Below are 56,312 nucleotides of genomic sequence, written 5' to 3'. Positions count from 1 at the left end.
CCGCGATCACCCGCCGAGCCGCCACCCGCTCACCACCGGCCACGACCACCTCGAACCCGCCCGCACCGGCCACGACCTTCTCCACCCGCTGCTCGGCGCGGATCTCCACCCCCAGCCACTCGGCGTACCGCGCCAGGTAGGCCACCACCTCGTCCCGGTGCGGGTACCGGTCCGGATCACCGCCGAACGCCAGGCCCGGCAGCGCGCTGTACCGGGCGGGCGAGAACAGCGTCAGGCTGTCGTAGTAGCCCGCCCACGACCCCGTCGGCCGGTCTCCCGCCTCCAGCACCACCGGGCTTCCACCTGCGAATTTCACCGCGTGCGCGGCTGCCAGACCCGACTGGCCAGCACCGATCACCAACACCTCAACCATCGACATAGATCGATAGTATTGGGAGTTCGCGAAATGACGATATGGTAGTCATCATGACCTCGTGGTCGAACTCGGCGAGGCGTCCCGCCGCTTTCTCAAGGCCCTGGCCAGCGAGAGCCGCCAGCAGCTCATGCTGGAGTTCGCCGGCAACGCCGAACTGACCGTCGGCCAAGCCGCCGAACGCCTGGGCATCGCCCACTCCACCGCCAGCGAGCAGCTCTCCGCCCTGCGCCAAGGCGGCCTGCTCACTGCCCGCCGCGACGGCAAGACCGTCTACTACCGCCCCAACCCCACCGGCATCACCGCCGCGCTCACCGAACTCCAAGCCCACCTCGGGAGCTGCTGCCCACCGACCACCGACCCGCACACCGACTGATCAGCCTTCGAACAGCCACGTCCACATCGAGGTCCGGGTGTCCTCGACGCCGACGCTGTTCGTCCTCGATAGCGGGAGCAGGTGGCATCGGTGGTCGGTGCGCGGCCGACCCCGACCTCGCGGGCCCTGTTCGACACCGCCGTCGGGTCCGACCAGCCGACACGATCGACCAGTTCGGCATCCGGTTCCGGGTGTAGCTGCGACTGCGGCTGAACGCCACCCGTCCCGAACTGGCACGATGCCGCGCCGCTCCACGTCAGAGGTCGGCCATCCACCGACCGGTCCAACCACCAAGACTGCGGTTGATTCGCGATTCACGATTCATTATTCTCGGCTCATGTCCCTCGCCGAGTGCCCACCAAGACGCCGGGCGTCGTTGTTGGTGTTCGGGAACCGGTACAAGCTGGAGTTGCTGGCCGCTCTGGCCACCGCCGCGGAGGAGGGCGTGAACCTTTCGGCGCTCGCGAACGAGCAGGGGGTGTCGGCGAGCGTGTACTACGGGCCGGTCGGGGATTTGCTCCAAGCGGGCCTTGCGGAGAAACTACCCCGGCAGTTGCCTGATCGTCGTCGCTGGTACCGCAGGACCGAGGGTGCTGTGTGGCAGTCCCTGCGCACGCTGGCGGAAGAACTCGCGACGATCGAGGTGAAGGCATCGTGACCACGACTGCGCTGGCGGCGGCCGTTCGTGCCGCCAAGAGCACGTCGGCGACCGGTTCGAGCCGGGACACCCGCCTCGCCCGGAGCGCGATCGTGACGCTGTTCGGGTCGGTAGCGGGACTTGTCTACGAGCTCGACGAGGTGGAGGCTTCCCGACGTGCCACGGAGCAGTTCTCACCGTTGACGGACCTGGCGGTCCTGGACGTGCTCATGGGCATGCCCGCGGGGCTGCCGGTCGCACTGGAGGACCTGACGGAGCGGGAACGAGGCATCCTCCGTCGCTGCCCACCTGGCGCGGTCGACGTCGAAGGCGGTCACCTCGTACGTCGAGCGGTACCGCCGCTGTCGGTTCACCTCGCCGTCGTGACCGCCAGGGATTGGAAGGTCGGGTTGAGGCGCGCAGGTCGATTCGCCCCGTTTTGCACGCGTATGGTCCTGCTTCCCACCGTGCCGGGGGATCCGAGCGAACTCGACGTCCGGGCGTCGTTCTACGGGTGCGGTGTCGCCGTGCTGGATGGTCAGCGGTTGGAGGTCCTGGTCGAGCCCGGCCAGTACACCCGCAGGCGGCACACCCCGGCGCAGTGGCGGTTCGCCGAGCAGGTCTATGCCGAGATCACGGCGTGCGCGACCGGCTATCCGACGATGCCGGAGCCCACCACGCGGGCAACTCAGACCATGCCTTGAGCGTGTTGGGGGCGTTGAACGCGCCTTCCTGTTCGATCAGCGCGTTGACGATGCCGCAGTGGGCAACCGCGTCGGCGCAACGCCGCTTCCACCACTCCGCACGTTCGGCCAGCACGCGGTACCGGTGCATCTCCGCGATCCACGGAGTCCAGATGCGGATTCCGTGGGCATGGGCGGCATCGCGATCGGACTTGTCAGTGAACCTGTCCAGGCCCTGACCGGCGCACGCGGGGCAGGGACAGGTCTGGGGTGGCCGAGTGTTGCCGAAGCGCTCGGCGAGCAGACTGCCTTTGTGGAAGGACATGAGCTCGGGGTGCAACACGCTCGGCGAGTAGTCCGGTTCCTTACCGCTGGACCGCGCGAACTGACCGAACGGCACCACGTGGCGCCGACTTCCGCCGGTACCGATCGACGCCGCAAAGGCACCGTGGCTCAGGACGTCGAAGGCGGTGAGATCGGTGCGGAAGACGGCGACGTGACCGGCTTCGGCGACCAGGCGCCTCAGGTTGGCGACTGCGGACTTGTAGCGCTTGAGCGGGTCGAACTGCCCGCCGAGCAGGACGACCTTGGGGAGGGCCAGGCGCTTGAGCACAGCGATCAGCGAGTCGATGTGGTCGTTGCTGAGCCAGGCGACGTCGATCGGGACGCTGAAAAGCACGTCGTCGCTATCAAGGGCAGCCACGATCTTGGCCGCCGCCTTGAGCGGGCCGATCTCGCCCGCGCGGAAGTACGCGGTCGGGGTCATCACGGCGGTCACGCCCGCGTCCCTCTGCCCCTGCAGCACATCGCTCAGCGAGGCTCCGAACAAGCCCCCCGAAGGCAGGACAAAGGGTTCCTCCGCAGTGGCCGCCGCACTCGCGTAGCCCTCTGGGTCGGCCAGCAGCAGTCCTTGGTAGCGACTGCGGCGCAACTCGCGGACGGCCTTGCACGCCTTCTTGCCGCTGAGCACCAGTCCGTCGACGTCCGCGAGCAACGGCATGAGCGTGCCGCGGTCGGTATCGAGGTTGGTGTGGACCAACACCCGGTCGGTCAGCTCCCCGATCGGCCCTGGCGGGGCAGCCGGTGCGGGTCGCAGGCCCAACGCGTGCAGTGCGGCCGCACGGGCTTGGGTTTCGTCGGTGGGAGGACGCGGAGCGGGCAGGTTGGCAGGGGACATGTTGGTCACGATGAGACCTCCGCGGTGATCGGCGGTGCGAACGATTCACCGGTGCCGCTCTCCTCGGTGCCGGTGTCGTCCAGGTAGAGCCTGGTGAACTCGTCAGGGGTCAGTCGGGTCATCCGGGCGAGGTCGTCCGCACCCGCGCCCATGCTCAGGTGCCAGTCCACCAGCGACCGCACGGCGACAGGCCGCTCGTTGTCGAGCGGATCCGGCTCCGTCGTGCGGTAACCGATACTGGACATCTCGACCGCCAGGGTGCGGTGCTGCCAGTCGCTGATCACCCCGAGCGTGCGCGCCCGGCGCAGCAACGCCCACATCGAAACCCTCCACCGCTGCTTCAGCGACAGCAGCAGCCGCAGGTCGACGATGCCCCGGAACTCGTCCCGGATGTCGGCGGCGGGCATCAGCAGTTCCGCGGCGAAGCGGTTGGCCTGTTTCTCCTGGTCGGGATGCGGCGTGGAGTGCATCACCATGTGACCGAGCTCGTGGGCCAGTGTGAAGCGCTGTCGGTCACCGGGAGTGCCGGAGTTGAGCAGCACGACCGGGTCCTCCCCCGCCGCGCACGCGCTGATCGCATCCACCGGCACGCTCTCGTTGCCCGAGTCCAGCGGCACCGGGGCGACCAGGGCGCGCCGCAGCACCAGCCCGCCAGCGTCTTCCACCAAGGACAGCACGGAGTCCAGCGGTCCGCGTGGGATCCCCCACTCCGCTCGAACGATGCCGGCGGCTTCTTCGGGCGGGCTGTAGTCGTCCACCGGGATCTGCGGGATCGAGAGCTTGACGACGCGTGGCACATCACCGAGCAGGCCCTTGAGCTGGATGCGGGTCAGGTTGAGCACCGCGTGAATGCGGCGCAGGTCAGGCGCTGCCACCGCCTGCTTCTTTCGGTGGTGGACCAGCCCAGGACCCGCCCCGACCTCCGCCTCACGCACAACCAGCAACCCAGGCGGGTAGCCGAGGGCGCAGGCATACAGTTCAAGTCGATCACCGGACACCGTCAGTCGACCAGCCTCCGCCCGACTGACGTACGCCTGGCTCACCTTCGACCCGTGGCCCTCCAGCGCCTTCATGGCCTCAGCCACGTCGCCCTGCTTCAACCCGCGCGAGTCACGCGCGAGCACCAGCATCCGCGGCTGTGCGGCGACGTCGGACTGCTCCACCACCTGACCTCCAAGATCGCCTCAAAAGTGTACCACGATATATACCGCCTTCCATTCACCTTCGTTGACGCCCACCAGGTTTCGGATACCGGGCAGCACCCCGAGCGGGGACAGGCTGGCCGCGCGCACCACCAACGGTGCCACCCGCACCGACGCCCCTGGCCGGAACACCAGGTTCAGCACACTGGCGAAACCGAAGATCAACATCAGCTCACGACGGTGCCCATGATCACCATGGTTGCCCCCAAAACGGAGTGACCAGCCGGGCGGATTCATTCCCGCATGATCTTTCAACACGCCTTGACCTCAGACATGTCCGCCGACTCCCATACGGAGTTGGGTCTCCTGGGCGCGTTCTGCGGCGGCACTGGCTCCGCAGTGGCGGGACATGTCCTCGGAAGTTCAGCCGAGAAGCAGCATCAGGTCACCGGTATCGCCGCCGGCGCGCTTCCACTCGTGGGCGAAGTTGTGGCGCCAGCGGTGGGCGTGGACGCCGGTCAGGCCGGCAGCCAGGCCGCGCCGCTTGAGCATGATCTTGATGCCGTTGGGGGCCAGGCGGCGGACGCCGCAGTCGGCCAGCCACAGGTCGGGCAGGTCGGCTCCCTTGTGCTTGGCGCGGGCCCGCAGGTAGCGACTCAGGGCGCGGGCGGTCTTGGGGCCGAAGTGGACGCGGCGGTCCTTGTTGCCCTTGGCGTGGTAGTGCGCCGAGTCGGTGCTCATGTCCAGGTCGGCCAGGGTCAGGTTGCCGACCTCGGACAGCCGCGCGCCGGTGTTGCAGTAGAGGCGGATGATCGCCTCGTCGCGCAGCTGGACGAAGTCCTTGCCCTTGCAGGTGCCCAGGACCCTCTTGGTGTCGTCGTCGCGGATGACGGGGATGAGCTTCTTGGCCGGTTTTGGACTGCTTGACCCGCTCCATCGGCGAGCGGTCGATGTCCTCCCCATTGACCATCAGCCACTTGAAGAACTGCTGCAACCCTTTGTTGGCGGCCGAGCGGGTGTCGATCAGCCACGCCTGGAACGCCTCGACGTGGCCCTTGGTCACCACGCACGGGTCGTCGTCGGCGTCCGGGTCGGGCGAGTGCTCGGCCAGGTACCGCGCCAACTGAGCGGCGGCGAGCAGGTAGTTGTAGCGGGTCGTCTCCGGGTGGTTGGCCGAACGCAGGGTCCGGTCCCAGTCCCGCAGGTACCCGGCCCAGGTCTTCGACAGGCCGGTGGTGATCTTGTCCAAGTCCAGCAGGAGCATCGCGGTGGCCCCTCCGAGTCAAGGTATCACTGAGCGGCATGCTCGACCTCGAAGAACGAACCAAGATTACAAAAACGAGGGTCCTCGCAGTGCCTGACCTGCGAAGACCCTCTTGGCCGTCAGGACGACAGGATTTGAAACTGCGCCCCCTTGACCCCAGTTCAGGGTCAGGAGCGCCGGGCGCTAAGGCCGCACCAGAGGAACAGTTGCGGACGCAGGAACTATTTCAGTTGTATTTCGATATACCAGCACTGCCCTATTTATAAGCCCAACCGCCATGCGGGTCACAGTTGCGATCTTCACTGGTCCCGGAGGGCCAGCGCTGCCGCTGGCTGCTACCGACGCCTCGGTCGGTTCCAAGTTGCGATCCTCGCTGGTCCCGGAGGGCCAGCGCTGCTAGAGCTTGGTGTTCTGCTGCTGGGTCTCGACGACGTTACGATCCTCGCTGGTCCCGGAGGGCCAGCGCTGCCGCGCACCACCTGCGGCCACTCCGCGTAGCCGAGGTTGCGATCCTCGCTGGTCCCGGAGGGCCAGCGCTGCATCATGGCGCCCGCCACGCGCGGGTCCCGGTAGTAGTTGCGATCCTCGCTGGTCCCGGAGGGCCAGCGCTGCACGGTCGCCCAGATCACAGGAGCCTCCTCACTCGAAGTTGCGATCCTCGCTGGTCCCGGAGGGCCAGCGCTGCGGTCCAGGTCATCGCCCTCGTCGGCGAGGTAGCGGTTGCGATCCTCGCTGGTCCCGGAGGGCCGCGCTGCGCGCGTGTATCGGGCGCTGAGGCGCAAGGGGTACTCGTTGCGATCCTCGCTGGTCCCGGAGGGCCAGCGCTGCCCGTCACCTGGTCGCTTCGTCCGGGCGCGGATGGTGTTGCGATCCTCGCTGGTCCCGGAGGGCCAGCGCTGCGTGGCCAAGCTGGGCCGCAAGAACGCCGCGGCGCTGTTGCGATCCTCGCTGGTCCCGGAGGGCCAGCGCTGCTCGTAGTCGTCGAGCTGATCGAGCACCGTGGACAGGTTGCGATCCTCGCTGGTCCCGGAGGGCCAGCGCTGCCCTGCACGACCAGCGTAGACACCCATCCAGACAGGATGTCAGGCAGCAGAATTCCCACAGGGCGGGATGACGCGCCATCGATCGGTTGGGAACCTTCCGGCGTGTCGTGACACGCTCCGGGTTCCGAACCTCGCGACACCGTCCCCACCAAAAGAGCCGTCCATGTACGTCCACGCGTTTTCGCGTCGTGCCACATCCTACGACACCGCAGCTCTCCACAAGAGATCAATTTTTGTCAACACTGAAGTCATAGTCTTTGTATAAATTCTTAGTCCGAGCATCTGCGCGCTTCGACCAAGCTGCGGCCAAGCGGTGCCAGCCGATCCTTTCCCGTGCGGAGGGACACGACCACGGAACACCGGAGGTCGGCAGTGCATGCCCGTTCACCCTGCTGGGTGGAACGGGCGACGGATCCGGTGATCGACTGTCCCCGAAGGGACCGCAGACGGAGTTCAGGGGTGTCCTCGACATCCCCGTCGACGACGGACACGCCCCAGTCGCCGCGGAGGTCGCTTATGAACCGGTCCGATCGCTCCTCGTCCAAGCCCACGACACCGACCACGCGAAGGCCGTCCACTTCCCCGTCGTCGCTCCCTGTCGGAACCTGCGACACACCACCTCAACACCGATACAACCCGGTGGTGGCGAGCGGCGCCGAGGACACGGAGTCGGTGTTGCGGCTGTACACCCCGGCGCGGGCGGCGGAGGTGTTGGCGGTGAGGGAGTCCTGGCTTCGCCGCCGGGCCGGCAGACGCCAGGTGCCGTGCACATTCCCGGGCAAGCACCTGCGGTTCTCCGCAGCCGACCTGCACGCCATCACCGCCCAGGGCGCCCGCGGCCTTCGTCCGCCACACCACCGCACGACCCGGTAAACGGCCCCGCCCCGCGACCATCTCGCCCGAAAGAGCCAAGAAATCCGGTGGTCAACCGGGACTCATCTCGGCCCTGGTGACCACATACGGCTTGACATCTGTCCTGTATGGAGCGTCCATATCCGCTGCCCGACCACGGGCGCACCACCAACTCGACCGACAGGGAGTCCGACATGGCATGGGTGGAAAAACACGGCCCCGCCTGGCGCGTCCGCTACCGCACCCCCGACGGGACACTCGCCTCCGAAACCGGCTTCACCCACCACACCACCGCCAAGGACCGAGCCCGCGACATCGAATCCGACCTACGCCGCGGCACCTTCGTCGACCCCACCCTCGGCGACCTCCCCCTACGGGAATGGGTCCCGACCTGGCGCGAAGCCCACGACGTCAGCCCCACCACCCAGGCCAAATACGACTCACACCTGCGCAACCACATCCTCCCCAAGTTCGGCGACACACCACTCAAAGAGATCAGCCGCATGACCGTCAAAGGCTGGATCAAAACCCTGCGACGCTCCCTGGCCGAACGCACCGTGGGCGATGTGGTGACGCTGTTGTCGATGCTGCTCGGCGACGCGGTGGACGAAGGACTCATCGGCGCCAACCCCTGCCGACGGTTGCGGGTTGACACCGGCGACCACGACGAGCGACCTCACGCATCGCCGTGGCAGGTCCGCACCATCGCCCAGCGATGCTCCCCCGCCACGGCCGTGCTGGTCGTCACAGCCGCGTACACGGGCCTGCGCTGGGGCGAACTGGCCGGACTGCGCCGGCACCGCGTCGACCTCACCCGCGGCACCATCACCGTCGACCCGAAGGACGGCGCACTGCAAGAAGTCAACGGCCGACTCGAACTCGGACCACCCAAGACCAAGGCCAGCGCCCGCACCGTCCATCTACCGCCGTTCCTCGTCGAACTGCTCAAAACCCACCACGCCGAGCAGAACGAGCGGCTCCGCGAGCACGTCTTCACCGGAGCAGACGGCGCGCTGCTGCGCCGAACCAACTTCCGACGCCGCACCTGGCTACCGATCGTCGGCGGCGACACCCGACGCGGCTGGGCACCCGTCCTACCCGGCCTGCACTTCCATGACCTACGTCACACCCACAAAACCTGGCTCATCGAGGACGGCGTTCCGGAGGTTCTCCAGCACAAGCGGCTGGGCCACCGGATGCCGGGCATCCGGGGCACCTACTCCCACGTGACCCAGGTCATGGTCGACGCCATGCTGGACGGGCTGCAGCGGCGGTGGGAGCGATCGGTGGTGACCTCTACACCGAACGGAGGGGTGACCACATACGGTGCAGTTGATCACACCAAGATCATCTGCTCCCAATTTGCTCCCACGACAGCCAAAAAGCCGATCGGTGAAGATCACCGACCGGCTGTCTGACCTGCATATATAACTAGTGGACGATACTGGGATTGAACCAGTGACCCCTACCGTGTCAAGGTAGTGCTCTCCCGCTGAGCTAATCGTCCGAGGCGGAGACGGGAATCGAACCCGTGTACAGGGCTTTGCAGGCCCTTGCCTAAGCCACTCGGCCACTCCGCCAAGACCACCTGAAGGCTAGCACTCAGGGGTTTGGCCTGAGCCCAAGGGACCTCTGCCGAGCGGATGACGAGACTCGAACTCGCGACCCTCACCTTGGCAAGGTGATGCGCTACCAACTGCGCTACATCCGCATGCCCCGCAGGATTTCGCGGAACTTTCCCTTGTGGGGCTTCGTTCCGGTCTTCCCCGGTGCGAGAGGAACTTTATTACATGCCCCGCGGCAGGATCAAATCGGGGGCCCCCTACGCCCCCGGCAGGCCCGCCACCTGCACTTTTAGGTCAGGTCGTTGGAGATCAGGTGGGTCAGGGCCTCGTCCACGTCGACCCAGAGGTGCTCGTTGCCCGGCACGACGACGTCGTAGGTGCGGTCGAGGAAGTCGGCCAGCTCCTGCGCGGACGCCTCGAACATGGCGTGGCCGGAGGGCGAGCTGAGTTCGATCACCACGACCTCGGGGTCGTCGGCGGCGGGGCGGATGCGGACGTCGCCGTCTCCCGCGTCGGCGATCAGGCCGTCGGCGAGGAGGTCCCTGGCGAACACCCATTCGACCCAACCGGCGCGGCCGGTGCGGAAGGCCGCAACCACCGCGTACGGGTCTTTCGTGTCGTAGCGGAGCTCCACCTGTACCGGGACGGCCGGGGTCCGCGGCGCCAACAGGTCGAAGACCGCTGTTGAGCGGAGTGTCACGTGATCATTGCGCATCGTCGTTACCCTCTTCTCCCTTCCCGGTCCTATGGAACGACCGAGCTCTCCTGTTGTGACGGCTATGTGGCGAGGAACGCTCGACTCTAGCCGGTATCTCACCCGATTGGGGCTATGTCGCTCCGATGGGCCACCGTGTAGATACTCTGCGTGTCCGGTCCATGAGGCTCCTCCCATCTTGCTGGGTTTAACCTGAACCCGGTACCGGCTGTTGCGCGAATGTTGGACGTGAGGACCTCTCTGGTGGCTGGCTCACCCCCATCGGCACCGCCCGGCGCTCCCGGCCGACCATCCGATGCCGAGCTCGTCGGCCGGATCTCGACGGGCGACCGGGCCGCGTTCGGTGAACTCTACGACCGGTACGCGAGACCCGCGTACTCACTGGCCCGGCGTGTTTGCGTCGACCCGGACCTGGCCGAGGACGTGGTCCAGGAGGCTTTTCTCGCGCTCTGGCGCAACCCCTCGGGCTACGACCGGGCACGGGGCGGCTTCAGCACGTGGCTGATGACCGTCGTGCACCACCGGGCCGTCGACGCGGTGCGCCGGGAGAACACCCAGCGCAAGCGGAACGTGCCGCTCACCGACGAGGTCTCCGAGCGCAACGCGCCCTCCGTGGAGGGCGCGGACAGCGCGGCGCTGACCGGCGTGGTGGGGGCGCAGGTGCGGGAGGCGCTGCGCGGGCTGCCCGAGGACCAGCGGCAGGTGATCGCCCTGGCCTACCTGGGCGGCTACACGCAGGCCGAGGTGGCGGCGTTGACCGGGATCCCCCTGGGCACGGTCAAGTCGCGCACGTTCGCCGCGATCCGCAGGTTGCGCACGACGCTGCGGTCGGCTTGGGCTGGGGAGACCGGCGGGGACGCGCCGGGCTGGACGACGGGAGCACACCGGTGACCGGGGAGCGGCGGGGCGACTGGTGCCCCCAGGAGGAGCTCGCGGTCGGGTTCGCGATGCACGCGCTCGAACCGGACGAGGAGGCGCGGCTGCGCGACCACCTGCCCGGCTGTGCGCGGTGCCGAGAGGCGATCCGCGCGACCGAGGAGGTGACCGCGGCGCTCGGCGCGTCGGTCCCCCAGCTCGACCCGCCGCCGCGGCTGCGGGCGCGGCTGATGGCCGCCGTCGAGCAGGAACCGCAGGAGAGCGGGCCGCGGCCGGTGGCCGAGCCGGTCGTGCTGGAGACCCGGCGACGTCGCGGCGGCACGTGGCGGCGGGTGCTCGCGGCGGCGGCCGGGGTCGCGGTGCTCGCGGCGGGCGGGGTGGCCGGGGTGCGGCTGGACCGGCTCGGTGACGAGGTCGCGGCGCAGGGTGAGCGGGCGGACCGGCTGGAGGGCGCGTTGCGGCTGGCGGCCGATCCTTCGGCGAGCCGGGCCGTGCTGCGGACGGGTTCCGGCGAGGAGGTGGCGGTGCTGCTGTCCGCCGACGACGGCGCCGCGGTGGTGCCGACCCGCCTCTCCACCAACGACCGGGAGCACACCTACGTGGTGTGGGGCACGAGCACGAACCCGGCGGCGCCGCTGGCTGTGTTCGACGTCACCCCGGACGGTTCGGTGGTGGGGTTGGCCGGGTGGTCGTCCGACGCGCACCGGCACACCGGCTTCGCCATCTCGCTGGAACCGGGGCGCGCGATGCCCGCGGAGCCGACGGATGTGGTCGCGGCCGGTCAAGTCGCCTCCACCTGAGGCGGTCATGGGCCATGATGTGCGCATGACCACGACGGAGCGCGAAAAGACCGCCGAGGAGACGGGGTACCGCCCCTGGTTCCGCCGCAACCCCGCGCTGAACCTCGCCTACCGCATCGGTGTCGGCGTGGTCGGCGGCCTGGTGCTGGCGGGCGGCGTGCTGATGATCCCCTACCCCGGTCCGGGGTGGTTGGTCGTCTTCGCGGGCCTGGCGATCCTGGCGACCGAGTTCGCGTGGGCCGGACGGGTGCTGCGGTTCGCCAAGCGCTACTACGACGCGTGGGTCGCGTGGCTCAAGCGGCAGAACGTCGTGGTGAAGGCGCTCGTGCTCGCCGCCACCGGGCTGGTGGTCGCGGTCACCTGCTGGCTGCTCGGGGCGTTCTCCCTGGTCGGCGGTTGGTTCGGACTGGACTGGGCGTGGTTGGAGAGCCCGATTTTTGGTTCTCGCGGATGATGTTGTAAGGTATGACCACACCGCGAGAGCGGGAGCGGGAACCGAATACGGGCGATTAGCTCAGCGGGAGAGCGCTTCGTTCACACCGAAGAGGTCACAGGTTCGATCCCTGTATCGCCCACAGTGAGTTTTACCAGGTCAACGGCCTGTCGAGGATTATACTCGACAGGCCGTTGATCGTTGTGGGAGCAAATGAGGAGCAGGCGATCTTGACCACCTCCGCATTTGCGAAGGTGGTCATGGTGGGGTGCTCCCGGTCTGCCCCCGGCGGGTCTGGAGTCCGGTGAGCACAACGCCGGCGGAAGCCGCCGTCGAGCCCGGTGAACACGAACCGCGCGCCGGGGTGGTGTCGTCGAGCAGGTCGGCCAGGAGCGGCGGCAGGTGCACGACGCGGACGCGTCCCCGCGTCCCGACCGACACCGGACCAGCGCTCGCCGCAGTGGGCGATCCCCGGGAGGACCGGGCGCGGAACACCGAAGCAGCCGAAAGCACGCGGTCTGCCCTGTCCCTGTGGGTGTTATGGTCGGCGCGCCGCGGGCGATGGCACGCCGGCAACCACAACTCCACACCCCTGCTCGGACGGGGAAGCCGGTCGAAATCCGGCACTGTCGCGCAACCGTGGGCCGCCTTGTTCAGGCGGCGAGTCGGGTCGCCGGACGAGCAGGCGCACTGTCCTACCACTGTCGCGAGAAGCAGGGGTGACGACCACGATGTGGTGTCGATCCGTGTCCCGCGGTCGACGCCGGTCGTCCGCACTGGTGCCGGCCGTTGCCGTGCTGATCGCCTCAAGCGCCCCCGGGGTCGCGGCCGCGGCCCCCGACCACCCCGCCGCGGTGGCTGCCGCGCGGTGGCTGGCCGGGCAGCTCTCCGCGGACGGCACGCTGGAGAACCCGCTGGGCAGCCCGTTCCCCGACCACGGCCTCATGATCGACGTGCTGTTCGCCGCCCACGCGACCGGGCAGGGCCACCTGGCCGAGCCGATCATCGGCCACCTGGACGACCAGGGCCACGCCAGTGACTACTTCACCTGGGACGGCTACGCCCCCGGGCAGGGCTTCGACGCGATCATCGTCGGCGGGGCGGCGGCGAAGGTGCTGGTGGCGGCGCAGGTGGCGGGCCGCGACCCGCGGAACGTCGACGGCTACGACATGGTCGCCGAGACCCGGGCCGCGATCAGGCGCTCGGGTCCGGACAAGGGCCGGGTCAGCGACTACTCGAAGAACCCGGACTTCGCCGACTCGGTGAGCAACAACGCCAACACCTTCGGCCAGGCGCTCGGCGTCATCGGCCTGGCCGTCGCGGGCGAGCACGACCAGCTCGCCCTCGACCGGCTGCTGACCCAGCAGTGCCGGGACGGCTACTTCCGGATCTTCTACGAGTACGTCCCCGCCGCACCCGGGGACACCGGCGAGCACGTCAACCCAGCCGGGTACAGGCTGTCCACCTGCGACGAGGGCGTTCCCCACGACAAGGCGCCACCGGACCGCGACTCCACGGGCATCGCCCTGTCCGCGCTGCTGGCCGCGCGCGAGTCGGGCGTGCGGGGGTTGGACCGGCCGATCGACAAGGCCGTCGCGTGGTTGAAGGAGGAGCAGACCGCGGGCGGCGGGTGGGGCGGCGGTGTGGGCACCGAGGCGCCCAACACCAACAGCACCGGCCTGGTCGTGCAGGCGCTGGCCGAGGCGGGCGGCGCAGAGGCCCACGTGGCGCGCGGGGTGGCGTACCTGAAGTCGGCGCAGGTCACCGAGGCCGACGCGGGCACCGCGCTGGCCGGCGAGGTCGGCGCGATCGGCTACCACCCCGAGCACTACCAGGGCGCCAAGGTCGACGGGCTCGGGCCGGTCGACACCTGGGTCCGCGCCGGGGCGCAGGCCGCGATGGGCCTGGCCCAGGTCGGCTTCTACGAACTGGCCCGGGGACGGGTGCCGCAGGAGGAGCCGCCGAGCACCACCGCCACGACGTCGCCGACCACCACGGCTCCCCCGACGCCCGCGACCTCGACGGTGACGGTCGTCAGGCAGGCGGGGAACCCCGCTCCCCCACCCGGTTCGCGACGCGGCGCCGTGCTCGGCCCGGCCCCTGCGGCGCAGCCGAGCGGTTCGGCCCCCGCGGGTCGCCTGGGCGCCTACCTGGCGGGCGGGCTCGTCGGCGGCGACCACGTCGAGGTCACCGAGGGCGGGACGACGTTCGTGGACTACGAGGCCACCGCGGACGTGGTGCTGGCCCTGCGCGCGCTGGGCGAACAACCGGAGGCCGTCGAGCGCGCCACCCGGTTCCTGCTGCGGCCCGAGTCCGTCGACGCCCACGCGCACGGCGTGCCGTACGAGGAGGGCGAGGCCGCCTACGCCGAACCGCTGGCCAAGCTGCTGCTCGTCGCCCGCTTCGACCAGGACGAGGACGACGCCCCGACGGACCTCGCCGCGACCGTCGACCGGCTCTCCGCCGACCTGGCGGGCCTGCGCGGCGACGACGGTCGGTTCACCGACACCGGGTCCTTCGCCGACACCGACGAGTCGGTGCGCCGCCACGCCTGGGCCGTCGCGGCGACGGTCGCGGCCGGCGGCGACGCCGGGAAGTCCGTCGACCTGCTGGTCGACGCGCGGTGCGCGGACGGCTCGTTCCCCCTCGACCTGGTCGGCGAGGACTGCGGGACCGGTGACCTCGCCGCCACCGCCGCCGCGGTCACCGCGCTGAACCTGCGCGGCCACGACGACGGCGAGACCGGCCACACCGCGCCGGGGGACTGGTCGCCCGAGCGCACCGCGGCCCTGGTCGACGGGGCGAGGGCGCTGGGCGCCCGCACCGCACCGGACGGCCTCGTCGTGAACGGCGACGCGGGTGCGGACGTGGCGCTCAGCGCGACCGTCGCCGCCGGGCGGCGGACCGCGGGCCTGAACGCGGACACCGCGGCGCGGTCGCTGGGCACGCTGCTGCTCGACGACGGCGGCCTGCCCGGACCCGACGGCGCGGCGGACTTCGCCACCAGCCTCGCCGCGGCCCCCGGCCTGGCCGGGCGCTCCTGGGTCGAGGCCGAGGGCTCACCGGTCGCCCCGGTCGTGCGGCTGCCGCTGGCCGAGCGGAAGCCCCACCCCGAAGCGCAGCCCGTCGCCTCGACCTCGGCGCGGGCGTGGTCGACCGCGGCGCTGGGAGGGGTCGCGCTGGCCCTGGTGATCGGTTTCGCACTCGGACGTTCCACCGCACGCAGGAAGAACCACCAGGGAGCAGCACCGTGAGACGAGTCCTGTCCGTCCTGTCCGCGCTGGCCGTGTCGCTGACGACCGCGGTGGCCGTCGCGCCCTCGGCCGCGGCGGCCGGCTACAACGGCGTCTGCACCGGCGCGGACGCCCTGAGCGGCGTCACCGTCGTCATCGACTTCCGGGAACTGGACGGCAACGGCGGCGTCGCCGCCCCGACCACCACCCGCTGCTCGCCCAACCCCAGCCCCGGCACCGCACGCACCGGCATCAAGGCGTTGCAGGACGCGGGCATCGCGGTCGCGGGCGTGGCGCGGTGGGGCCTGGGCTTCGTGTGCCGCCTGGACAACCGCCCCTCCTCCACCGAGTCGATCCCGCGCGCCTCCAACCCCACCTACAAGGAGGCGTGCGTCGTCACGCCGCCCGCCGAGGCGTACTGGTCGTACTGGCACGCCGACGGCGCGGGCAGCACCTGGACCTACAGCAGCTACGGCGCGCTCAACCGCGACGTCACCCCCGGCGGTTTCGAAGGCTGGTCGTTCTCGCTGAACAAGACCGCGTCCACCAACCCCGCGCCCGGCGTCACGCCCACCAACCCGGCAGTGGGGCCGACCAACCCCGCGGTGGGCCTGTCGGTCAACGACATCGACCGCAGGATCACCCTCGGCCAGAGCACCTCGCTGACGTGGACCTCGACCAACGCCACCTCGGTCACCGCGCACTCCGTCTCCCCCACCACCGGCGGCGGCTCCTGGTCCGGCGAGCTGGCCGTGACCGGCGGCACGCAGAGCATCACCCCCACCGCCAAGGGCACCTACACCTACACGATCAAGGCCACCGGCGCCGGTGGCACGGTGTACTCGACCACGACCCTGACGGTCCAATGACCCGACGCCTGTTCGGCGCGGTGGCCGCTGCCTTCCTGGTGGTGGCCACCGCGCCGCACGCGCACGCCGTCGACCACAGCAAGGGGCAACCCGGGTTCTGCCCGTCCGGCACCGGCGTGACCGTGGTGGTCGACTTCCAGCAGTTGGGTGGCACCACGCTGGTGCGCTGCAACCCGCAAGGCGCTCGCGGCACCGGCCTGGACGCGCTCAAGGGCGCGGGTTTCCAGGTCGCCGGGGTGCAGCGGTGGGGCGAGGCGTTCATCTGCCGCGTCGAGAACCGGCCCTCCGCGGTCGAGACGATCCCGGTCCAGGGCAACGACGGGTACCGGGAGGCGTGCATCGACACCCCGCCGGCGGCCGGGTACTGGTCCTACTGGCACGCGGGCAACAACTGCGCGTGGGAGTACAGCCAGTGGGGCGTGAAGAACCGCGACTTCGTCCCCGGCGGCTTCGAGGGCTGGTCGTTCTCGCTCAACGCCACCTCCGAGAGCAACCCCACCCCGCGCGTCGCGGCGGTGCGCCCCGGCACCGAGGGGCAGGCGTGCGTCGCCCCTGATGAGGGGAAACCCTCGTCCAACGACCTCGACGAGAAGCAGGACGACGTCCGGCCGGACCCGGCCGGACAGCAGCGCCCACAGCAGCAGCCCACGACCGCTCCGGACGAGCCGGGCGAGGTCCAGTCCGGCACGGCCGCGCTGCCACCGCCCAGGCCACGCGCGAGCGCGTCGCCGAAGTCCCCCGCGCCCGACCCGAAGCGCAACGTCGCCTTCGACGGCGGCCAGGACGCGCCCGACGTCACCGAGGTCGTCGCACAGCAGTCCGGGGCCAGTGACCTCGCGCCGTGGGCGGCAGCGGGCGTGATCGTGCTCCTGGCGGCCACGACCCCGCTGGTGGCGCGGCGGCGTCGGCGGGCGCGGGACGCCTAGGTGCTCACCACGTACTTCCTGCCGCGCGACCTGCACCCCGCAGCATGGTGGGTGTGGGCGCTCGGGCCGGCGGTGGCGGCGGCGCGCACCACCAACCCCTGGCTGCTGCTCGCGATCATCGCGGTGGCCTGCCACGTCGTGGTCGCCCGCCGCGGCGAGGCCCCGTGGGCGCTGGCGTTCCGCCTCTACCTCTACCTCGGCGCGGTCGTCGTGGGCATCCGCGTGTTCTTCCGCATCGTCTTCGGCGGCGCGGAAGGATCCACGATCATCCTGCGGCTGCCGGAGATCCCGCTGCCCGCGTGGGCGGCGGGCATCCGCCTGTTCGGCGACGTCTCCGCCGAATCCGTGCTCGGCGGCCTCTACGACGGCCTGCGCCTGGCGACCATGGTGATCTGCCTGGGCGCGGCCAACGCCCTGGCCAACCCCAAGCGGCTGCTCAAGGCCATGCCACCCGCCCTCTACGAGATGGGCACCGCCGTCGTGGTCGCCCTGTCGGTGTTCCCCCAGCTCGCCGAGAGCGTGCTGCGCGTGCGCCGGGCGCGGAAACTGCGCGGCGGCACCAGCCGCAAGAGGTTCAAGGCCCTGCACGTCATCGTCATCCCGGTGCTGGAGGACGCGCTGGACCGCTCGCTGCGGCTGGCGTCCTCGATGGACTCCCGCGGCTACGGCCGCGCCGCCCTGGTCGACGCCCGGCAGCGGGTCGCCACCGGCACGCTGATGATCCTCGGGCTGATCGGGGTGTGCGTGGGCGTCTACGCCACCCTCGACGGCACCACCCCGCGCTTCCTGGCCGCCCCGGTGCTCGTCGTCGGCACCGCGGTGGGCCTGGTCGGGTTCCACCTGGCGGGCAGGCGGGTGCGGCGCACCCGCTACCGCCCCGACCGGTGGCACGCGCCCGAACTGGTCGTGGCGGCGAGCGGCGTCGGGGTGGCCGTCGTGCTGTTCGCGTCGTCCAGCGTGGACCCCACGAACCTCAACCCGTCGCTGACCACCCTGTCGTGGCCGCTGCTGTCGTGGCCGCCGCTGATCGGCGTGCTCCTGGGCGTGCTGCCCGCGTTCCTGTCCCCGCCGCCCGCACCGCTGCACCCCGAGGCAACCGACCAGGAGGTGACCGCGTGATCGAGTGGAGGCAGGTCGCCTTCTGGTACCACGGCCGACCGGACCCCGTGCTGGCCGGCGTGGACCTGACCATCGGGGAGGGCGAACTGGTGCTGGTCGCCGGCCGCACCGGCTCGGGCAAGTCCACGCTGCTGGGCACCGTCAACGGCCTGGTGCCGCACTTCACCGGCGGCCACCTGGACGGGGTGGTGACGGTGGACGGCGTCATGACCCGCTCCCGACCGCCACGCGAGTTCGCCCACCTCGTCGGCGTCGTCGGCCAGGACCCGTTGGCGGGGTTCGTCACCGACACCGTCGAGGAGGAACTGGCCTACGGCATGGAACAGCTGGGCGTGTCCCCGCAGGTGATGCGCCGCCGCGTGGAGGAGACCCTGGACCTGCTGGGCATCGCCGACCTGCGCCGCCGCGCCCTGCGCAACCTGTCCGGCGGCCAGCAGCAGCGCGTCGCCATCGGCTCGGTGCTCACCACCCACCCGAAGGTGCTGGTGCTGGACGAACCGACCTCCGCGCTCGACCCCACCGCCGCCGAGGACGTCCTCGCCACCCTGGCCCGGCTCGTGCAGGACCTGGGCACCACCGTGCTGATGGCCGAGCACCGCATGGAACGCGTCGTGCCCTTCGCCGACCGCGTGGTCTACGTGTCCGGGGACGGCGGGGTGGTCGACGGCACACCCGCCGAGATCCTGCGCGACACCCCCATCGCGCCCCCGATCGTGGAACTGGGCCGGCTGGTCGGGTGGGACCCGCTGCCGCTGTCGGTGCGCGACGCCCGCCGCCGCGCCACCACCCTGCGCGCCGACCTCACCCCGTCCTCGCCGCGACCCGCCCCGACCGGCGGCACGCTGCTCACCGGCTCCGGCGTGGTCGTGCGCTACGGGCCGACCGTCGCGGTGCGCGGGGTGTCGCTGGACCTGCACGCGGGCGTGGTGCTGGCGCTCATGGGCCGCAACGGCTCGGGCAAGTCCTCGCTGCTGTGGGCGTTGCAGGGCTCGGGGCCGCGCCAGGGCGGCACCGTGCGCGTCGGCGGCGCCGATCCCGGGGCGCAGACCAGCGCCCAGGCCCGCAAGCTCGTCGGCCTGGTGCCGCAGACCGCGAGCGACCTGCTCTACCTGGAGACCGTCGCCGACGAGTGCGCCGCCGCCGACCTCGAATCCGGCGCCCCACCCGGCACCTCCCGGACCCTGCTCGACCGGCTGGCCCCCGACATCGACCCCGACCGACACCCGCGCGACCTGTCCGAGGGGCAGCGGTTGGCGCTGGTGCTGGCCGTGCAGCTCTCGGCCGCCCCGCGCGTGGTGCTGCTCGACGAACCCACCCGCGGCCTGGACTACACCGCCAAGGACGCCCTCGCCCGGGTGATCGGCGCGTTGACCGCCGAGGGTCGCGCGGTGGTCGTGGCCACCCACGACGTGGAGTTCGTCGCCCGGATCGCCGACCGGGTGGTGGTCATGGCCGAGGGCGAGGTCGTCTCCGACGGACCCACCGCCGAGGTGCTGGGCGGCTCCCCCGCCTTCGCGCCCCAGGTCGCCAAGGTGCTCGGGCCGGACTGGCTCACCGTCGACGAGGTGCGCGCCGCGCTGGCGGGGGTGGCGCGGTGATCCGCGACTGGGCCGACGCCGGCCGCGTCGTGCGCATCGGCCCCCGCTCCGCCACCGTGCTCGCGCTGGCCTCGCTCGCCGGGCTGATGATGTTCCTCTGGCCCCTGCTCGTCCGCGTCGAGCCGCAGTCCACGCAGCACGGGCCCGACGCGCCGTTCATCTTCCTGGCCATCCTGCCCGTGATCATCGTCATCGTGCTCGCCGAGCTGTCCGAGGGCGGCATGGACGCCAAGGCCCTCGCCCTGCTCGGCGTGCTGTCCGCGGTCAACGCCGCCCTGCGCCCGCTGGGCGCGGGCGTGGCGGGCATCGAAACGGTGTTCTTCCTGCTCGTGCTCGCCGGACGGGTCTTCGGCGCGGGGTTCGGCTTCGTGCTCGGCTGCACCTCGCTGTTCGCCTCGGCGCTGCTCACCGCCGGGGTCGGGCCGTGGCTGCCGTTCCAGATGCTCTGCTCCGCCTGGATCGGCGCGGGAGCGGGCCTGCTGCCCCGCCGCGTCACCGGCAAGGCGGAGATCGCCGTGCTCGTCGCCTACGGCATCGTGGTGGCCTACGTCTTCGGGTTCCTGATGAACCTGTGGTTCTGGCCGTTCATCACCGGCGCCGAGGTCGACTACCACGACGGCCACATCTCCTACGTGCCCGGCGCGCCCGTGCTGGAGAACCTGCACCGGTTCGCGGTCTTCACCCTGCTCACCTCCACCGCCGGGTGGGACACCGGCCGCGCGATCACCAACACGATCGCGATCCTCGTGCTGGGCCCGGCGGTGCTGGCCACGCTGCGCCGGGCCTCCCGCAAGGGCTCCCACGGGCTGCTGCCCACCTTCGGCGACCTCGGAGCGCCTGGCCGCTGACTACCCTGGGCCGATGCGAATCGTGTCGTTGCTGCCCGCCGCCACGGACATCGTCGCGGAACTGGGACGCGTGGGGGACCTGGTGGGGCGCACCCACGAGTGCGACTGGCCCGCCGAGGTCGCGTCGGTGCCCGTGGTCACCGCGACCGGGCTGGACCCCGATCGGTTGAGCAGCCGGGAGATCTCCGCCGCGGTCGGGGGCCACCGGGGGTCGTCGCTGTACTCGCTGGACTCCGACCTGCTCGCCGAACTCGCCCCGGACGTGGTGCTCACCCAGGACCTGTGCGAGGTGTGCGCGGTGTCCTACCAGCGGGTCACCGACGCCGTGCGCGTCATGGACGTCGGCCCGCGCGTGGTGAGCCTGGAGCCCCGCACGACGGCGGGCGTGCTGGACTGCGTGCGCCGCGTCGGCGGGTTGCTCGGCGTCGACGACACCGAGGAGCGCGTCACCGCGCTGGAGGCCCGCTTGGCCGCGGTCGCGGCGGCGGTGGCCGGGCGGGCGAGGCCGCGCGTGGCGGCGGTCGAGTGGCTGGACCCGGTGTGGCCCGCCGGGCACTGGGTGCCCGAGCAGGTCACCCGTGCGGGTGGTGACCCGCTGCTCGCCGGGGCGGGCGAGCACACCTCCCCGGTCGAGTGGTCCGCCGTGCTCGACGCGCGCCCCGACGTGGTGCTGCTCATGCCGTGCGGCCTGTCCCCGGAGCGGACGCTGTCCGAACTGGACGTGCTGACCGGCCGGCCCGGGTGGTCGGAGCTGCCCGCTGTGCGCACCGGCGAGGTGTGGGTGCTCGACGGTCCCGCCTACTTCAACCGCCCCGGCCCACGCGTCGTGCGCGGCGCGGAAGTACTGGCCCACGTGCTCCACGACGTCGCGGTGGGTGAGCCCGTGAGTCCTGCCGAGGCCCGCCGGGTGACGCTCACGGCGGGGTAGCCGCCACCCGGTCGGGTGGCGGCTACCGGTGACGTCAGGCGCAGGCGAGGACGGGAGCGCCGGATTTGCCGCCGCTGTGCAGGTCGGCCAGCCCGACGTCGGCCAGCCCGAGGACCGCCTGGGCGGTGGCGCGGGTCGCGGTGGCCGGGTCGAAGCCCGTGGCCTGCCAGGCGACGGCGCCGCGCTGCTCGACCGGGCCGGCGCAGTCGACCTGGAGGGACTTGAGGAACTGCTTGGCCTTGCGGGCGGCGGCGTCGCGGCCGCCGGCCTTGAGCGCCTGGCGGGCCAGGCCGGTGCTGTTGGCGTTGGGCGGGTTGGTGCCCACGCCGAAGCCGCCGTTGGTGTGCTGCACGCCCACCAGCCAGGACAGGCCCTGCTGCGCCTTGCCCGGCCGGCCCACGGCCCGGAGCGCCTGGGTGGCCATCGCGGTGGAGTCCACATCGCTCACGCACGGCGTGGCCGCCGGGTCCAGCGGGAAGCCGCCGTCCGGGCACTGGGTGCCGACCAGGAAGTCCACCGCCGGGACGGGCGCGCCGGCGGAGGTGCGGTCCAGCGCCAGCAGGGCCAGGGACTGGCTGAAGGCGTTGCTGTAGTCGCCGAACGCCGAGTTGTCGGAGAACCGGCCGGACGGGGTGAGCAGCGCCAGCAGCCCGGCGTGCAGGTCCACCCCGCCGAACGAGGCCGGGTTCGCCCCCGCGACCTGGGCGGCGAGCAGCAGCTTGGCGTGCGCGCCCACGTACGCCTCCCCGCCATCACCGACGTACCCGCTGGTGACGGTGGGTTGGGACAACCAGGCGATCGCGCGATCTGCGTGGTCATCGGCGGTGCGGGCCGCGGCGAACGCGAACACCCCGTCGATCGTCAGGCCCGCGTCGGGGTGGAGCACGCCGCCGAAGTCGACCTCGAAGCGCTCGCCGTCGACCATCTGGCGGGCCAGCCACCCGGCGGCGGCGTCCGCCCGGTTGTGCGTCGCCGGTACGGCGGAGGCGGTGGACGGGACGAGCAGCGACAGGCCGCACAGCAGTGCGAGCACAGCAAGAACACGACGTCTCATGGACGATGAACCCTTTCCCGCGAGCCACGACAGGAGTTGGTGCGCCGCGCGGAGCGGGTAATCGGGCTCGCCAACCCTTTGGAGGGGTGGCACACCGTTGCGGGTCAGCGCCGGATTCACACCGGACTTCCCCCGCACCGCGCGTATTCGGTTGACCCGCCCAGCCTGTCACCCCCGGCTCGCGGGTCAATCGGCCATCCGGCGCTTCGGAATGGCGAACGCGGTGCGCGGGAACGACTTCCGCGCACCGCGCGGTCACACCTCGACGGTCCTGGAGGCGACGACCGCCCGTCGCCGGGCCAGGCGGTAGGTGCGGCGGATACCCGCCTCCGCGCAGCGGCGGCGACCAGCTCGTCCTCGCCCGGCGCGGCGACGGGGTCGCCGGGGTGGTCCACGGCCGGCCCGCACCGGTCGAGCCGCCGGACACCCCGTTCTACGCCGACGTGTTCGGCGCGGTCGACCGGCCCGCCGGGCGGCGCAGCAGGTAGCTGTCCATGATCCACCCCTTGGCGGCACGGGCCCGTTCGCGCGCTTCGATGATCCGGTCGGCAACCTCGGGCAGCGGTCCGGCGATCAGGATCTCGTCGGGCGTGCCGACGCAGGCTCCCCAGTGGACGGTCACCCCGGGCTCGTCGACGAACCCGGGGAACGCGTCGCGGGAGTCGAGCACCACCAGGACGTCGTCCACGCACTCCGGCCAGCCCCGCGCCGGCCGGCGGCCGGTGGTGATCCGCACCGCGACCGAGACCTGGTCGACCGTGGTGCGGTGGCGCGCGGCCAGGGCCGAGATGATGCTGATGCCCGGCACGACCCGCACGTCGAACCCGGTGGTGCCGCGCGCGAGGACGTCGTCCACCACGGCGATGACGCTGTCGTAGAGCGCCGGATCGCCCCACACCAGGAACGCGCCGGTCTCACCGGACCCCGGGTGCTCGGCGATCAGCCGCTCGCACACGTCCGCGCGCCGCGACCGCGTCCAGAGCCGTGCCCCCGCCTCTTGCGAGAGGCAGGGGCACGGTGGCAGTGCGTGGTCTGTCGGAGCACCCACTGCCGGTCTTCGGAGGGCTACTTCGACGGCGCGACCAGCCCGGAGCCGCCGGCGCGGGCGGCGTCGAAGCGGCGGGTCACGTCGGCCCAGTTGACCAGCGACCACAGCTTCTGCACGTAGTCGGGGCGCACGTTGCGGTACTGGAGGTAGTAGGCGTGCTCCCAGGCGTCGAACACCAGCACCGGGGTGGTGTTCATGCCGACGTTGCCGTGGTGGTCGTAGACCTGCTCCACGACCAAGCGCCCGGACAACGGCTCCCAGGCCAGCACGCCCCAGCCCGAGCCCTGCACCAGCGTGGTGGCGGCGGAGAGCTGCTTGGCGAAGGCGTCGAACGAGCCGAAGTGCTCGTCGATGGCCGCCCGCAGCTCGCCGTCGGGGCGGTCGCCGCCGTCGGGGCTCAGGTTGTCCCAGAACATCGTGTGCAGGACGTGCCCGGACAGGTTGAACGCGAAGGTCTTCTCCAGGCCGACGATGCCCGAGAAGTCCTCCTTCTCCCGCGTCTCCGCCAACCGTTCGAGGCTGTCGTTGGCGCCCTTGACGTAGGCGGCGTGGTGCTTGCTGTGGTGCAGCTCCAGGATCTCGCCCGTGATCGCGGGCTCCAGCGCCGCGTAGTCGTAGGGCAGGTCCGGCAGCACGTACTGGCTCATCAGCTCTCCGGGAACTCCGTGGTGGGTTGTTGCCACTATCTAGCAAGAACAACTTTGTGGCAACTCGGCCACGTGCCGAACCCGGGTGATGGCGACCGGACCCCGGTCCACCCACACGGCTATGAGGTTCGCCGAACGGTTGACGGACAACGGAATCCCGCCCTCGGCGGAATCGATCGGCGGCTCGACGCCCTGATGGAGAACGTCTTCTCCACGTTCAAGGTCGAACTGGTCCAGCGACGGTCCTGGCGCACCCGCGACGAGGCCGAGAACGACACCGCTCGGCACACCGCCCGGACCGAACCGGCTACCATCCCGGCGGCACCGGCCGCAGCCAGGCAACAGCTGCCTCGGGTCGTCGGGGAAGCTCGGTGGCCGGCACGGAGTGCTTCGCGGCAGGTCGCACGCGTATCCGGTGGTGGCCACGAGACGGGGCCGTCGTGGTTCCCGGGTCGGGCGACGACTCCCGGGTTCCCGCTCTCAGCGAAAGGCGCACTCCCATGGACATCCGTCCACTGCGTACCGAGGATCTCCCCGCGGTTCTCGACCTGACGATCGATGTCTTCAGGCCGTTCTACGAGGACTCCTTCCGCCCGGTCGTCGGTGATCCCGTGTTCATGAACCGGCACGGGGACTGGAAGGAGGACTACCGACGCCACCTCAGCGCCGTGCACGATCCGGAGCACGGCAGGTTCGCCGCCGTCGCACGGGTCGATGAGCAGGTGGCGGGCTACATCGGTTGGATCACCCAGGATGCCGAGCGGCACGGAGAGGTCGACATCCTCGCGGTGGCAGCACGACACAGGCGCCTCGGGGTGGGGCAGGCGTTGGTCGAGCACGCGGTGACGCACATGAGGGCTGCCGGGATGGCCGTGGTCTCCATCGGAACCGGCGGGGACGACTTCCACTCTCCCGCGCGCGCGTTGTACGAGTCGCTCGGTTTCACGCCGTTCCCGAACGTCAACTACACGAAGGCACTCTGAGCAACGGGGTGGGCCGGTGTCGCAGGCTCCGGCCCACCCCGTTGCTCTCGCCATTCCGGTGAAACCAACCGATCACGCCGCCCCGCCGGGGAGCGCCCCACTCACCCCACGTGCGAAAGACGGGGCTAGCGGAAGATGACCAGCACCCCGGTGGCCACGACCACGGCGAGCGCGAACCCGGCCAGGCCGTAGCGCACGGGATCGCGCTGGAGGCGGCGGCCGAGCCCGAACGTCGAGTCGACGGCGAACCGGCCCGACCCGGCGAACAGGACGGCGAGGATCATCGATGCCTGCATCACGTCCACTGCGATGTTGCGCCCGGGGTTGGGCAGCAGCGGCGCGCCCCACTTGAGCACGAGCAGGTTGATGGCCATCCCGAGCAGCGCGGCGGCGCCGAGCGGGGTGAACAGGCCGAGCAGGATCAGCACGCCCCCGCCGAACTCGGTCAGGCCGGACACCCAGGACAGCAGCATCGTGGGTCCGTGGAACCCCCATCCGCTGTCACCGGGGGCGTCGAGCTGGCGGGCGAACCCCTCCAGGCCGGGGCCGCCGAAGGCGCCGAAGAGCTTCTCCGCCCCCTTGCCGATGAAGATCACACCGAGGACGACGCGCAGGATGAGCAGGCCCAGGTCTGTCCCGAGCGTGGACTTGGCGGTGGACAGGGGACCGGGTTCGGTCAGCGAGGGTTCAGACACGATCGGTTAACTTAGGCTAAGCTAACTTGCCTGTCTACTACAGCCCAGAGTAACCGATTTGCCTGTTTTGCATCACTTTCCGTAACCGCTGTTGGCCGGGAGGTTCCCGTGCTGATCACGGCGTCCGGCCTGCCCACCCGAGGAAGTCGACCCCGGCGGGCGCGGCGACCCACCGGCTCGGCGGGTGCAGTCCTGGATCGCACCGGCCCCATGACCGAGTTCCGCGCCTCGGCGGTGAACGACGTGCCCGATCACCGGCACCGCGTGGTGCCGGCCGTCACGATCCGCGAGGCCCGTGAAGACGACTGGCCCCGGATCTGGCCGATCATCCACGACGTCATCACCGGGCAGCGGGCTCTTCCCTACGACCCCGACATGAGCGAGGTCGACGCGAGGCGGACCTGGCTGCTGGGCGCGCCGGCGAGGGTTCGCGGCGGTCCAGTTCAACGCCGTCGTCGAGGTGAACACGGCCGCGGTCCACCTGTACGAGAGCCTCGGGTTCGTCACCCTCGGCACCGCCCCCGGAGCGTTCCGCCACCCCACCCTGGGGCACGTCGGCCTGCGCGTCATGTGGCTGGACCTGCGACGCCCGGGAGGCGCGACCGGCTGATCCGAACTCCGCCGCGGCACGACCACCGCCACCCACGGGCCTTCCGGTCACCGCCGCACCCGAACGATCGCCGCCGCGACCCACCCGCGGGAGCCGTCCTCGACCGACTGAGCACCTCGCCGGCCACGTCGGTGTTCAGCAGGGCACGGCGGGGCTCCCCAGCGCCGCTGTCGGCGTGCCGGTGGCGAGGCCCGTCAGCGTGATGGGCACGCGCACGCAGTTGTCGCCCTCGTCGAGTTCGCGCAGCCTGTTCGCGGGGTCGATGCGGGTGACGAGGGCATACGTGCCGTCCGTCAGGTCGCCCACCTCGATCATCTGGTCGGGCAGCGCCCACCAGTACTCGTCGGCCCAACCCCGGGAGATGCCGTTCTTGAACGCGTCGACGCCGGGTGGCGAGTTCGGTTCGGGGTCCAGGCAGCGGGGTGCCGGGTAGGTCTGCGGCGCGTTGCCCTTCCGGTCCCACCACACCAGCTCGGTGTCGGCCATGCAGAAGCCGTTCTTCCTCCCGGTGGCGGCGGGGGCGGTTCCGGTCGGCCGACCGGCGGCGTCCACGGCCCACAGCTCGGAGACGGAGAAGTCCGCGAAGTGGTAGTGCGAGTGGATCGGGTGGTAGTGCATGGCGCCCACGGACGGGACGTCGGTGAAGGTGCCGTCGGAGCGGTGGACGCGCTGGGCGCCGGGCACCTCGTGCGGCCGCTGCCCGGCGGGCGTGCCGTAGCGGACGTCCACCGGACCGTCACCGGTGTTGGCCATGGCCTGGCCGAACCGCAGGCACCGGCGCGCGCCCTGCTCCTCGACCTCGCTGCGGAAGCACGACGAGCCCGGCTCGGCCTCGTCGCCGAAGAACGGCGGTGGTGTGTCGAAGGTCGCGAAGCGCTGCGGCAACGCCTCCAGGTCGGGCAGCAGGTCACGCGGCACGGGGTCGACGCGGGAGTCCTCGTTCTCCACCCGGCCCTCGTAGCGCACGAGGCGGGACGCCAGCTCGGGCACGAACGGGTTCGGGAAGACGTAGACGGTGTAGCGGGCGGTGGTCTTGGGCAGCCACACGGAGCGCGACGTGCCGATCTGCGCGTCGGCCAAGGCGACCCGGCTGCCACCCCGGTAGACGGCGAAGCCCACGCTGTCGTCGGGGGTGGCGCCGACCGTGCGGATCGCCAGCTCGACCCCGCCCGACCGGTCCCGCAGCCGCTCGGGCAGCCGCACCGCGACCTCCACCCGGTCGCACCCCACCGGTCGGCACTCCGGCACGTCCCGCACCCGCGGGTCGTCCAGGGCCACCCGGCCGCGCCAGGACTCCGACCGGTTCGAGTCGACCACCACCCCCGGACCGAGCACCACCGCGGGGGCCGCGGCGGTCACGAGCAACACCGGCACCACTGCGAGCAGACGCGCACCTCTCATGCCGACCAGCGTCCCGCGATGACGCGCCGCCCGTCAGTCCTGACCCCCGATCGGCTGATCCGCCGATCGGGGGCATCGTCGGCGTGGGCGGATGTTCCTGATCAGGGGAGCCCGCCGGTGGCCGGTCGTCGGCGTCCGCTAGTCCCGGACGGTCTTGTAGCGCAGGAGGACCGCGCCCGAGCCGAAGGTGCGGTTCTCCACGAGTTCCAGCTTCACCCAGCTGTTCAGCGACGGGAGGAACGGTGTGCCGCCGCCGATCGCGACCGGGGTGATCAGCACGTGGAACTCGTCCACGAGGCCGGCTTGGACCAGCGGTGCGGCGAGCGTGGCGCCGCCCACCTCCATCAGGCCGTCGGTCTCGGCCTTGAGCCTCCTGGCGGTCTCGACCACGTCACCCCGTTCCAGCCTGGAGTTCCACTCGACCGATTCCAGGGTCCGGGAGAAGACCGCTTTCGGCATCGCGAGCCACAGCCGGGCGTACTCGGCCTCCACCGGGGGCACGTCGGGCGCCTGCTCGGCGGTCGGCCAGTGGGCCGACATCAGCTCGTACAGCCTGCGCCCGTACAGCGACAGCGCGACCCGGCCGGTCCGGTCGTTCCAGTACCGGTGCAGCTCGTCGTCCGGCGTGCTCCAGTCGAGGCCGCCGTTCGCGTCGGCGGTGTAGCCGTCCAGCGAGACGTTCATGCCGTAGGTCAACAATCCCATGGTGGTACAGACTGCCGGAAGGCGAGCGGCTCATCGCACCGCCACACCGGCCCGACGTGCCGGGGTCAGTCGGTGCCCGCGACGAGCGGTTCGAGGACGACCTCGGGGTGCAGGCGGCGCAGCACGGCCAGGGCGGTGGAGTCGGTGAACAGGGCCAGGTGGGTGCCGTCGGCGCGGGTGACCACCTCGTGGCCGCGGCTGTCGAGCACGCCGCGGTGGTCGAGGTCGGGCAGGCGGCGCACGACGGTGTAGGGCAGCCGCTCCAGGCGCACCGGGGACTTGAACTCGGCGTCGAGGCGGTGGGTGGCGACCTCGAACTGCATCGGGCCGACGGCGGCGAAGACCGGTGTGCCGTCACCGCGCCGGTCCGAGCGCAGGACCTGGACCACGCCCTCGGACGCCAGCTGCTCGATGCCCCGGCGGAACTGCTTGGCACGGCTCAGGTCCGCCGGGCGGGCCACGGCGAAGTGCGCGGGCGCGAAGCTGGGCAGGCCGGGGAAGCGCACGGGCGGCCGGCCGGCGAACAGGGTGTCGCCCACGTGCAGCGCGGTGGCGTTGACCAGGCCGATCACGTCGCCGGGGTAGGCGGTGTCCAGGGTGGACCGCTGCTGGCCGAAGACCTGCTGGGCGTACTTGGTGGCGAACGGCTTGCCGGTGGTGGCGTTGGTGACGACCATGCCGCGCTCGAACACCCCGGAGCAGACGCGGGCGAAGGCGACCTGGTCGCGGTGGGCCGGGTCCATGCCGGTCTGGACCTTGAACACGAACGCCGAGAACGGCGCGTCGAGCGGTCGGGGCAGGGTCCGCACGTCGACGCGCGGGGTGGGGCGCGGGGCGAGTTCGACCAGCAGGTCCAGCAGGTGTCGCACGCCGAAGTTGAGCACGGCCGAGCCGAACAGCACGGGGGTGGCGGAGGCGTCCAGGAAGCGCTCCAGGTCGAAGTCGCCGCCGGAGGCCGCCAGCAGGTCGGACTCCTCCACCGCGCGGGTCCACCCGTCGCCCTCCTCGGCGCGGGCGCCGTCGGGGTCGAGGCGTTGCTCGCCGGCGGCGGTGGCGCCGCCGACGGTGCGCGAGTAGCGGATGAAGTGCCCGTCGCGGCGGTCCAGCACGCCGCGGAAGTCGCCGGCGGCACCGACCGGCCAGGTGAGCGGCATGGGTTGCAGCCCGATGCGCTCCACCAGCTCGTCGCACAGCTCCAGCGCGTCGCGGCCGGGCCGGTCCCACTTGTTGACGAACGTGATCACCGGGATGCCGCGGTGGCGGCACACGTCGAACAGCTTGAGCGTCTGCGGCTCCAGGCCCTTGGCGGCGTCGAGCAGCATGACCGCCGAGTCCACGGCCGACAGCACCCGGTAGGTGTCCTCGGAGAAGTCGGCGTGACCGGGGGTGTCGAGCAGGTTGACCACCGCGTCGCCGTAGGCGAACTGGAGGGCCGCGGAGGTGATGGAGATGCCGCGGGCCTTCTCCATCTCCATCCAGTCCGACACCACGCCGCGCCGCCCGGCCTTGCCGTGCACCGCGCCCGCCTCGGAGATCACCCTGGCGTGCAGCGCCAACGCCTCGGTCAACGTGGACTTGCCCGCGTCGGGGTGGCTGATCACCGCGAAGGTGCGGCGGCGATCCGCCTCCCGCAGCACGTCGGCGGACGGGGCGGTCACCGGACCGGCGGTGGTCATGCGCGTGCTCCAGGGGTTCGACGGGTACCGGCGATTCTACTCTTACGTCACGTTAGTATTCGACCGTGCCCCCCATCGCGCGGGCCCGGCGCCCGGACCTCTTCCCCCGACCGGGTGTCGCGGTGGGACGGTCACGTACTCGGTTTCGGAAGGGGTCTCGTGGGCGGGCACATGCAGATCGGCGAGGTGGCCGAGCGGACCGGTCTGTCGCTGCGCACGATCCGCTACTACGAGGAGGTCGGACTGGTCGTGCCCAACGCCCGCAGCCAGGGCGGGTTCCGCCTGTACACCGAACCCGACGTCGACCGCCTCCAGGTCATCAAGCGCATGAAACCGCTGGGCTTCCAGCTGGAGGAGGTGCGCGAACTGCTCGGCATCCTCGACGCCCTCCCCTCCCCCGGGGACGACCGCGGCGAGCACCTCGACCGCCTCGCCCGGTTCCACGCCAGGGCCGAGGAGCGCTGCGGGGAACTCCGCGCCCAGCTGCGCGGCGCCGAGGACTTCGCCGCCGCCCTGCGCGACCGGCTGCCCGACGGCCGGCGGCCGGCGACTGATGGCTGACGGCCGGAGGCTCGGACCGGGGTCGCTTTCCGCGTCGTCACACCCTCACGTAACGTGAGGTTGTGACCATGGCTCGAACCTCCACCCCGCCACCAGCCCTCGCCCCCGGCACCCTCCGCGTGATCGCCCTCGGCGGCCTCGGTGAGATCGGCCGGAACATGACCGTGTTCGAGCACGAGGGCAAGCTGCTCGTCGTCGACTGCGGAGTCCTGTTCCCCGAGGAGCACCAGCCCGGCGTGGACGTCATCCTCCCCGACTGGAGCTGCCTGCGCGACCGGCTGGCCGACGTGGTCGCGGTCGTGCTGACCCACGGGCACGAGGACCACATCGGCGGCGTGCCCTACCTGCTGCGCGAGCGCGCCGACATCCCGGTCATCGGCTCGCGGCTGACCCTGGCCCTGCTGGCGGCCAAGCTCGTCGAGCACCGCATCACCCCGGTGACGATCGAGGTCGAGGAGGGGCGGCGGCTGTCGCGCGGACCGTTCGACCTGGAGTTCCTGGCGGTCAACCACTCCATCCCGGACAGCCTGGCCGTCGCGATCCGCACCGCCGCCGGCCTCGTGCTGCACACCGGCGACTTCAAGATGGACCAGTTCCCCCTCGACGGCCGCATCACCGACCTGCGCGGCTTCGCCCGCCTCGGCGAGGAGGGCGTGGACCTGTTCCTGGTCGACTCCACCAACGCCGACGTGCCCGGCTTCACCACCTCCGAGCGCGACCTCGCCCCGGCCATCGACGAGGTGTTCCGCACCACCCCGCGCCGGGTCATCGTCTCCAGCTTCGCCAGCCACGTGCACCGCATCCAGCAGGTCCTCGACGCCGCCCACACCCACGGCCGCAAGGTCGCCTTCGTCGGCCGCTCCATGGTCCGCAACATGGCCGTGGCCACCGAACTGGGCTACCTCAAGGTGCCCGACGGCCTGGTGGTCGACCTCAAGCGCATGGACCGCCTGCCACCCCACCAGGTGACGCTGGTCTGCACCGGCTCGCAGGGCGAGCCCATGGCGGCGCTGTCCCGCATGGCGGGCGGCGACCACTCGATCCAGGTCGAGGAGGGCGACACCGTCCTGCTCGCCAGCTCGCTCATCCCCGGCAACGAGAACGCCATCTACCGGGTCATCAACGGCCTGATCGACCGCGGCGCGAACGTGGTGCACAAGGGCAACGCCAAGGTCCACGTGTCCGGCCACGCCAGCGCGGGCGAACTCGTCTACTGCTACAACATCGTGCAACCCGCCAACGTGCTGCCCGTGCACGGCGAAGCGCGCCACCTGCGCGCCAACGCCGAACTCGCCGTCAGGACCGGCGTGCGCCGCGACCAGGTGCCCATCGCCGCCAACGGCCACGTGGTCGACCTGCACGAGGGGCGCGTCCGGGTCACCGGCAAGGTGGAGATCCACAACGTCTACGTCGACGGCCAGACCGTCGGCGGCGTCACCGAAGCCTCGCTGGCCCAGCGGCGCACCCTCGGCGAGGAGGGCGTCATCACCGTCGTCGCGATCGTCGACCTCGACACCCGGCGCCTGGCCGAGCCGCCGGACTTCATCGCCCACGGCTTCGAGCACGACCCCTCCACCTTCGCCCCCGCCGTCCCCGCCATCGAGAAGGCCCTGGCCGGCGCGAACGAACGCGGGGTCACCGACTTCGAGGAGCTCGAACGGCTGATCGCCCGCGAGGTGCAGAACTGGGCGTTCCGGATCAACCGCCGACGTCCCGTCGTCATCCCCGTCGTCATCGAGGGCTGAGGCCCGCCGGGGCGGGCACCGGGGTCGCGGAGGTCCGGGAGGTCGACCACCGCGGGGCGCGGCCGGTCCTCGGGACCGGGTCGCGCCGCCCCGTGCCCCCTCCCGAACACCCCGGGCAGCGGCTGCCCGCGCCGGGGCCGGGTCGAGCTGGTGGAGGAAGCGTTCGTGCCGCGCATCGGTGTGTTCTACGACGGGACGTGGTTCGCGTACCTGAGCGACTTCTACGCGACCGTGCACCCGAGGTCGGCCCGGATCTCGCTGGAGGGCTTCCACGACGCCCTGCGCTGGCACGTCCACGCCGAGACCGGCCGCCCCTTCGAGGAGTGCCTCCTGCCGGAGGCGCACTACGTGCGCGGCCGCATCGACACCCCGGCGACCTCCTTCGACACCGCCCTGGCCGCGGCGGGCGTCACCCGGCACGACCTCCCGCTGCTGGGCGGCAAGGAGAAGGGCGTGGACGTCCACTTCGCACTGGAGGTGTGGGACCGGGCCACCACCTCGCCGTTGCAGTGGGTCGTCCTGGTCACCGGGGACGCCGACTTCACGCCGCTGGCCGACAGGTTGACCGCGCGCGGGGTCGCCGTGGTCGTGCCGGTGGTCGAGGCCCGGATGCCGTGGTTCCCGTCCACCTCGCCACCGAGGTGGACGCCGCGCACCGCCGCGCCCCTGCGCGCGGCGGCGACCTCGGCGCCCGCGTTCGACGACCTGTTCGCACCCGCCGACCACCCCGACTCGCCGCTGCGGTCCCCGTTCGTGCGCTCGCGGGAGGCCGTGGCCTCCCCCGCGGGCACCCCGCGCGGCCGCCGGCGCGGCACCGTGACGGGCTGGCAGGCGGGGCAGCCGCACGGTTTCATCACCGACACCCGCGGCGGCTCGTGGTTCGCCTCCCGCGACGACCTGCCGGGTAGCCGGACCGCGCTGCCCACCGGGACGCCGGTGTCGTTCACCGGCTCCCCCACCCCACCCCCGGGGCACCGGTACCCGCGGGCCTACTCCATCCGACCCGAATGACCCGAGCCCGGGAAAGCCGGCACGCGCTCCACCTGCTCGCGTGCGCGCCGACCGGGGTCGGCGCGGGGACCCGGGACGATCGCGAGGAGTCGGGCACACCTCTCACCTGATCGAGACCTCGACTACCCGCGACCCCCTGATCTACCGTGGAGTTGTCGCAGGCGGACGGTCATCGGGCTCCGCTACTCCCGTGTCCTGGGTCCGCGGGTCGTGAAGGGCTTGATCGTCGCCGCCTCGCGATGGCGTGGTGAGGCCCGCCTTGATCACGGGAGCTCCGGCGAGTGCGCTGAGCCGGGTTCGACGTGTCGGCCGGGCGGCAGCCGGTCCGGAATCGAAATCCGCGCGGGGGGCCGGCGCGCGCGTTGGGCATCGTTGTCGCCGTGCGGGGAATCCGACGTTCGAGGGGGAGTTGAGGGTGATGGCACGACCGAGGAGGTTCGTGGCGGGCGGGATCGCCGCGCTCGTGGTCGCCGGCGTGGTCCTGGGGTCCGCGCCCGCCGGTGCGGCGCCGGGTGGTGGTGTCGGGAGCCGGCAGCACGCGTGCGACTCCACCAGGCCGCCGAACCTGGACGACGGGCTGCCGTTCCCGGTGGCGACCACGGACCTGAGGGCGTACAGCGGGTGGGGGACGTCCTGCCGCACCGCGGTCATCCTCCGGGGGCAGCGGTTGGACTACCACTGCTGGGTCATCGGCAACGACGGGGTGACGTGGTCCTACGTGTCCGCCGTCGACCAGGGGGTCGCGGGGTGGGTGCGGGACGACCTGCTGCCCGGTGGCGGAAGTGCCGTGTCGTGCCCGTCGTGAGGTGGTGCCCCGCTCGGCGTGGTCGCGGGAAGTCCGATCCGGGAACGGGGGTGCGACGAACGCCTGGCACCGGTCCCCCACCGGAAGCGGAAGAAGGCGAGCACCATGACCTCGGCACGTTCCACCACTCCCCCGACCGCGGCGCACCACCCCGCACGACGACCGGCCGCGGCGGTCGGCGCGGTGTTCCTCCTCGTCGGCATCCTCGGGTTCATCCCCGGGATCACCACGAACTACGACCAGCTCGGCTTCGCCGGGCACCACTCGGGCGCCCTGCTGCTCGGGATCTTCGCCGTCTCGGTGCTGCACAACGTGGTCCACCTCCTGTTCGGCGTCGCGGGGCTGGTCCTGGCCCGGAGCGCCGGCGGCGCGCTGGCCTTCCTCGTCGGTGGCGGCGTGGTGTACCTGGTGCTGTGGCTCTACGGGCTGGTCGTCGACCACGAGAGCTCCGCGAACTTCGTCCCGCTCAACGCCGCAGACAACTGGCTGCACCTGGCCCTGGGCGTCGGCATGATCGCCCTCGGTCTCGTCCTGGGCCGGGCCGCGCGGGCCGGGACTTCGCGCTGAGGGTGTCGACACCGGGCTGACCGGGGTTCTTCGCCCCGGTCGTGCGGGAGGGGCGGGACCGGCTGGTGCCGATCCCGCCCCTCGACTTCCGGTCCCGCTACACCAGGTGGCCGGTCAGGGCTTCGGCGTGGCCGCCGTCGCCCGCCGGGCCGGAGTTGCCCCCGGTGGTCCAGCCGGTGTTGTGCGCGTCGCCGGTGGCACCGGTCCAGCCGGTGTTGCCGGAGTCGCCCGAGCCGACGGTGGTCGTCGACCAGTGGTGCTGCCGACCCGAACCCGAGTGGGTCCACCACGAGCGGTTGTCGTGCTCGCCCCTGGTGTGGGTGACGGCGGTGTTGCCGCCGGTGGCGCCGGAGTTCCCGGAGTCGCCCGAGTCGCCGGTCACCGCCCTGTTGGTGCTGGTGGCATCGCCACCGTTGCCCGAGTCGCCACCATCACCGGCAACGGCCTCCGCGGAGGTGTCGTTCCCGCCGCGGTGGTGCCACGAGCCGTTGTTCCCGGTCCAGGCCATCGCGTCGCCGCCGTCACCGGCCGGGCCGGAGTTGCCCCCGGTGGTCCAACTGGTGTTGGTGGCATCGCCGGTAGCGCCCGTCGAACCCGTGTTGCCCGAGTCGCCGGAGGTCACCGTGGTGGTGGTCCCGTGGCCGTTGTTCCAGTCGCCGTGCCGACCGTGGTGGTTCCACTGCTGACCACCGAGGTCGATCACGAACGCGGTGTTGCCACCGGTCGAACCCGAGTTCCCGGAGTCGCCCGAGTCGCCGGTCACCGCCTTGTTGGCGCTGGTGGCATCGCCACCGTTGCCCGAGTCGCCACCATCACCGGCGACCGCCTCCGCGGAGGTGTCGTTCCCGCCGCGGTGGTGCCACGAGCCGTTGTTCCCGGTCCAGGCCATCGCGTCGCCGCCGTCACCCGCCGGGCCGGAGTTGCCCCCGGTGGTCCAACTGGTGTTGGTGGCATCGCCGGTACCGCCGGTCGAACCGGTGTTGCCCGAGTCGCCGGAGGTCACCGTGGTGGTGCACTCGGCCAGGACGCACAGGCCGTAGGCGGAGTTGCCCCCGGTCGAACCCGAGTTGCCCGAGTCGCCGGAGTTCCCGCTCACCGCGCTGTTGCCGCTGGTGGCACCGCCGCCGTTGCCGGAGTCGCCACCGGAGCCCGCCTGGGCGGTCGCGGAGCCGTGGTGGCCTCCGCCGGTGGCACCGGCCCACCCGCCGTCACCGGCCGGGCCTGAGTTGCCCCCGGTGGTGTGGCTGGTGTTGGTGGCGTTGCCCGTGCTGCCGGTCGCGCCGGTGTTCCCGGAGTCGCCCGAGCCGACGTGCGTGGTGCACTCGGCCAGGACGCACAGGCCGTAGGCGGAGTTGCCCCCGGTCGAACCCGAGTTGCCCGAGTTCCCGGAGTTCCCGCTCACCGCGCTGTTGCCGCTGGTGGCACTACCCCCGTTGCCGGAGTCGCCACCGTTGCCGGCCACCGCCGAGGAGACGGTGTCCGTGACCGAGCCGACCAGCCCACCCAGGCCCAGCGGGCCCCGGTCGACCGTGTCGGCGCTCGCGACCGATTGTCCCAGCAGGACGAACCCGCCGGAGATCACCGCGGCCAGCAGACCGCGTTGGACGTACTTGTTCATCGATGTCTTCTTCCCTCGAAGCTCGTGGAGCAGTGGTCGGCTGGAAGGGAAGAAGCTCAGCTCGGGTGATGTCGCCCGAACACGTAGCACCACGGTGGCACCCGCCACCGCTCGGCCTGGGCGACCAGACCGCCGTCACCCGGTTCCGCGCCCGGCACACCGGGCAGGTCCGCCTGGCCCGGCGAGCCACCGGCGCCACCGCCGGAGGACGCCGTGCCGGTCGTCGCACCGGCCACGGCCGGCAGGTCGTCGCCCGGGGACCTCGGGCCACCCGCGGGCGCCCGGTGCCACGTCGCACCGGCGGCGACCTCGGGGGTCGTGGGTTCCGCCACCGCCCACCGCCGAGCGGTGGTGGTGGCGGTCCGAGCGTCGACCGACGGCTGCGCGGAGGTCTCCGCGCGAGTCGGCTCGGACGCGGCCGGAGCACGCGTCACCGGCTCGTCCCGGACGGGGTCGGCACCGGGGAACCCGGCACCGGGGAGTTCCGCACCGGGAAGTCCGGCACCGGGGAGTCCGGCACCGGGGAGTCCGGCACCGAGCGAACCCAGGTCCAGGCCGATGCCGGCGACCACCGGCGTGACCACCGGTTCGGCGGGGGCCAGCAGCGGCCGGGTCACCGGCTCCAGCACCTCCAGCACCGGCTGGAGGGGCCGGGTGACCGGCGACAGCAGCGGGGCCGTCACCGGCTCCACCACGTCGACCACCGGGGCCACCACCGGGGCCGCGAGTGCGGACACGTCCGACACCACGGGTCCGGTCAGGTCGGAAACACCCGACACGACGCCGCCGAGCACGCCGCCCAGCAGTCCCGGGGAACCGTCGTCCTCGTCGGCGTGCGCGGTCCCCGCGAAGGTCAACAGGCCGAAACCGAGCAGGAAACCCAGCAGCGACAAGGAACGACGCAGCAGGACGGGCACCGGCGCGGTGGGGGCCACTTCAACTTCTTTCATGCAATCACCTCCCCTCATGCCCTGCGTTCGGTCCCCCATCAGGGTCGGTTCACTCGAAAGTGGAGAATTTCTGTTTACGCAGGCCAAAGCTCTACAGAGGAATAAACATGAATTTCCGGTTTGTTCACCAGCGATGATTTGCTACTGGCGGTGACGAGCTTCGCCCAGAATGCCGACCACCGTGCCGACGGGCGGAGATCACCGAGGTTCCGCAGGTCCCCGGAGCGACGCGGTGCGCGGGCAACGCCTACTTCCGGCCGTGGTCGCCTCCTCCCCCGTGCCTTAGCGTCGATCGCCTGGTGGGACGACCGAACGGAGTGCGGCGATGAGATCCAGGCGCAGATCCACCTCGGTGGCGGTGCGGGCGGGTGTCGCGGTCGGCGTGGCGGGGCTGGCGCTGGTCGGCGTCTCGGTCCCGGCGGCGACCGCGCAGGACCGGGTGGTGCGGGCCGACCGGGCCGAGGCCAGGGCGTGCTACAACGCCCTGCTGCCGGCCGGCACGGCCGGGGTGGACCGGCGCGAGGTGACCTCGACCGTGGACGGCCTGGTCCAGGCGCGGTTGGCGCCGGGCGGCGGCGGTCGCGAGGGCGATTGGGACGTCGCCGTGTTCGACGAGGCCGGCGGGATCGTGGCCGCCTCCTCCGCGCTGCGCAGCCGCGAGCTGGCGGAGAGCTTCGTGACCAAGGGCCAGCGGCTCGTCGTGCAGGCGTGCCGCTACGCCGGCCCGGCCGGGACCGCGACGCTGGGCGTGGACTTCCTCGCGCTGACCCCGCAGGGCACGCCGACGGCGGCGGAGCGCGCCGAGGTCGTGCGCGTGGAGACGCCGCGGCGGGAGGACAAGGACACCCTGCTGGGCCTCGACCTGGACCTCACCGAGAAGGGCGACGCCACCGGCGTCGAGGTCGTGCTGGCGGGCGACGCGGACCGCGAGACGCTGCGCGCGAGCGGCCTGGGGTACACGACGGTGGACGCCGACCTGTCCCGGACCTCCCGCGAGGCCGCCGCGCGGGACCGGGCCTACGCCGCCCGGGGCCGGGCGTCGGGGCTGCCGTCCCGCCGCACCTCCTACCGCCACCTCTACGAGTACGAGCACGAGCTGAAGGAGCTGGCCCGCGGCAACCCCCGGCTGGTCAGGGCGTTCACGCTGGCCGAGCCGACGCCCGAGGGCCGCGACGTGGTGGCGGTCGAGATCGCCAGGGACGTCGACACCGCCGCCGACGGCAAGCCGGTCAACCTGCTGATGGGCGTGCACCACGCCCGCGAGTGGCCGGCCGGCGAGCACGCGATCGAGTGGGCCCACGAGCTGGTCAACGGCCACCACCGGGACAACTCGATCCGGTCGCTGGTGGCGAAGACCCGCAACGTCGTCGTGCCGATCGTGAACCCGGACGGCTTCTCGGTCTCCCGCGAGGCCGAGCCGAAGGGCGACTTCACCCGGTTCGACTACGAGATGAAGCGCAAGAACTGCCGCGCGGACGACTCGCCGCCGCAGCTGCGCACCGGGGTCTGCCGGGCCAACCCGGGCGGCACCGCGCGCGGCACCGACCCGAACCGCAACTACGCCGGGTTCTGGGGCGGCGCGGGCGCGGGCGTGACGTGGAACAGCGAGACGTTCCGGGGCTCGGCGCCGTTCTCCGAGCCGGAGACCCGCAACGTCCGCGCGCTGGTCTCCTCCCGCGCGGTCACCAACCTGATCACCCTGCACACCTACGGCAACCTGGTGCTGCGCCCGCCGGGCGTGGCCGCGGTGCGCGCGCCGCTGGAGGAGCCGGTGGTCAAGGCGCTGGGCGACCGGATGGCCTCGCGCAACGGCTACGACAGCATCCCGTCGTGGGGCCTGTACGACACGACCGGCACCACCGAGGACTGGTCGTACTGGGCGACCGGCGGTTTCGGGTTCACCTTCGAGATCAACCCCGGGGGCTTCCACCCGCCGTACGAGGACGCCGTGGTCGCCGAGTACACCGGCGCGGCCCCGGCGGCGGGCGCGGGCCGGGGCGGCAACCGGGCCGCGTTCCTGGACATGCTGACCAACGCCGCCGACCCGGCCGCGCACTCCACGCTGGTCGGCACCGCTCCGGCCGGCCACCAGCTCAAGGTGCACAAGACCTTCCGGACGCCGACCTCGCCGGTGCGGCAGCCGGACGGCTCCACCACGCCGCCGATCCAGGTGACCGACACCGTCGAGTCGACCTACTCGTCGACCGGCGGCCGGTTCACCTGGTCGGTCAACCCCTCGACGCGCCCGTACGTGGCCGGTCGGTACGGCCGCGACCCGCAGGGGCCGCCGCAGGCCGCCGTGGCGCTGGCGAACCCGCCCGGGGTGCCCGCGGAGAACACCTCGTTCCCCGGCAACCCGGTGGCCGAGCGCATCCCGTTCACCGTGCAGGCCCCGCCCGCGGCGGACAACGGCCGGTTCGACGTGTCGGTCTCGTGGGGGTCCACCCGCACCGACTGGGACCTGTACGTCCTCAACGCCGCCGGGCAGGTGGTCACGCAGTCGGCGCGCGGCGGCACCAACTCCGAGCGGGCCACCCTGCTCGACCCGCCCGCCGGGGAGTACACCGCGGTCCTGGTGAACTACGAGCAGGCCGACCCGGCGAACCCGGACGACTGGACCGCCGGGAGGGTCGAGTTCGCCTCCCCGGTGCCCCCGACCTACGGGGTCGAGGAGGCGTACACGCTGACCTGCACCGACCGGCAGGGTCGGGTGGTCGGCCTGACGGACGTCTTCGTCGACCGGGGCGAGACCGTGGACGTGGGCGAGGTCTGCGCCGACCCCACCCGCGCCGCCAAGCAGCGCCGGCGCTGAACCCCCGCGGGTCCGGCGGCTCCTCCCGGGGGGCCGCCGGACCCGCTCGCCGTGTTCCGGGCTGTCGGCCGGGGCGGGCGGACCAGGCCGGGCCCGCGCGGGTCCGCGGCGCCGGCTCAACGGCGCCGACCCGGCCAGCCCGGCCCGGCAGGGCTAGTTCAGCGGCTCGACCCAGATGTTGCGGAACCGGACGTTCTCACCCGGGTCCCCGTGGTCCTGGAGCCGGAACGGCCCCGCGGTCGGGCCCTCGGGCGCGCCGGCGCCGGTCGGGCCGTCGATCGCGAAGTCCTGGTGCACGGTGACGCCGTTCCACACCACGGTGACGCGGGCGTTCTCGGTCTTCACACCGGAGCTGTTGAAGCGCGCCGCCCGGAACGTGACGTCGTAGGTCTGCCACGTCTGCGGCGCGGTGGCCGCGTTGGACGACGCGGCCCGCTTCAGGTAGATGCTCGCGGCGTCGTCGGCGGCCAGCGGTTGCTTGCCGTAGCTGTCCAGGATTTGGAGCTCGTAGCGGTCCTGGAGGTACACGCCGCTGTTGGCGCGCTGCTGGCCGGTCACGTTGGACGGCAGGTTCGGCAGCCAGAACTCCAGGTGCAGCTTGAAGTCCCCGAACGCCTGCCGGCTGCGGATGTCGCCGCCGAGGGCCTCCATCGAGCCGTTGGCCACCGGCCAGGAGGGCGCGCTGCCGTCGGCGTTGCGCCAGTTCTCCGTGCCTCCCCCGTTGTAGAGGTACACGCGCTGGGCGGAGGTGACGGTCAGGTAGTCGAGGTTGACGTGCCCGACGTCGCCGCTGTCGAACCGGTAGGCGATGGTGTTCGCGCCCGCCCGGAGCGTCAGCGACTCGGTGTGCGTGGCCCAGGTGTCCCAGTTGCCGGTGTCGGCCAGGGCGACCTGCCGGACCTTCGCGCCGTTGACGTAGACGCTGATCGTCTTGGTCCCGGCGGACGGGTTGGGGCCGTTGCTGTAGCGCAGGCCCACGTTGTGCGCGCCCGCGGCGGTGGCGTTCACCGCGAACCGGGTGCTCGCGCCCTGGGTGCCGTAGCCGTCGACGAAGCCCGCGCCGGAGTAGCCGGTGTGGTCGGTGTTGACCCCAGCGCCGCCGGACAGGGCCGCGCTCTCGGCCTCCAGCAGCTGGGTGGCCGGCGGGGCGGTGCCGACGAGGTTGTTGAGCGTGTACCACGCCTCGGTGTTCCACAGCGGCACGCCGGTGTTCGAGGCGAACGGGCGCGGCGAGCGCAGGTGCACCACCCGGCCGGGCTTGAGGCCGTTGAGCTTCAGCGTGACCTTGCGGCCGTCCGCGGACAGCGTGGCCGAGGCGACAGAGAGGTTCTCCTGGTCGACCTTGGGGCCGCCGTACGAGGGCGCCGGCGCGTACCGCCACTGCTGGGCCCGGTAGCGGCTCGCCAGGTTCGCCGCGGTGTCGGCCGACAGCGGCTGGGTGTACTCGACCTCGAACCCGCCCGCGATGGCGCGCATCGCGAGGACGTCGAACGTCCGACCGCCGTTGGGGGCGAGCTTCTGGAGGCCGTGGAGCAGCTTGCCGTCCTGGCCCCAGTTGCCGCCGTCCCCGATGCCGCCGATGTAGAGCGCGCCGTCCGGGCCGAGGGTGGTCCGGTTGACGCCCGCTTCGAGGCCCTGGGTCATCCGGAACACCGCGCCCTGGTACTCGCCGTTGACCTTCTCCAGGAACGCGCGCTGGAGGCCGCCGTAGGTGACGTCGCCGAAGACCATCTGCCCGGCGTAGGTGCCCTGGGTGAGCTGGACCGGGGTGCTCGGGGAGTTCGCGATCTCGTTCTGCGGCAGCCACAGCACGGGCGCGGCGACCGGGTTCGAGTCGAACGGGCCGGCCGGGTTGGTGTAGTGGTTGAAGAACCGGCCCTGCTTGATGTGCACCATCTTCGACGCGGGCAGGTAGCCGCCCTGGTTGTCGTTGACGAACATGCCGCCCTCGGGGCCCCAGCCGATGCCGTTGGGCGTGCGCAGGCCGCCGGCGATGTAGCTGACCTGCCCGGTGGCGCGGTCGACCTTCACCGTCGTGCCGCGGTTGGCGGCGGGCTGCGGGTTGGTGGTCGCGCCGCCCTCGTTGATCGCCACCGAGAGGCTGAGGTAGAACGCCCCGTCCTGGTGGAGCAGGCCGAACGCGAACTCGTGGAAGTTGCCGCCGTACGGCCACGTCGCCACCGCGCGGGACTGGTCGACCACGTCGTCGCCGTTGGTGTCGGTCAGCTCGGTGAGCTGGTGCTTCTGCGACACGTAGATCTTGCCGTCGAGCACCTTCACGCCCATGGGCTCGCGCAGGTTCGTCGCGATCCGCTTGGTGGTGACCCGGTCGGGCGCGGTGGCGCCGGTGACGTTGCCGAGCACCCAGAGCTCACCGGTGTTGGTGCTCTTGCCGTCCCAGGTGGCGATGACCAGGCGGCCGTCGGGCAACCAGTCCATCGCGCTGACCCGCGGCTGGAAACCGTTGGGGCGCAGGTTGGTCAGGGTGTAGTCCGGGTGGACGGAGTTCAGCGGCAGGCCGTCGCCGGGCGAGTCGGAGCCCGTGGCGCAGTCCTTGCGGCCGGGCGCGGTGACCCGGACGACGCCGCTGTCCGTGCTGAGCGCCGAGTTCGGCACGACCGAGAAGCCCGTCGCGCCCGGCGGCCGCCACTGGAGGGTGAGCTGCTGCCCGCCGTCGCGCTCGAAGTGGTCGATCCGCAGGGAGTGGTAGCCGGTCGACAGGGAGACCGTGCCGTCCTTGGGGTCGGGGCCGTGCAGCCCGTCGTGGTCGACGACCACGCGACCGTCGATCGACAGCCGCGACCCGTCGTCGCTGAGCAGGCGGAACGCGTAGGCGCCCGCCTGGGTGATGGTGATGTTGCCGGTCACCTCGGCCACGAAGCGGTCGGCGAACCCGAAGTGGTCCGTCGTCGTCCAGTCGATGGTGGGCATCAGCTTGTCGATGTTGGGCGTCTGGGCCGGCTTGAGGGCGCACAGCCGGTCCAGCGCCACCTGCACGTCGAAGACGCGCAGCGTGACGCCGGGTTCCTGGGGCGGCGGGGCTTCCTCGCGCGGTGCCCCGGTCGCCGGCAGTCCCGAGCCGCTGACCAGCAGGGCTGCCGTCAACAAGCCGAGGGCGGGCAGGCGCGTCCGTCGCGTTGTCCATCTCATATCCATGCTCCTGGGAGGGCAGGGACGACCACGCGTGTCCGACGTCGTCGTCGCACGGTTGCAGGGTCCGCACGAGGTGGCGGGTGGAGACGGCTTGTCACTAGGAGTAGTTGTTCACTCGACCGAACGTGATGAACGGTAGGGGCGAACCCCCGACAAGTCCAGAACTTTCGTTGAACCTGACCGGACTTTTGTCTAGTTCGTGCGGAAGTGGGGTGAGCCCCCTGGTCCACCCGGCCGAACCGGGGGTGGTGGCGCGGCTCGGAGCGCCCCTGCCGCTGCGTGACCACCAAGCCCCTCACCAGGACACGTCCCGGTGAATCGGCCGGCACGGCGGGTTGCCGGGAACCGTGTCGGGCAGCCCTGAGCGACGTGGAGGGAGGTGGTCCGGTGTCGTCGTTCCCGATCGGTGCGCGCGGTGTCGCGCTGTTGGCCGCGCTGGTCGTCACCGCCCCGGTGACGGGGCTGGTGTGCGGGGTGGCGCACCTGGTGACCCCGCGCCCGCCCTGCCGGCGCCGGACGACGGTGCTGGTCACCACCACCCACATGACCAAGAGCCTGCTGCTGGCCAGGAAGTTCCACGAGGCGGGGCACCGCGTGGTCGTCGTGTCGAACCCCCGGCACCGGTGGGGACCGCTGCGCTTCTCGCGGGCCGCCTGCGCGTTCCACCTGGTCGCCGACCCGGCCACGGACCCCGCCGGCTACGTCCGGGACCTCGTCTCGGTGATCCGGGCCGAGGGCGTGGACACGGTCGTGCCGGTGATCGACGAACCGGGCCTCGCCCAGCCCACCGCCGACGCCGTGCCCGTGCTGGCCCGGCACTGCGCGGTGCTGGCCAACGACCCGGCGACGCACCGCCTGCTCAACGACAAGGCGGAGTTCGCGGAACTGGTGCGGGCCGCGGGGCTGCCCCACCTGGAGACGCGGCGGATCACCGACGTGCGGCAGGTGCGCGACGCCGACCTCGCCGGCCACGAGTACGTGCTCAAGCCGCCCGAGTGGACGTCGATGGCGGCCGACCACCGGGTGCTCGTGGTGTCCGACCCGGCCGCGGCGCCGGCCGACCTGCCCATCGGACCGGACCGGCCCTGGGTGCTGCAACGGCGCGCCGCCGGCCGCGAGTTCTGCGCGCACACGACGTGCCGCGCGGGTCGGATCACCGCCTACACGTGCTCGGAGTCCTCGGCGCTCCAGCTGAACTACCACCACGTCGAGGTGCCCGAGATCTGGCACTGGGTGCGCGACTTCGCGGCCGCGCACCGGCTCCACGGCCAGGTGTCGTTCGACTTCATCGTGGACCGGGACGGCGTGCCCTACGCCATCGAGTGCAACCCCCGGCCCCACTCGGCGCTGGTCGCCTTCCACGACAGCCCGGACCTCGCCGCCGCGTACCTGGACCCCGGGGCGGAGGGCGTGGCCCGCCCGCTGCCCGGCTCGCCGCCGGTGCACTGGCTGGGCGCGGAACTGGGCCGGCTGCGGCGGGCGCTGCGGCGACGGCGGTCGCGGACGTGGCTGCTGGACCTCCGGCACGGCAAGGACGCCGTGTTCGACCGGCGGGACCCCCTGCCCTTCCTGGTGATGCACCACGTGCAGTTGCCCGTGCTCCTGCTCCGCGCCCTGGCGGCGCGCAAGCGGTGGGAGCGCGTCAACTGGGCCACCGGGAAGCTCGTGTGACACCGAAAGGGCATCCGATGACGGCCTTGCGGCACCTCGACGAGTACGCCACCTCCGCCCACTACAGCGGGTCCGGGCACGTCCGGCGCGACGCCGAGCGGCGGTCGGTGACCGTGGACGCGACCTTCAGCCTGCGCAGCGAGGTGCGGCTGGTGGACGACGTGTTCGACCCCGCGACACCCGACCTGGCCGGGGTCTACCTGCCGGCGGGGCGGTGCGTGGCCATCGTGGACGCCACCGTCGACCGCCTGCACGGCCGCGCGCTGCGGGCGTACTTCGCCGCGCACGGCATCCCGCTGACGACGATGGTGTGCCGGGCGCTGGAGGAGGACAAGGTCCTCGGCACGGTGTGCCGGATGGCGGCGTTCCTGGGCGGCGACGGGTGCGACCTCGCGCGCGGCGAACCCGTGCTGGTGGTCGGCGGCGGCGTGCTGACCGACACCGCCGGCCTGGCGTGCTCCCTGCTCAACCGCCGCACCCCGTACGTCATGATCGGCACGAGCGTCGTCTCGGCGGTCGACGCGGGACCGTCGCCGCGCACGTGCGTCAACGGCACCCTGATGAAGAACGCCCTGGGCGCCTACCACCCGCCGGTGCTGACCCTGGTGGACCGGGCGCTGTTCCGCACCCTGGCGCCCGAGCACCTGCGCCACGGCGTGGCGGAGATCGTGAAGATGGCCGCCGTCGACGACGAGGCGCTGTTCACCCTGCTCCAGCGGCACGGCCGGGCGCTGCTGGACACCCGGTTCGCCACCACCGGCGACGACCCGGAGCTGGCCGGGATCGCCGACGAGGTGCTGTTCCGCTCCCTGCACGCGTACCTGCGGCACGAGGGCGCCAACATGTTCGAGACGCGGCAGGACCGCCCGCACGCCTACGGCCACACCTGGAGCCCGAAGTTCGAGCCGGTCGCGGGCCTGCTGCACGGGCACGCGGTGGCGGTGGAGATGGCGTTCACCGCCACGCTGGCCACCCTGGTGGGCTGGTTGGACGTCGACGGCCGCGACGCGCTGCTGGCGGTGTGCCGAGACCTGGGCCTGGCCGTGCACCACCCGGTGATCGAGGACCTGGAGCTGATGAGGGCAGCGCAGGAGACGGTGCGGCGCAAGCGCGGCGGCTCCGCGCTGTGGGCGGTGGCCCCGCGCGGCGGCCTGGGCCGGTGCGACTACCTGGCGGAGGTCGAGCACCGGCTGCTGGCCGAGGCCGTGGGCCGGCACCGGGCGCTGTGCGGCGGGTTCCCCGGCGGTGGGCGCGGCGTGGGCATGTACCTGCGCGACGCGAGGTGGACGTGATGCGGCCGGTGACGCCGCTGTCGATCCTCGCGCACGAGCTGGAACTGCTGGCCCGGGACCGGCCCTGCGCGCGCCTGGACCGGGCCCGCGCGCTGGCCTCGGGGCTGGACGACTACCTGTCGGCCACGACCACGCCCGAGTCCGACCGGCTCGCGGCGCTGAACCGGCGGACCACCGGGCACGTGTGGGGAGGCCCCGGGGACGCCGTGGCGACACTGGAGCCGGAGATGCTGTCCGGCCACGTGGAGGGGCAGCTGCTGAGGTTCCTGGTCGCCGTGACCGGGGCCCGCCGGGTGCTGGAGATCGGCACGTTCACCGGCTACTCGGCGCTGGCCATGGCCGAGGCGCTGCCCGCCGACGGCCGCGTGGTCACCTGCGAGTCCGACCCGCGCGCGGCGGGGGTCGCCCGCGAGGCGTTCGCGGGGTGCGACCGGATCACCCTGGTGGAGGGGCCCGCGCTGGCCACGCTGGAGCGGCTGGCCGACGCGGGCGAGGTGTTCGACTTCGCCTTCGTCGACGCGGACAAGACCCAGTACTGGGACTACCTCGACCTGGCCCACCGGCGCGGGCTGCTCGCGCCCGGGGCCGTGGTGGTGGTCGACAACACCCTGTACCAGGGGGAGGTCTACCTCGACGGGGCGCACCGGTCGACGCGGGGCGCGGCCGTCGCGGGGTTCAACGCGCGGGTGGCCGCGCACCCGGCGTTCGAGCAGGTGCTGCTGCCGCTGCGGGACGGGGTGACGCTGATCCGGGTCGTGGGCTGATCCGGGGTCGCGGGTCGGCCGGTCGGGGTGGTCGGTCGGGGTGGTCGGTCGGGGTGGTCGGTCGGGGTGGTCGGTCGGGGTGGTCGGTCGGTGGGGCCCTTCGCGGGTCAGCAGGGCGGGTGGTCACCGGGTCCCTGACACGATCGGGCGACCGCCGGGTCAGGAGCCCGCCAACCAGGCCAGCAGGCGGCCCCGCGACCAGCAGCGGCCCACGGCTTCGGCGCGCAGGGTCGACCCGTCGAGCACCGACAGGCCCAGGGTGCTGTGGCCGGAGGCGCGGCGATCGCCCAGGGTCGGCACCGCCGGCGCGACCCCGACCCCCTCTGCCGACACCCACGCCACCGGCCGACCGGCCGCCGCCTCGTCCAGGCGGTGCAGGAAGCGGAGGCGGGCCTCCAGCGGGAAGCCCGACAGCGCCCAGGTCGTGGTGACGACCGGCAGGGCGTCCGCGGGCACCAGGGCGAAGGCGTCGGGCAGCAGGTCGACGGCGTCGCCCGTCAGCAGCAGCGGGGGGTTCGCCGCCGCCAGCGCCAGTTCCGCTTCGAGGCCCGCCATCCGCTCCGGCCGGTCCGGCCACGCGCAGGCGCGCAGCCACCGGACCTCGTCCGCGTCGGTCACGTCGACCGGGTCGAGGTCGACGCCGATCCGGGCGACCACCTCGGGCAGCGCCCGGGTCGGGACGGGCCGGTTCCCCACGACCGAGCAGGACAGCCGCACCGATGACGACGGGTCGCCCAGCGACTGCCCGTTGTCGTAGGAGATGCCGACGCGGTCGACGACGAGGTTGAGCCCGGCCGAGCAGCCCACGTCGATCAGGCCGACCGCGTCCGCGCCCACCCGGCGCGCCGCCTCCGCGATGGCCGGGTACAGCACGGCGCAGCGCCCGGTCTCGCCGGTCCGCACCCGCCGGCGCGCGACGAGGGCCACCACCCGGTCGGTCTGGCGCAGCAGGACGTCCACCGCCGCGCGGGCGGCCGCCTCGCCGTCGGCGGCGGCGTAGGCCGCGGCGAGCGCCGGGGCGCGGCCGGCGACGGCGAGGTCGTGCAGCGCGGCGAGGACCAGCGCGGGGCCCCGCTTGCGCGCGGGCGCCGCTTCGACGGCGCGCAGTGCCTCGTCGGACTCGCTCAGGGCGATGGCGACCCGCTCGTGGAGCGGTGAGATCCCGGCAGCCTCGACCTCGCCGAAGCGCCGGTACGACCGGGCGAGCGTGCGGGCGCCACCCGCGGGCGCGGCGCTCGCCGCGGTCGGTCCTGGCACGCCGGCGATCCTAGTCGTCCCGGCCGGTTCGGCAGGATCAGTTCGGCGGGCGCGGTCCGGCGGGCGCGGGCTGGAGCGCCGGCGGGCGCGGGCTGGAGCGCCGGCGGGCGCGGGCCGGCAAGGCCGACGGACTGGTAGGCGCGAGCCGGCGGGCGAGCAGGCACGGGAGAGCAGGTCCGGCGAGCGCGCTCCGGCAGCACCCGCCGGCCCGAACCGGCGTGGCCCGGAACCGGGAAACCCGTGTGAGGATGGCTCGGTGCGCGTGGTGGTCGCGGTGCTGGTGCTGCTCGGGCTCGGCGCGGCCGTCGCCTGGCAGGTGGGTGACGCGCTGGGGCTGGAAGTGCGGCCGGCCGACGTGCCGGTGGAGCGCCCGGTCGCCGCTCCCCCGCGCCCGCTCGCCCCGCCACCGGAGTTCACCTCGATCGGCGTGCCCGACGAGCCCCGGCTGCGGCTCGCCGCGACCGCCGTCGCCGACGCCCTGGTGGCGCGTGGTCGCCCCCGGCCGGTCGTCGGCGACACCGGCGGACTCGGGGTGCGGACCGAGCCCGGTCTGCCCGACGAGGGGTACCGGGTCGATCCCGGGCCCGTCGTGGTCGGCAGCACCCCCGGCGGGATCGCGGCCGGGCTGTACGACATCGCCGACCGCGTCCGCACCGGGACCGAGGTGGTCGCCGACGGGAGGGTGGTGGCGCCCCGGCTCGGGTTGCGGCTGACCGACCTGGGCGCGGTCGGGCTGCCCGACGACCCGGGGGCGTTCGCCCGGGGCGACGACTACTCGCTGAACTCCGACGTGGTGGGGTCGGCGGTGCTGCCGGGAGCGCCCTACGTCGACCTCGCGGCGGTGGACGGGATCGCCCGGCAGTTCCGCGCGCTGGTGCACCACGCGCTGGCCGACGGCTACAACGCGGTGGTCGTGCCCGGTTTCCTGGAGTACGTCACGTTCGACGGGCTCGGTGTCCACCCGGCGGGCGACCCGCACCCGGCGCGGGCGCGGGCCATGGTGGACGCGTTCGGCCCCGTCTGGCGCTACGCCCACGAGATGGGCATGAAGGTCTACCTGTCCACCGACATGCTCGCCCTCTCCCCGCCGCTGCGGGCGTTCCTGGAGCGCGAGGCGGGCGGGCTGCGCACCGAGGACGACCGGCTGTGGCGGGTCTACCGGGCGGGGTTGTCGGAGCTGTTCGGGCGGCTGCCCCACGTGGATGGGATGATGATCCGGATCGGCGAGGGCGGCGCGGCCTACCGGTTCCCCGGCTGGGACTACTCCTCCGAGATCGCGGTGACCACGCCCGGGGCGGTGCGGGCGATGCTGCGGGCCTTCCTCGCCACGGCGGCCGAGCACGACCGGGAGATCGTCTTCCGCACGTGGAGCGTCGGCATCGGCGCGGTCGGGGACCTGCACACCAGCCGGGACGCCTACGAGCAGGTGCTGGGCGGGGTGGACGACGACCGGCTGGTCGTGTCCACCAAGTACGCCCTCGGCGACTTCTACAGCCACCTCCCGCTCAACGACACGCTGCTGGTGGGGCGGCACCGGCGGATCGTGGAGTTCCAGTCCCGCCGGGAGTTCGAGGGCTTCGGCGCGCTGCCCAACGACCTGGGCGGGCTGCACCGGCACGCGCTGCGCGCCTTCCTGGCCAACCCCCGCGTGGAGGGGGTGTGGACGTGGCGGCAGGGCGGCGGACCGCTGACCGCCGGGCCCCGGACGCTGGACCTCAGGACCGGGTTCTGGCAGCTCTACGACCTCAACTCCTACGTCACCGGGAGACTGGCGCGCGACCCCGACCTGGACCCCGCCCGGCTCACCGCCGACTGGGTGCGCCGCACGTTCTCCTCAGACCCGGACGTGGTGCACGCCGTCTGCCGGGCCCTGGCGCTGTCGCGCGAGGCGATCACCACGGGCCTGTACGTCGGCCCGTACGCGCGGCACCGGGTGCGGGCGCTGGGGCTCGATCCCCCGCCCATGATGTGGATCTTCGAGTGGGACATCCCGACCGGCGACAGCGCCACGCTCGGCACGGTCTACGCGGTCGGCCGCGACCGGGTGGACGAGGCGGTGGCCGAGGGCGCGGCGGCGATCGGCACGGCCCGCCGGATGCGCGACCTGGTCGGCGCGACCGACCCGGCCGGCTGGCGCGACCCGGTGCTGCGGGGGTGGTTCGTCGCCGCCCTGGACCACCAGGTCGACCTGTTCGGGGTGCTGGCCGCCTACCGGGCCGCGGCGCTGCGCCACGTCCAGTGGCTCGACACCGGCGATCCGGGCGCGCGGGACGCGGCGCGGGCCGCGGCGGCGGAGTACGCGGTGCGGCGCGCGGAGCACCTGCGCGCGTACGGCGGCGACCTGGCGCTGCCGGCCTACAACCTCGCCGCGGCCGACCTCGGGCTGGCCAGGGCCGCCCGGGACGAGCCGATGGCGTGGGCGGCGCGCGGCGTGCTGCTGGGGCTGCTCCTCGCGTTCGCCCTGGGCCGGCGCAGGCCGTGGGCGCGGGCGCTGACCCGGCCGTGGCGGCGGGTCGAGCCGACCGGGGCGGACCGGGTGCTGGTGTGGGTGGTGCCCGCGGTCGCGGTCGTGCTCGGCCGCGCGGTGCTGACGTGGTTCGCCGCGCCGGCGCACCTGGCGCCGGCGCTGGGCGCGTGGCTGCTGTTCGCGCTGGTGCTGCGGCTGACCACCGGTCGGGAGCGGCGGGCGCGGCTCGCCGCGGCGGTGGGCGCGGTGGCGCTGCTGCGCTCGGTGCTGCTGCTGGGTGTGCTGGCGGTGCGCGGGCCGGGGTACTACTGGTTCGCGTTCTGGACCGAGCCGGTCGCGCGGGCGGTGTACGTGACCGCGGCGTCCGCGGCGTTCCTGGGGGTGCTCGCGGTGGCGTACGCGGTGCTGCGCGAGGGCGTGGGCCGCCGGGGCGCGCTGGGGCGGGTGCTCCTCGCCGCCGGGACACCGCTGGCGGCGGTGAGCGGGCTGGTGGCGGTGGTGGGCCTGGAGCGCGCCCTGACGACGTGGAACGACCAGCTGGTCCTGCTGCCGTGGGGCCTGTCGCGAATCCTCGGCATCACCGTGCACCTGGGGATACCGACCGCGCTGCCGACGGTCGCGCTGCTCGTCGGCGGCGGCGCGGTGGTGCTGGGCGCGGCGCTGACCCTCCTGACCCGGCCGGCCGGCGCGCCCCGCCCCGGGTGAGGGGACGGCCGCCTCAGCCGGCGAGCGCGGCGCGCACCTTCCCGATCACCGCGGTCTCCACCTCGGCCACCACGCCGTCGGCGGCGGCCACCTCGTGGCAGATCGCCTCCACGGCGCCCGGGAAGGAGGCGGCCTCGGCGGGCGCCTTCGCGGCGAGGATCTTCACGGACAGCCGCAGCGCGTCCAGGACCCGGCCCTCCAGCTCCTCCTCCGGCACCGCCGGGAGCTGCACCCGGGACGCGTGGAGGACACCGCGCAGCTCGGGCGAGAGGTTGCTCAGGGCCCGGAGGCCCGCGTAGCGCTCCTCGATCACGGGACCGGGGTCGGCGTGGGACACCAGCACCATCACGCCGAAGACGGCCGTGCGCAGCGTCCGGCTCTCCGCCTCCGTGTAGAAGATCATGTGGTCAGCCTAACAACCGGCGTTCCGGCGCGGGACGTCCCGGTTCAGGCGGGCGGCTCGTCGGCGAGGTAGGGCGGTGCGGGCTCGTACTGCGCGTAGCGGCGGACCTGCCGGGCGTGGTCGCGCCCGTGCAGGCGCCCCACCAGCCACAGGGCCATGTCGATGCCCGCCGACACGCCCTGGCTGGTGACCAGGTCCCCGTCCACCACGTAGCGGGCGTCGCGCACCACCGTGACCCCGCCCAGGGCTTCGAGCCGGTCCTCGTAGGAGAAGTGCGTGGCGACGCGGCGGCCCCGGGCGACGCCCGCCGCGTGGAGCAGGGCGGCGCCGGTGCAGACGCCGGTCACCCAGGACGCCCGCGCGGCCACCCCCGCGATCCAGCCGGTCACGACCGGGTTGTGGACCTGGGTCTCGCGGGCGCCGGTGCCGCCGGGGACGAGCAGGACGTCCAGCGGCGGGTGGTCGTCGAGGGTGTGGTCCGGCAGGACGCGCATCCCCTTGTCGCAGCGCACGGGATCGGTGCTCTCGGCGATCAGCACGGCGGTGTCGGCGCCGCCGCGCGGCATCGAGGACGCGGTGAAGATCTCCCGGGGGCCGACGAAGTCGAGCTCCTCCACCCGGTCGAAGATCAGCAGTCCGTAGGTGGTCACGTGTGCTCCCCCAGTGCTCGGAACCGTTCGCGGTAGTCGGACGGGGCGACGCCGACGTGCCGGTGGAACGCGCGGCGCAGCGTCTCGGCGGAGCCGAACCCCAGGCGCCGGGCGATCGCCTCGACCGGGTCGTCGGCCTCCGCGAGCGCGCGGCGGGCGGCCTCGACGCGCACGCGCTCCACGTAGGCGGCGGGCGGCAGGCCCAGCTCGGCGGTGAACCGGCGCTGGAGGTGCCGGGTGCTGAGGCCGGCGCGGGCGGCCAGGTCGGGGATGCCGTGCCGGGCGCCGGGGGCGGCGTTGACCGCGGCCACCGCCTCCCGTATCGGGTCGGTGGCGGGCCGCGCCTGCCACAGCGGCACGCTGAACTGCGACTGGCTGCCCGGCCGGCGCAGGAACAGCACCAGCTCCCGGGCGACCGAGTGCGCGACCTCGCGCCCGTGGTCGTCCTCCACCAGGGCCAGGGCCAGGGCCATGCCCGCGGTGACGCCGGCGGAGGTCCAGACCGGGCCGTCCCGGATGAAGATCGGGTCGCAGTCCACGGTCACCCCGGGGTGCTCGCGGCGCAGCTGCTCCTCGCGCGCCCAGTGCGTCGTGACCCGCCGCCCCTCCAGCAGGCCCGCGGCGGCCAGCAGGAACACCCCGCTGCACACCGAGGTGACCCGGCGCGCCCCGGCGGCCGCGGCGGCGATCCAGTCGATCAGGGCGCGGTCGTGGCGGGCCCGGTCGACGCCCTGCCCGCCCGCGACGACCAGCGTGTCGACGCCGTCGGGCGGCAGGTCGGCCACCGAGTGCCCGGCGTGCAGGCACAGCCCGCCCGCCGGCCGCACGGGACCGGCCGCGGGCGCCACGACCTCGCGGCGGTGGCCGCCCCCGGTGAGGACGTCGGCGTGGCCGAACACCTCGTGCGGACCCACCAGGTCGAGCGGCTGGATGCCGTCGTAGACGACGAAGACGACGCGGCTCACGGGGACCAGGCTCGTCGTCCGCGGGCGACGGCGTCAACGACGCGCACCCCACGGATCGCGCCATCGGCCCCTTCAGCCGCCGAAGCCCCGGCGGGCGGCCTCGATGTGGGCGATGTGCCGGTGGGTCCAGTCGCACATCAGGTCGACCGTCTCCCGCAGGCCCCGGCCGGGTCCGGTGAGGGTGTACTCGACCCGCGGCGGCACGGTGGCGTGCACGGTGCGCTCGACCAGGCCGTTGCGCTCCAGCATCCGCAGGTTCTGGGTGAGCATCTTGTGGCTGATGCCCTCCACCTCGTCGCGCAGCGCGCTGAAGCGCACGGTGCGGTCGCCCAGGGCCTCGATGATCAGCAGCGCCCACTTGTTGGCCACGTCCGAGAAGATCTCCCGCGCGAGCGAGTCCGCGCGCCTCAGGTCCGCCTCGTCGGGCGAGCCGGCGTACTCCTTGGTCACCATCAGGTTCCCCAGTTCCGAAAAAGTGCGTTCTTCCACGTCAGCGGTCACTCTCCTATGGTTCCCCGGTAACCACAAGAGAGCACGTGCGAGGAGGAACCCCATGAGCATCACCCTGGTGAACCCGGACGGCCTGCCGGTGGTCGACGCCTACCGGCAGGTGTCGGTCGCGACCGGGTCGAGGCTGGTGCACGTCGCCGGCCAGGTCGCCTGGGACGCCGACGGGGCCGTGGTCGGCGCGGGCGACCTGGCCGCGCAGGTCGAGCGGTGCTACCTCAACGTCGGCACCGCCCTGGCCGGCGTCGGGGCCTCCTTCGCCGACGTGGCGAAGCTGACCATCCACGTCGTGGACTGGACGCCCGACAAGATGCCGCTGGTGCTGGCGGGGATCGACCGGGCGGCGGCGGCGCTGGGCGCCACCCCGGTCCCGCCGGGCACGCTGCTGGGCGTGGCCGCGCTGGACGTGCCCGAGCACCTGGTGGAGGTCGAGGCCGTCGCGGTCCTCGACTGACCCGGTCCCGCCGGGCGCGCCCGGCGGGACCGGCGTCGGCTAGCGGGTCACGGGCCTGCCGCCGAAGGTGACCACCAGGCGGCCGTCGGTGGCGTAGGACCAGCCCAGCGCCCCGGTGTGGGCGGCGCAGCGGGAGCCGTTGGTCCCGGCCCAGAACTGGTTGGAGGTGTCGACGTCGCCCAGGGTGCGGTCGTTGGTGCCGCTGCCGCCGCGGCAGGAGGTGTTGCCGCGGAACACCGAGCTGCCGCCGTCGAAGTTGTAGTTGCGCTCGGTGTTGTCGATGCTCAGGTTGTCCGACACGGCCATGGTGCCGAGGTTGCGGTTGTAGGTGAACCCGTGCTTGCCGTTGTCGTAGGCGATGTTGCGGCGGATGACGTGGTTGACGCCGATGTCCTCGCCGCCGAGCTTGTAGCCGTTGCGGTCGCCGTTGCCGGCCTGGCCGCCGTCGCTGAGGGTGCCGTTCTCGTAGGCCAGGGAGTCCTCGATGGTCACCACGCCGATGGGACCGGTGTCGGTCTTGGTGAACAGGTCCCACCCGTCGTCGATGTTGTTGTGGGCGACGGCGTAGCGGAAGACGTTGCCGGGGCCGGAGGTGAGCTTGGCGGCGAAGCCGTCGGCGTCCTCCCCGTCGGAGTCGGCGTTGTCGTGGGACTCGGCGCTGAGGATCAGGTTGTTGGCCGGCCACTGGTCCTTGGGCGTGGTGGACAGCATCCGCGACAGCTGGAGGCCGGTGTCCCGGTTGAAGCGGGTCACGGTGCGCTCGAAGATGTTGCCGCTGCCGCCGACGAAGATGCCGTTGTCGCCGGCGCGCTCGACGACGAGGCCGCGCACGTGCCAGTGGTTGCCGTTCACGGCCAGGCCGCGGTTGGCCGGGTCCTCCGCCTGGGCCGAGAAGTTCAGCACCGGGGTCTCACCCGGGTGGGCGAACAGCTCCGTGCGGTCGGCCGAGGTGCCGTTGTTGCCCTGCGGGACGGTCACGGTCTGCGCGAAGCGGTAGGTGCCGCCGCGCAGGTAGATCGTCCCGCCCGGGGCGACGCGGGCGATGGCGGAGGTGAGCGTCGTCGGGTCGGCCTGCGTGCCGGACGCGCTGTCGCCGCCGTTGGGCGCCACGTAGAGCGCGGAGCCCGGCGGTTGGCTGGTCGTCGTCGTCGTGGTGGTGGTGGTCGTGGTGGTCGTCGTCGTGGTCGTGGTGGTCGTCGTCGAGGTCGGTCCGCCGTCGACGGGGGTGAACGCCCAGTGCTTGGTGACCGCGTTGTCGCAGGAGTTGGTCTGCACGAGCGCGCCGGCGGCCTGGGAGTTGTCCTTGGTGTTCGCGCACTTGCCGCCGTTGGTGTTGATCAGCCGGTAGTTGCCGCCGCTCGCGGTGACGGTCCAGACCTGGTTCGCCGCGCCCGTGCACGCCTGCTGCTGGATCGCCTTGCCCGCGCTGGTCGACGCGCCCTGGACCCCGACGCACAGGCCGGTGGCGACGGAGGTGATCCGGTAGCCGCCGCCGACCGCGGTCAGCGTCCACCGCCGGGCGGCGGCGCCGTCGCACGCCGCCTGCCGGAGCTGCGCGTCCGCGCTCGTCCCGGGCGAGTCCAGGCACAGCCCGCTGCCCGCGTTCTTCACCGCGTAGGTCCCCGCGCCGACGGCGGTGCTCGCGGTCGGCGCGGCCGGCGAGGCGACGAGCGCGGCGG

51 protein-coding genes, 4 tRNA genes, 1 CRISPR repeat array and 1 riboswitch (1 of these 57 running past the window's edge) are annotated in these 56,312 nt (G+C 72.5%); of the genes, 30 read left to right on the top strand and 25 right to left on the bottom strand.

Annotation, left to right across the window (positions count from 1 at the left end):
* A protein-coding gene (locus ACFP3R_RS19880) for a flavin-containing monooxygenase (RefSeq protein ID WP_380637877.1) crosses the window boundary here: on the bottom strand, positions 1–373 show its beginning. Its footprint begins 662 nt before the window's first position; only the first 373 of its 1,035 coding nucleotides appear in the window; it begins with the start codon at positions 371–373; its stop codon lies beyond the left edge, outside the window.
* A 61-nt stretch (positions 374–434) separates the two neighbouring features.
* Here ACFP3R_RS19880 and ACFP3R_RS19875 point away from each other — a divergent pair, with 61 nt between their 5' ends.
* The 3 genes from ACFP3R_RS19875 (at position 435) to ACFP3R_RS19865 (ending at position 2,090) form a co-directional block, all read left to right on the top strand.
* Complete coding sequence (locus ACFP3R_RS19875; RefSeq protein WP_380637756.1) at positions 435–749, top strand: ArsR/SmtB family transcription factor; 315 nt, start codon at positions 435–437, stop codon at positions 747–749.
* A 337-nt stretch (positions 750–1,086) separates the two neighbouring features.
* Positions 1,087–1,407 carry a hypothetical protein gene (locus ACFP3R_RS19870; protein ID WP_380637754.1) on the top strand — a complete coding sequence of 107 codons (321 nt, stop codon included), beginning with the start codon at positions 1,087–1,089 and terminating at the stop codon, positions 1,405–1,407.
* Complete coding sequence (locus ACFP3R_RS19865; protein ID WP_380637752.1) at positions 1,404–2,090, top strand: helix-turn-helix domain-containing protein; 687 nt, start codon at positions 1,404–1,406, stop codon at positions 2,088–2,090. The genes ACFP3R_RS19870 and ACFP3R_RS19865 overlap by 4 nt, the downstream gene beginning before the upstream one ends.
* Here ACFP3R_RS19865 and ACFP3R_RS19860 read toward each other — a convergent pair.
* The 4 genes from ACFP3R_RS19860 to ACFP3R_RS19845 all read right to left on the bottom strand — a co-directional run bounded on the left by ACFP3R_RS19860 (position 2,020) and on the right by ACFP3R_RS19845 (position 5,351).
* Positions 2,020–3,255: a hypothetical protein gene (locus tag ACFP3R_RS19860; RefSeq protein ID WP_380637750.1), complete on the bottom strand. Its 1,236-nt coding sequence runs from the start codon at positions 3,253–3,255 to the stop codon at positions 2,020–2,022. The genes ACFP3R_RS19865 and ACFP3R_RS19860 overlap by 71 nt on opposite strands.
* A complete protein-coding gene (locus ACFP3R_RS19855) occupies positions 3,252–4,409 on the bottom strand; it encodes an ImmA/IrrE family metallo-endopeptidase (protein WP_380637748.1) in 1,158 nt (385 codons plus the stop codon). Before ACFP3R_RS19855 ends, ACFP3R_RS19860 begins: the two co-directional genes overlap by 4 nt.
* 21 nt (positions 4,410–4,430) lie before the next feature.
* Complete coding sequence (locus ACFP3R_RS19850; protein ID WP_380637746.1) at positions 4,431–4,706, bottom strand: hypothetical protein; 276 nt, start codon at positions 4,704–4,706, stop codon at positions 4,431–4,433.
* A gap of 105 nt (positions 4,707–4,811) precedes the next feature.
* Complete coding sequence (locus ACFP3R_RS19845) at positions 4,812–5,351, bottom strand: tyrosine-type recombinase/integrase (protein WP_380637744.1); 540 nt, start codon at positions 5,349–5,351, stop codon at positions 4,812–4,814.
* Between ACFP3R_RS19845 and ACFP3R_RS19840 the strand changes: the two genes are divergently transcribed.
* The 3 genes from ACFP3R_RS19840 (at position 5,339) to ACFP3R_RS19835 (ending at position 8,965) form a co-directional block, all read left to right on the top strand.
* Positions 5,339–5,515 (top strand): hypothetical protein, encoded by a 177-nt coding sequence (locus ACFP3R_RS19840; protein WP_380637742.1) that lies wholly within the window; start codon positions 5,339–5,341, stop codon positions 5,513–5,515. The genes ACFP3R_RS19845 and ACFP3R_RS19840 overlap by 13 nt on opposite strands.
* Before the next feature lie 430 nt (positions 5,516–5,945).
* Positions 5,946–6,337: a CRISPR direct-repeat array (repeat unit 33 nt; unit sequence CGATCCTCGCTGGTCCCGGAGGGCCAGCGCTGC).
* A gap of 107 nt (positions 6,338–6,444) precedes the next feature.
* Complete coding sequence (locus tag ACFP3R_RS37835; RefSeq protein ID WP_417750599.1) at positions 6,445–6,630, top strand: hypothetical protein; 186 nt, start codon at positions 6,445–6,447, stop codon at positions 6,628–6,630.
* A 1,111-nt stretch (positions 6,631–7,741) separates the two neighbouring features.
* Positions 7,742–8,965: a tyrosine-type recombinase/integrase gene (locus tag ACFP3R_RS19835; protein ID WP_380637740.1), complete on the top strand. Its 1,224-nt coding sequence runs from the start codon at positions 7,742–7,744 to the stop codon at positions 8,963–8,965.
* Between the two features lie 17 nt (positions 8,966–8,982).
* Here the strand turns inward: ACFP3R_RS19835 and ACFP3R_RS19830 are convergent.
* From ACFP3R_RS19830 to ACFP3R_RS19815, 4 genes are all read right to left on the bottom strand, one after another.
* Positions 8,983–9,054: transfer RNA gene (locus tag ACFP3R_RS19830), tRNA-Val, on the bottom strand.
* Between the two features lies 1 nt (position 9,055).
* Positions 9,056–9,127: transfer RNA gene (locus tag ACFP3R_RS19825), tRNA-Cys, on the bottom strand.
* Between the two features lie 58 nt (positions 9,128–9,185).
* A tRNA-Gly gene (locus ACFP3R_RS19820) sits at positions 9,186–9,258 on the bottom strand.
* Between the two features lie 143 nt (positions 9,259–9,401).
* On the bottom strand, positions 9,402–9,827 hold the full coding sequence (locus ACFP3R_RS19815) for an SsgA family sporulation/cell division regulator (RefSeq protein ID WP_073893954.1): 426 nt from the start codon (positions 9,825–9,827) through the stop codon (positions 9,402–9,404).
* Positions 9,828–10,046: 219 nt separating this feature from the next.
* Between ACFP3R_RS19815 and ACFP3R_RS19810 the strand changes: the two genes are divergently transcribed.
* The 11 genes from ACFP3R_RS19810 to ACFP3R_RS19760 all read left to right on the top strand — a co-directional run bounded on the left by ACFP3R_RS19810 (position 10,047) and on the right by ACFP3R_RS19760 (position 21,457).
* Positions 10,047–10,718 (top strand): RNA polymerase sigma factor, encoded by a 672-nt coding sequence (locus tag ACFP3R_RS19810; RefSeq protein WP_380637738.1) that lies wholly within the window; start codon positions 10,047–10,049, stop codon positions 10,716–10,718.
* Positions 10,715–11,503 (top strand): anti-sigma factor, encoded by a 789-nt coding sequence (locus tag ACFP3R_RS19805; RefSeq protein WP_380637736.1) that lies wholly within the window; start codon positions 10,715–10,717, stop codon positions 11,501–11,503. Before ACFP3R_RS19810 ends, ACFP3R_RS19805 begins: the two co-directional genes overlap by 4 nt.
* Positions 11,504–11,528: 25 nt before the next feature.
* On the top strand, positions 11,529–11,957 hold the full coding sequence (locus ACFP3R_RS19800; protein ID WP_380637734.1) for a TIGR02611 family protein: 429 nt from the start codon (positions 11,529–11,531) through the stop codon (positions 11,955–11,957).
* A 49-nt stretch (positions 11,958–12,006) separates the two neighbouring features.
* Positions 12,007–12,078: transfer RNA gene (locus ACFP3R_RS19795), tRNA-Val, on the top strand.
* A 652-nt stretch (positions 12,079–12,730) separates the two neighbouring features.
* The gene (locus tag ACFP3R_RS19790; protein WP_380637732.1) at positions 12,731–15,190 is read left to right on the top strand and encodes a prenyltransferase/squalene oxidase repeat-containing protein; all 2,460 of its coding nucleotides are present in this window, start codon (positions 12,731–12,733) and stop codon (positions 15,188–15,190) included.
* Positions 15,187–16,038 carry a hypothetical protein gene (locus ACFP3R_RS19785; RefSeq protein ID WP_380637730.1) on the top strand — a complete coding sequence of 284 codons (852 nt, stop codon included), beginning with the start codon at positions 15,187–15,189 and terminating at the stop codon, positions 16,036–16,038. Before ACFP3R_RS19790 ends, ACFP3R_RS19785 begins: the two co-directional genes overlap by 4 nt.
* Positions 16,035–16,964 carry an ABC transporter substrate-binding protein gene (locus ACFP3R_RS19780; protein WP_380637729.1) on the top strand — a complete coding sequence of 310 codons (930 nt, stop codon included), beginning with the start codon at positions 16,035–16,037 and terminating at the stop codon, positions 16,962–16,964. Before ACFP3R_RS19785 ends, ACFP3R_RS19780 begins: the two co-directional genes overlap by 4 nt.
* Positions 16,965–18,083, top strand: coding sequence for an energy-coupling factor transporter transmembrane component T (locus ACFP3R_RS19775; RefSeq protein WP_380637727.1), 1,119 nt, complete (start codon positions 16,965–16,967; stop codon positions 18,081–18,083).
* Complete coding sequence (locus ACFP3R_RS19770) at positions 18,080–19,681, top strand: ABC transporter ATP-binding protein (protein ID WP_380637725.1); 1,602 nt, start codon at positions 18,080–18,082, stop codon at positions 19,679–19,681. The genes ACFP3R_RS19775 and ACFP3R_RS19770 overlap by 4 nt, the downstream gene beginning before the upstream one ends.
* A complete protein-coding gene (locus tag ACFP3R_RS19765) occupies positions 19,678–20,529 on the top strand; it encodes an ECF transporter S component family protein (protein WP_380637723.1) in 852 nt (283 codons plus the stop codon). The genes ACFP3R_RS19770 and ACFP3R_RS19765 overlap by 4 nt, the downstream gene beginning before the upstream one ends.
* Positions 20,530–20,542: 13 nt before the next feature.
* The gene (locus ACFP3R_RS19760) at positions 20,543–21,457 is read left to right on the top strand and encodes an ABC transporter substrate-binding protein (protein ID WP_380637721.1); all 915 of its coding nucleotides are present in this window, start codon (positions 20,543–20,545) and stop codon (positions 21,455–21,457) included.
* A 34-nt stretch (positions 21,458–21,491) separates the two neighbouring features.
* On the opposite strand, the gene ACFP3R_RS19755 is transcribed toward ACFP3R_RS19760, so the two are convergent.
* The 3 genes from ACFP3R_RS19755 to ACFP3R_RS19745 all read right to left on the bottom strand — a co-directional run bounded on the left by ACFP3R_RS19755 (position 21,492) and on the right by ACFP3R_RS19745 (position 24,206).
* On the bottom strand, positions 21,492–22,490 hold the full coding sequence (locus ACFP3R_RS19755; RefSeq protein WP_380637719.1) for a prenyltransferase/squalene oxidase repeat-containing protein: 999 nt from the start codon (positions 22,488–22,490) through the stop codon (positions 21,492–21,494).
* 57 nt (positions 22,491–22,547) lie between these two features.
* Positions 22,548–22,684, bottom strand: a riboswitch (cobalamin riboswitch).
* A gap of 260 nt (positions 22,685–22,944) precedes the next feature.
* Positions 22,945–23,466, bottom strand: coding sequence for an SAM-dependent methyltransferase (locus ACFP3R_RS19750; RefSeq protein WP_380637717.1), 522 nt, complete (start codon positions 23,464–23,466; stop codon positions 22,945–22,947).
* Between the two features lie 110 nt (positions 23,467–23,576).
* A complete protein-coding gene (locus tag ACFP3R_RS19745; protein ID WP_380637715.1) occupies positions 23,577–24,206 on the bottom strand; it encodes a superoxide dismutase in 630 nt (209 codons plus the stop codon).
* 500 nt (positions 24,207–24,706) lie between these two features.
* Between ACFP3R_RS19745 and ACFP3R_RS19740 the strand changes: the two genes are divergently transcribed.
* Positions 24,707–25,189, top strand: a complete 483-nt coding sequence (locus ACFP3R_RS19740) for a GNAT family N-acetyltransferase (RefSeq protein WP_380637713.1) — start codon at positions 24,707–24,709, stop codon at positions 25,187–25,189.
* Between the two features lie 125 nt (positions 25,190–25,314).
* Here ACFP3R_RS19740 and ACFP3R_RS19735 read toward each other — a convergent pair whose 3' ends face one another.
* Positions 25,315–25,884: a DoxX family protein gene (locus tag ACFP3R_RS19735; protein ID WP_380637712.1), complete on the bottom strand. Its 570-nt coding sequence runs from the start codon at positions 25,882–25,884 to the stop codon at positions 25,315–25,317.
* 460 nt (positions 25,885–26,344) lie between these two features.
* Here ACFP3R_RS19735 and ACFP3R_RS19730 point away from each other — a divergent pair, with 460 nt between their 5' ends.
* Positions 26,345–26,494 (top strand): GNAT family N-acetyltransferase, encoded by a 150-nt coding sequence (locus ACFP3R_RS19730; RefSeq protein ID WP_380637711.1) that lies wholly within the window; start codon positions 26,345–26,347, stop codon positions 26,492–26,494.
* A gap of 135 nt (positions 26,495–26,629) precedes the next feature.
* Here ACFP3R_RS19730 and ACFP3R_RS19725 read toward each other — a convergent pair whose 3' ends face one another.
* The 3 genes from ACFP3R_RS19725 to ACFP3R_RS19715 all read right to left on the bottom strand — a co-directional run bounded on the left by ACFP3R_RS19725 (position 26,630) and on the right by ACFP3R_RS19715 (position 30,276).
* On the bottom strand, positions 26,630–27,895 hold the full coding sequence (locus ACFP3R_RS19725) for a lysyl oxidase family protein (protein WP_380637710.1): 1,266 nt from the start codon (positions 27,893–27,895) through the stop codon (positions 26,630–26,632).
* Between the two features lie 138 nt (positions 27,896–28,033).
* A complete protein-coding gene (locus ACFP3R_RS19720; protein WP_380637709.1) occupies positions 28,034–28,600 on the bottom strand; it encodes a dihydrofolate reductase family protein in 567 nt (188 codons plus the stop codon).
* A gap of 65 nt (positions 28,601–28,665) precedes the next feature.
* Positions 28,666–30,276 carry a peptide chain release factor 3 gene (locus tag ACFP3R_RS19715; RefSeq protein WP_380637708.1) on the bottom strand — a complete coding sequence of 537 codons (1,611 nt, stop codon included), beginning with the start codon at positions 30,274–30,276 and terminating at the stop codon, positions 28,666–28,668.
* 171 nt (positions 30,277–30,447) lie between these two features.
* Here ACFP3R_RS19715 and ACFP3R_RS19710 point away from each other — a divergent pair, with 171 nt between their 5' ends.
* The 5 genes from ACFP3R_RS19710 (at position 30,448) to ACFP3R_RS19690 (ending at position 34,965) form a co-directional block, all read left to right on the top strand.
* Positions 30,448–30,837, top strand: coding sequence for a MerR family transcriptional regulator (locus ACFP3R_RS19710; RefSeq protein ID WP_380637876.1), 390 nt, complete (start codon positions 30,448–30,450; stop codon positions 30,835–30,837).
* Between the two features lie 68 nt (positions 30,838–30,905).
* Positions 30,906–32,582, top strand: a complete 1,677-nt coding sequence (locus tag ACFP3R_RS19705; RefSeq protein WP_380637707.1) for a ribonuclease J — start codon at positions 30,906–30,908, stop codon at positions 32,580–32,582.
* A gap of 165 nt (positions 32,583–32,747) precedes the next feature.
* Positions 32,748–33,593, top strand: coding sequence for an NYN domain-containing protein (locus tag ACFP3R_RS19700; RefSeq protein ID WP_380637706.1), 846 nt, complete (start codon positions 32,748–32,750; stop codon positions 33,591–33,593).
* A gap of 418 nt (positions 33,594–34,011) precedes the next feature.
* The gene (locus ACFP3R_RS19695) at positions 34,012–34,398 is read left to right on the top strand and encodes a hypothetical protein (protein ID WP_380637705.1); all 387 of its coding nucleotides are present in this window, start codon (positions 34,012–34,014) and stop codon (positions 34,396–34,398) included.
* Positions 34,399–34,503: 105 nt separating this feature from the next.
* Positions 34,504–34,965 carry a DUF4383 domain-containing protein gene (locus tag ACFP3R_RS19690; RefSeq protein ID WP_380637704.1) on the top strand — a complete coding sequence of 154 codons (462 nt, stop codon included), beginning with the start codon at positions 34,504–34,506 and terminating at the stop codon, positions 34,963–34,965.
* Positions 34,966–35,062: 97 nt separating this feature from the next.
* Here the strand turns inward: ACFP3R_RS19690 and ACFP3R_RS19685 are convergent, their stop codons facing one another.
* On the bottom strand, positions 35,063–36,583 hold the full coding sequence (locus ACFP3R_RS19685; RefSeq protein WP_380637703.1) for a hypothetical protein: 1,521 nt from the start codon (positions 36,581–36,583) through the stop codon (positions 35,063–35,065).
* A 56-nt stretch (positions 36,584–36,639) separates the two neighbouring features.
* Positions 36,640–37,533 carry a hypothetical protein gene (locus ACFP3R_RS19680; protein ID WP_380637702.1) on the bottom strand — a complete coding sequence of 298 codons (894 nt, stop codon included), beginning with the start codon at positions 37,531–37,533 and terminating at the stop codon, positions 36,640–36,642.
* Between the two features lie 325 nt (positions 37,534–37,858).
* Between ACFP3R_RS19680 and ACFP3R_RS19675 the strand changes: the two genes are divergently transcribed.
* Positions 37,859–40,345 (top strand): M14 family zinc carboxypeptidase, encoded by a 2,487-nt coding sequence (locus tag ACFP3R_RS19675; protein ID WP_380637701.1) that lies wholly within the window; start codon positions 37,859–37,861, stop codon positions 40,343–40,345.
* A gap of 153 nt (positions 40,346–40,498) precedes the next feature.
* Here ACFP3R_RS19675 and ACFP3R_RS19670 read toward each other — a convergent pair whose 3' ends face one another.
* Entirely contained in the window at positions 40,499–43,495 is a 2,997-nt protein-coding gene (locus tag ACFP3R_RS19670; protein ID WP_380637700.1) for a 3-keto-alpha-glucoside-1,2-lyase-like domain-containing protein, read from the bottom strand.
* Positions 43,496–43,885: 390 nt separating this feature from the next.
* Between ACFP3R_RS19670 and ACFP3R_RS19665 the strand changes: the two genes are divergently transcribed.
* Genes ACFP3R_RS19665 through ACFP3R_RS19655 form a run of 3 tightly spaced genes read left to right on the top strand, consistent with a single transcriptional unit; the run spans position 43,886 to position 47,225 of the window.
* Entirely contained in the window at positions 43,886–45,169 is a 1,284-nt protein-coding gene (locus ACFP3R_RS19665) for an ATP-grasp domain-containing protein (protein WP_380637699.1), read from the top strand.
* A 17-nt stretch (positions 45,170–45,186) separates the two neighbouring features.
* Positions 45,187–46,461 (top strand): 3-dehydroquinate synthase family protein, encoded by a 1,275-nt coding sequence (locus ACFP3R_RS19660; RefSeq protein WP_380637698.1) that lies wholly within the window; start codon positions 45,187–45,189, stop codon positions 46,459–46,461.
* On the top strand, positions 46,461–47,225 hold the full coding sequence (locus ACFP3R_RS19655; protein ID WP_380637697.1) for an O-methyltransferase: 765 nt from the start codon (positions 46,461–46,463) through the stop codon (positions 47,223–47,225). Before ACFP3R_RS19660 ends, ACFP3R_RS19655 begins: the two co-directional genes overlap by 1 nt.
* A gap of 159 nt (positions 47,226–47,384) precedes the next feature.
* On the opposite strand, the gene ACFP3R_RS19650 is transcribed toward ACFP3R_RS19655, so the two are convergent.
* Positions 47,385–48,482, bottom strand: coding sequence for a DUF2332 domain-containing protein (locus ACFP3R_RS19650; RefSeq protein WP_380637696.1), 1,098 nt, complete (start codon positions 48,480–48,482; stop codon positions 47,385–47,387).
* Between the two features lie 256 nt (positions 48,483–48,738).
* Here ACFP3R_RS19650 and ACFP3R_RS19645 point away from each other — a divergent pair, with 256 nt between their 5' ends.
* Complete coding sequence (locus ACFP3R_RS19645) at positions 48,739–51,654, top strand: hypothetical protein (protein WP_380637695.1); 2,916 nt, start codon at positions 48,739–48,741, stop codon at positions 51,652–51,654.
* 13 nt (positions 51,655–51,667) lie between these two features.
* Here the strand turns inward: ACFP3R_RS19645 and ACFP3R_RS19640 are convergent, their stop codons facing one another.
* The 4 genes from ACFP3R_RS19640 to ACFP3R_RS19625 all read right to left on the bottom strand — a co-directional run bounded on the left by ACFP3R_RS19640 (position 51,668) and on the right by ACFP3R_RS19625 (position 54,125).
* Positions 51,668–52,057 carry a hypothetical protein gene (locus ACFP3R_RS19640; protein ID WP_380637694.1) on the bottom strand — a complete coding sequence of 130 codons (390 nt, stop codon included), beginning with the start codon at positions 52,055–52,057 and terminating at the stop codon, positions 51,668–51,670.
* A 44-nt stretch (positions 52,058–52,101) separates the two neighbouring features.
* Positions 52,102–52,707, bottom strand: coding sequence for a DJ-1/PfpI family protein (locus tag ACFP3R_RS19635; protein ID WP_380637693.1), 606 nt, complete (start codon positions 52,705–52,707; stop codon positions 52,102–52,104).
* Positions 52,704–53,672 (bottom strand): GlxA family transcriptional regulator, encoded by a 969-nt coding sequence (locus tag ACFP3R_RS19630; protein ID WP_380637692.1) that lies wholly within the window; start codon positions 53,670–53,672, stop codon positions 52,704–52,706. Before ACFP3R_RS19630 ends, ACFP3R_RS19635 begins: the two co-directional genes overlap by 4 nt.
* 72 nt (positions 53,673–53,744) lie before the next feature.
* On the bottom strand, positions 53,745–54,125 hold the full coding sequence (locus ACFP3R_RS19625) for a winged helix-turn-helix transcriptional regulator (protein WP_380637875.1): 381 nt from the start codon (positions 54,123–54,125) through the stop codon (positions 53,745–53,747).
* A gap of 100 nt (positions 54,126–54,225) precedes the next feature.
* On the opposite strand from ACFP3R_RS19625, the gene ACFP3R_RS19620 reads away from it, so the two are divergent.
* Positions 54,226–54,633 carry a RidA family protein gene (locus tag ACFP3R_RS19620; protein WP_380637691.1) on the top strand — a complete coding sequence of 136 codons (408 nt, stop codon included), beginning with the start codon at positions 54,226–54,228 and terminating at the stop codon, positions 54,631–54,633.
* 39 nt (positions 54,634–54,672) lie between these two features.
* Here the strand turns inward: ACFP3R_RS19620 and ACFP3R_RS19615 are convergent.
* Positions 54,673–56,312: RICIN domain-containing protein (locus tag ACFP3R_RS19615; RefSeq protein WP_380637690.1), on the bottom strand; the 1,640-nt coding region annotated here is incomplete at its 5' end.

Source organism: Saccharothrix lopnurensis (genome assembly GCF_042658445.1).
GTDB classification, from domain to species: domain Bacteria; phylum Actinomycetota; class Actinomycetes; order Mycobacteriales; family Pseudonocardiaceae; genus Actinosynnema; species Actinosynnema lopnurensis.
This window is presented reverse-complemented; position numbering and strand designations above follow the sequence as displayed.

Bases quoted from the DNA above. Each gene is read 5' to 3' on its own strand.
- ACFP3R_RS19715 (WP_380637708.1), bottom strand. From the start codon at position 30,276: ATGACCACCGCCGGTCCGGTGACCGCCCCGTCCGCCGACGTGCTGCGG.
- ACFP3R_RS19620 (WP_380637691.1), top strand. From the start codon at position 54,226: ATGAGCATCACCCTGGTGAACCCGGACGGCCTGCCGGTGGTCGACGCC.
- ACFP3R_RS19725 (WP_380637710.1), bottom strand. From the start codon at position 27,895: ATGAGAGGTGCGCGTCTGCTCGCAGTGGTGCCGGTGTTGCTCGTGACC.
- ACFP3R_RS19845 (WP_380637744.1), bottom strand. From the start codon at position 5,351: ATGGGGAGGACATCGACCGCTCGCCGATGGAGCGGGTCAAGCAGTCCA.
- ACFP3R_RS19680 (WP_380637702.1), bottom strand. From the start codon at position 37,533: ATGAAAGAAGTTGAAGTGGCCCCCACCGCGCCGGTGCCCGTCCTGCTG.
- ACFP3R_RS19705 (WP_380637707.1), top strand. From the start codon at position 30,906: ATGGCTCGAACCTCCACCCCGCCACCAGCCCTCGCCCCCGGCACCCTC.
- ACFP3R_RS19720 (WP_380637709.1), bottom strand. From the start codon at position 28,600: ATGGGATTGTTGACCTACGGCATGAACGTCTCGCTGGACGGCTACACC.
- ACFP3R_RS19675 (WP_380637701.1), top strand. From the start codon at position 37,859: ATGAGATCCAGGCGCAGATCCACCTCGGTGGCGGTGCGGGCGGGTGTC.
- ACFP3R_RS19835 (WP_380637740.1), top strand. From the start codon at position 7,742: ATGGCATGGGTGGAAAAACACGGCCCCGCCTGGCGCGTCCGCTACCGC.
- ACFP3R_RS19655 (WP_380637697.1), top strand. From the start codon at position 46,461: ATGCGGCCGGTGACGCCGCTGTCGATCCTCGCGCACGAGCTGGAACTG.
- ACFP3R_RS19740 (WP_380637713.1), top strand. From the start codon at position 24,707: ATGGACATCCGTCCACTGCGTACCGAGGATCTCCCCGCGGTTCTCGAC.
- ACFP3R_RS19690 (WP_380637704.1), top strand. From the start codon at position 34,504: ATGACCTCGGCACGTTCCACCACTCCCCCGACCGCGGCGCACCACCCC.
- ACFP3R_RS19815 (WP_073893954.1), bottom strand. From the start codon at position 9,827: ATGCGCAATGATCACGTGACACTCCGCTCAACAGCGGTCTTCGACCTG.
- ACFP3R_RS19660 (WP_380637698.1), top strand. From the start codon at position 45,187: ATGACGGCCTTGCGGCACCTCGACGAGTACGCCACCTCCGCCCACTAC.
- ACFP3R_RS19840 (WP_380637742.1), top strand. From the start codon at position 5,339: ATGTCCTCCCCATTGACCATCAGCCACTTGAAGAACTGCTGCAACCCT.
- ACFP3R_RS19800 (WP_380637734.1), top strand. From the start codon at position 11,529: ATGACCACGACGGAGCGCGAAAAGACCGCCGAGGAGACGGGGTACCGC.
- ACFP3R_RS19640 (WP_380637694.1), bottom strand. From the start codon at position 52,057: ATGATCTTCTACACGGAGGCGGAGAGCCGGACGCTGCGCACGGCCGTC.
- ACFP3R_RS19760 (WP_380637721.1), top strand. From the start codon at position 20,543: ATGCGAATCGTGTCGTTGCTGCCCGCCGCCACGGACATCGTCGCGGAA.
- ACFP3R_RS19745 (WP_380637715.1), bottom strand. From the start codon at position 24,206: ATGAGCCAGTACGTGCTGCCGGACCTGCCCTACGACTACGCGGCGCTG.
- ACFP3R_RS19625 (WP_380637875.1), bottom strand. From the start codon at position 54,125: ATGGTGACCAAGGAGTACGCCGGCTCGCCCGACGAGGCGGACCTGAGG.
- ACFP3R_RS19685 (WP_380637703.1), bottom strand. From the start codon at position 36,583: ATGAACAAGTACGTCCAACGCGGTCTGCTGGCCGCGGTGATCTCCGGC.
- ACFP3R_RS19780 (WP_380637729.1), top strand. From the start codon at position 16,035: ATGACCCGACGCCTGTTCGGCGCGGTGGCCGCTGCCTTCCTGGTGGTG.
- ACFP3R_RS19870 (WP_380637754.1), top strand. From the start codon at position 1,087: ATGTCCCTCGCCGAGTGCCCACCAAGACGCCGGGCGTCGTTGTTGGTG.
- ACFP3R_RS19695 (WP_380637705.1), top strand. From the start codon at position 34,012: ATGGCACGACCGAGGAGGTTCGTGGCGGGCGGGATCGCCGCGCTCGTG.
- ACFP3R_RS19710 (WP_380637876.1), top strand. From the start codon at position 30,448: ATGCAGATCGGCGAGGTGGCCGAGCGGACCGGTCTGTCGCTGCGCACG.
- ACFP3R_RS19670 (WP_380637700.1), bottom strand. From the start codon at position 43,495: ATGAGATGGACAACGCGACGGACGCGCCTGCCCGCCCTCGGCTTGTTG.
- ACFP3R_RS19810 (WP_380637738.1), top strand. From the start codon at position 10,047: ATGTTGGACGTGAGGACCTCTCTGGTGGCTGGCTCACCCCCATCGGCA.